A 57671-nucleotide genomic window follows, 5' to 3' on the forward strand; every position below is an offset into this window, starting at 1 on the left:
GCGGTGAAAAAGCTGCTGGCCAACGCCATTGCCGCGTGCAACAAGGCCGGCAAGTACATCGGCATTTGCGGCCAGGGCCCATCGGACCACCCGGATTTGGCCAAGTGGCTGATGGAGCAAGGCATCGACAGTGTTTCGTTGAACCCGGATTCGGTAATCGAGACGTGGCTGTTCCTGGCTGAAGCCCAGTAAGCCTTCGAGCCCCTCCCCCTAATCCAACGCCTCGATTGAGCAGTGGCTGTGGGAGCGGGCTTGCCCGCGAAGCATGCAACGCGGTGGTTGGCACCGGCTTCGCCGGTGCTCGCAGGCACGCCCACAGGGAACTGCGGCGCCCCTTACTTAGCTCTCTGCGCGACAGCACAGCCCAAAGGGCTGGCGGATCTGCTACGTACCTTACTGACTAGCACGCCCACACAACACGCAGACGGTAGCCAGCTTCGTGGTCAGCAGAACTGACAAGCCTCCGCCCTCGACATCGTCCATATCTCCAAAAGAGCACACGGTGCAAACATTTTGTAACTTAGTCCTACATATCAGAAAGACTTTTCCTACGTATCACCATGAACTTTCCTACAACTATATCGACATATTCAAACACATCCATAACCTCCCTTACGAAATTAATACTGGTCTTTGCCAAACTCCGAGCCCACACCGCTACCCGCACGCCCTAGATTAGATAACTCAATAATTTTCACCCTCCGTGTTACTATTCATAGATCACCGCATTTTTCTCAAAGAAACGCTTGACATGGAAGTTTGGTCTTGGCCATATTCGGCCTCACCGACCAACTGACCGCTGAACTCTCTCGACGGTGACCAGCATCTAAAATCAGGCCAGTTTCTTCACGATCAACCTATATAGATGCCTGACAAGGTCGGCACACTCGCAAAGACAACTTCTCTCGACGCTTTACCCAAGCAAAAGGAAGGCTTATGTCTGACTTGAAGAATCAATTTATAAATACTGCAAGGACGGTTGAAATTGGTAATCCCTCCTGGCAGCTCGCACAAAACTCCGGGTTGACCGACTTGAGCGTCAGGCATGTCGAGCGCAGCCGCATGGTTGACCAGAACGGGCACGAGTTCATGAACATGTGCTCGTGTTCCTATCTCGGGCTGGAGATCGACCCACGCTTGGCCAGACGCGCGGCAGACTATGTAGTACAAAGCGGCACAGTCAATCTGCCGACTTCCCGCATCCGGATCCGCCTGAAGGAACTGGACGAATTGGAACTGGCCATGTCTGCACACTTCAAGTGCAGCGCTTTCACCGCAACCTCATGCAGCGCGGGGATCGTCGCATCGCTGCCTTTGCTGGCAGGCGGCATTTTCACGGATGGACAGCGTCCGTTCATGATCTTCGACAAGCATGCGCACTTTGCCTTGAACCAGGTCAAAGCGGTCTGCGCGGACGAGACCCAAGTGGTCACTTGTAACCACAATGATGTCGACTTCATCGAGGACATGTGTAAAAACCACCCGCTGGTCGCCTATGTCGCCGACGGAGCCTACAGCATGGGCGGTAGTGCACCGATCAAGCGTCTCCTGCAATTGCAAGATAAGTACGGGCTATTCCTCTACTTCGACGACTCGCACTCGTTAAGCGCCTATGGCGAACAGGGCGAGGGCTACATTCGCACCTTCATGCCGGAACTCAACCCTCGGACAATGCTGGTGTATTCCCTGGCCAAGGCCTTCGGAGCCAACGGCGGCGGGATCTTCATGTCCGAACGGGCAAAGTACCAGCAGATCTTCCGCCGCTTCGGGGGGCCGATGTCCTATTCACAGTATGTAAATCCAGCCACCATCGGTGCCTCGATGGCTTCGCTGGACATTCACCAGTCCCTCGAGCTGGGCGAACTCCAGAAAAAGCTCACTTCCAACATCCAGCTGTTCGACAGCCTGTTCCCCACTGAGCATGCGGGCTCTGGCTTGCCGATTCGCGTCGTTCCCCTGGACAGCCCCGACATGGCAGTCAGCGTTTCCGAGGCTGTGTTCAAGCGCGGATACTACACCTCCGCCGTTTTCTTCCCGATTGTCGCCAGGAACAAGTCAGGGCTGCGCGTGATGATGCGTGCCGACATGTCCCATGACGACATCCGTGGTTTCTGCGCGGCCGTACGCGCCGAGGTCGAGCTGGCCCGCCAGGGTCTGCCGGGCGCCCATGGTTGAGCGCATGATAATGAGCCAGCCCGTTCCGAGAAGCCTGTTGTACTGCTCCGCGCTGCACCCTGAACAGTACGTCAAGAGCGCCTTGGCGGATGTCATGGTGATTGATCTGGAGGACGGTGTGCCACACGGGCAGAAAGTCCAGGCGCGTGCCTGTGTCGAACAGTTCTATCGCTCGCAGGTAGCACAGAGAACGGCGCTTCGCATCAACCCGCTTCGCGATAACGAAGGGTTGCTTGATCTCTTGCTGGTACAAGCGCTGGAGCATCGGCCCGAGTACATCGTGATGGCCATGACTGAAGCGACTGCCGAGATCGATGTGGTCCGGGCCAATCTGTGCCGAGATGGTGAAACCCCGAAGATCCTGGTCACGGTCGAGACGCCAGCCTGTATGCGGGCCATCTACGAAGTCGCAGCAACGGCCGACGGGCTGATCTTCGGATCGGCCGATTACGCCGCCAGCCTCGGTGTACCAATCGGCGGCTGGACCAATATCCTGCATGCGCGCGGGACCATCGTCGCGGCGGCCAGCGCAGCCGGCATTCCTGCATTCGATACGGCGCACTTCAATCTGGATGACGAAGACGGATTGATGAAGGAATGTCAGGACACTTTAGAACTGGGGTTCAGTGGCAAGACCGCCATTCATCCTCGACAGATTGCCACCATCAATATGGTTTTCACCCCCTCTGCCGCTGCATATGAACAAGCCTTGGCAGTGGTGGAGGCAGCAAAGCACAGTGGTGACAAGATCACACGCCTGAAGAATCTCATGGTCGGACCTCCGTTCGTGAAACAAGCCAGGAAGGTAATCCAGCGCGCCCAGGAACTGGGGCTTAAAGGAGAGAAGCATGGACCCCATGATCGCGGCGCATGAACAGGTCGGAGCCAATCGCTATCGCGAAGCCTACGGTCTGCACTACGAGGAGTTCGTGATAGGCGATGTCTTCGAACACCGTCCGGGGCGCACGGTGACGGAGCTTGACAACATTTGGCAGTCACTGTTCAACATGAATAACCATCCGGCACACATCGACGCGGCCTATGCGCAGCACACCGAGTTCGAAAAGTTGCTGGTCAATAGCTCCCTCACCCTATCGATTGTCAGTGGCATGACCGTGGCGACCATGAGTGCGCGGGCCATCGCCAACCTAGGATGGGATGAAATACGCCTGCCAAACCCGGTCTATGTCGGCGATACGCTGTACGCCGAAAGTGAGGTGGTTTCTAAGCGGGAGTCACGCTCACGACCCGGTCAGGGAATCGTCACCATCAAGGTCATCGGACGCAAGCAGGATGCAACGCCGGTAATCACTTACCTGCGGACTTTCCTGGTTCCCAAAAGGGGGTACTCCCAAAAATACCCAATCGGCCAAGGCACATCCGCCTCTTATTGAATATCAACCTTGGAAGCATGCCATGAGCAGACTGGCAGTGATTACCGGCGGTAACTCCGGTATCGGAGAAGCCTGCGCCTTACGTTTCGCCACGCAGGGATACGAAGTGGTTATTTGCGGGCGCCGAGGCACACTCAATCGTGAGGTGTGCGAACGCATTCATGAGGCCGGAGGGGTTGCCCACAGCTATACCGTCGACTTGCGTGATGCCCGCCAACTGAGCGAGTGCTTTCGCATGATCAAAAGCGATCATTCGCCGGTGGCCTGCTTGGTCAACAGTATTGGTATCGAAGGTACGCCCTTCACGCGCACCGAGGATTACGACGACACAGTGTTCGACGATGTCCTGGCAACCAACGTCAGGGCGCCTTGGCTGTGCATGAAGGCGGTCTTGCCAGCGATGAGGCTGGCGCGCGCCGGTAGCATCGTCAACGTCGCTTCACTAGCCGGTATACGTGCAAGTGCCACAGGCGGCTCAGCGTACTCCGCGAGTAAACACGCACTGGTGGGCATGACCCGTGCAGCAGCCCGCGAGTATGCCCCCTTCGGGATCCGCATCAACGCGGTATGTCCGGCATTCGTCCGTACCCCTCTGTCGGAAAGCGTTCTTGGCGCCGCCTTGGAGGAAGCAGGCAGCTCTCACCCACTCAATCGCATCTGCGAAGCACAGGAGGTGGCCAGCGCTGTTTGCTGGCTTTCCTCCCAAGACGCTTCGTTCGTGACTGGCATCGCGATGCCGGTGGATGGCGGGACTCAAGCCTGAGAACCGACGCAAGTCCCCTGGCCACTACGAATCTGGACCAATGAAGGGAGGAAAACGCATGTTGCTCCTCAATCAGCAAGACATCGAACAGTCTGTAGAACTACCGCGGGTTGTTCGTGCGCTGGAAGATGCGCACCGAAAGTTTGCCTCGTCGCCCCCTGTGGTTCCTGATCGATTGATGATCACTCACCAGTGCGCAAATGCATTTTCCCTGTTCATGCCTGCTTACCTCCCCGAGCAACCCACCCTTGGGATCAAGGTTTCGTCGTTTCACGCTAGCAATCGCGCACGGGGGTTACCGGCGGTCAATGGCGCCGTCTTGCTGATCGAGCCGGGAACTGGCCGACTGCTGGCCATGTTGGACAGCGCAGCCCTGACAGCGATACGCACCAGTGCGATGAGCGCACTGGCCACCGACAAGCTGTGCCCGCTGAGACGCCTCAACTTGGCAGTGATCGGTGCCGGGACCCAAGCCGCCGCCCATGCTAGAGCCATGGCTGCCGTTCGCGAACTGGGGCAGGTGCGGATTTTTTCGCGGCGCCTGGAGCAGAGCGTGGCGCTGGCCCAGCGATTGTCCATCGAGCTCTGTTTGCCGATTGAGGCGGTCGACAGCCTGCGAGCCGCGCTGGCCGACGCGGACATTATCTGCACCACCACCTCTCACTCCAGCCCGACGCCACTGATCACTTCAGACTTGCTCAAGCCGTTCGCACATATCAACGCAGTGGGAGGCAGCACACTCGCCGCATGCGAGATCGATCCGCGATTACTGGCTGATGCCCTGGTTCATGTCGATCATCTCCACTCGGCCCGTCATGAATCGGGAGAAATCGCCCGGGCCCTGGCGACGGCGGTGATCAGCGAAGGCGAAATCCGCCAGATCAGCAACTTGGTGATTGAGCCAACCGTGCCCATCACTCAAAAGCCAAAGTGGAGTTACTTTCGCAACGTAGGGCACGCCAGTCAGGACATGGTGGTCGCTGCCTGCATCTACGAAACGGCCAGCGCAGGAAAATTCGGTCAGTACTGCAACTATTTCAACGGCCCAGGCGAGCCCCGCATAGGGTGCTGACCTGGCATGGATACGGTTTGGGAGTAGGGAAACACATGAACATATTGCTGATCGATTCGCAGAGAATTAACTACGTCAATAGCGGAGAGTACAGCGCAGGGGCAGCATACGACGGTCATACCCTGGAGGTCACCACCAATCCTTCGGATGAGCAACTGGCACGCGCTGACGGGATAATCGCCTTTCACGCTGTGCCCATCGACGCCCCCCTGGTGGCCAGGATGCATCGTTGCCGAGCACTGGTGAAAGCGACCATCGGCCTCGACGACGTCGATATTGAGGCCCTTAGTGCAAAAGGCATCCTCTGCTCCAACATTGGCTCGGTAGGCGCGCAAGAAGTCGCGGAGCATGCACTTGCACTCATCCTGATGGCCCAACGCAAACTGTCGGACTTTGCTAGGCATACCCGCGAAGGCGGCTGGAGCTGGCGCCATCATCACGGCACGGTGAAATCCTGCAGTGATACCGTGCTGGGGCTAGTGGGATACGGTGAGATCGGGCAGGCCTTGGCATACAGGGCATCGGCGCTGGGGTATCGACTGTGTTTCTACGACCCGCGAATTGAGCGATGCCCCTTAGGGCTGGCACAGCGAATGACTCTGGACACACTGCTCGGGCAGGCTGATGTCATTTCCCTGCATCTGCCGCTCACCGGGCACAGCCGACACCTGCTAAACGATACTCGCTTTGCGCAAGTGAAGCGTGGGGCGACGCTGATCAATACCGCACGCGGCGCTATCGTCGACTCCGAGGCATTGCTTCGCGCCCTGCAGTCCGGTGCCATATCGATGGCGCTGCTGGATGTGGTCCAGGAGGAGCCTTTCGTGCCCGAAGCTCTGCTGGAACATGAGCGTGTGCTGATGACCCCTCATGCAGCTTTCTACAGCGAACGCTCGCTGGCTGATCTTAAGCGCAACGCACTCCAAACGATGATCGCGCTCCTGCGCGGAGACAGGGTCAAGACCCTGGTCAATCCCGATTGCATCGCACAGGAGGCGAACACACATGTCTGAAATGAACCTCGTGAGCCTTGAGGCTTCACAGTCCAACCTACCCACATGGTTCGACATGGCAATCGGCGCCAGCATCCTGCAGTACGGCCAGCGCCTTGCTACACGCGAACTGCTCGTCAATACCCTGGGCAACATCGCGGTGCGCACGCAATGTCCTTTCTGGAAGCGCGAGGTGATATACACCAAGCACCTAGGCCTGTCGCTGGAAGAGTCCGGCCTTGAGAACCTGGCCGTGCTGGACATGCAGTCCGACGAGCTACTGCACGGACGCTGCCGCCCCAGCCTGGGGCATCAGATGCACCGCGAAATCATGCGCTGGCGCCCCGATATCCATGCCACCGTGCACCTGCACCCCGATGATGTCATTGCGTTTTATGCCGTCATGCAATGGCGAGAGATGAGGTACGTGTCGAACGATACCGCGCTCGTTATGGGCAAGCCACCTTGCATTCTTGGCGAAGGCGTCAATGTTGAGCTGGATGTGAGCGTTATCGGTCGCTGCGCGGGTGACACCAACTGCATCGTCATGCCAGGTCACGGCATCACCAGCTTCGGCCGCGATCTTTCGCAGGCGTACCATCGTGCAGTGGCCTTGGTCGCGGAAATCCGCCGATTGATTATCTGTCAGCAGCTGTCGGCGGCCACCGGCACACCGATTGTCTTCGCCAGCGAAGACGACGTGCGACACATGTATGAGCTCGGCGAACAGATCATTTATGGGAGCACATGCTCATGAAGTTTGATGCACATATTCTCGATTCGGGACTGTGGAAAGCACCGGCACGTGACCTGAGTTCAGTATTGCTGGATTTAAACGAAAACCAGTTCCTGCAACAGTTTCTCGCACGCTTCATTGCTACGCAGCTCCAGCCCCAGGACCTGTTCACCTACCCAAACTACCAGCCTTTGCTCGTGGAGTTGGCCAGCTACTGCAAAGTGCCCACGCAGCACGTGCTGTTGACCAACGGCGCAGATCAAGCCATCGACCTGCTGCTGCGCTTGATGTTTTCCCCTGGTGATCGCGTTGTCATTCCTTCACCGGTGTTTTCCTTCTACTACCAGATGCTCGACATCAATGGCGTCACGCCGGTCGTCGTGGGGTACGAGCGACAAGCACAGGGTTTTGTGCTGCCCATCGGGGCGGTGCTCGACGCCTTGTCGACAAGCCAAGGGCTGATCCTGTGCAACCCTAACAATCCATTGGGTGGGCGCCTGGAAACGGAGCACATGCAGGTACTAGTGGAGGCGTGCGTCAGGCAGGATAAACCCGTCATCGTTGACGAGTGCTACTTCGAATACCTGCAGCAGTCTTGCCTGGATAGCTTCAGTGGGGTCAAGCAATTGTTCGTCATCCGCTCGTTCTCCAAGTACTTCGGGCTAGCGGGACTGCGCTTAGGGTACGTGGTCACCCACCCCGACTCGGTGCGCGAGTTGCTGAAAGTACGAGGTCCCTGGGACGTCAATCATATTGCGATCAAAGCGGCGTTGTATTGCCTGCGTAATCAGTATGAGTTGCGCTTGGCCCATGGAATTCTCAATCAGATCAAGGGCGAGATCCTCGAAGTCTGCCGTGCGCACGGGATCGTAGCGTATGGCAGCGACACCAATTTCCTTCTACTGCAGGACCAGGCCGATGGCCGCATCGCGCGCGCGCCTTCGCCCAGCACAACATCCGCGTGAACCACTGCACCGGGTACCCCCACAGCTTCGGTCTGCTCAATAACATGTTGCGCGTCGCGATACCGGCGAAGTCGGACCTGAAGGTATTCCTGAAGGCGTTGATAGGGGCTGGCACCGGTGCTGGCTGGGCGGATGTGAAACTATCCATTCGATAGTGCTCATAGCCCAGGCCGGTGCTGGGGTTTTCACGATCGTACAGACTCAGGGTGCAAGGGATGAAAGGGCGTCATCATTATTCGTTGATCAAGGAGCTCTACAAGACCATGCCACGCGGCATGCTACTGAATCTCTCGGCACTGCAGAAAATCGGTATTTCCAATCAGCGTGCGGCTTGCTACGCGAAAAGTGGCTGGTTGACCCGTATAGCGCATGGCATTTACGTGTTTCCCGGCGATTCGTTGAGCCTACCGTCGGCGCTTACCTACTTGGCCATGCAAATCGAAGGACTGCATGTCGGGGGGGCTAGCGCGCTTCTGGAGCGCGACAGCGCGCCGCTAGTTCTATGGGGAGATGCGCGCACGAGCTTGCCACGCTGGTTTTCCGAGCGATTTTCAGTGCGCTACCGTCATGCCCGTCTTTTCGATTGGCAGGCACCGAGCATACCTGAGCAGACCTTGACCCATGCAAGACCCGTACTGGGCAACATCAAATGCTCCACGGCAGAACGTGCACTGCTGGAAATGCTCTACGACGTGGGCGACAAGCAATCTTTAGAGGACGCCTATATTGCGTTCTCCCAAGTCAAAGTAATGTGTCCACATATCGTAGGTGATCTACTCCAGCGCTGTACCAGCATAAAAGCCAAGCGCCTGTTCCTGAAATGGGGGCGCGAATGCGGCCAACTCAACCTAGATACGGTGCTTGACCATTACCGTATTCCGATGGGCAGCAACAATCGTTGGATCACACGACTCAAAGACGGTTCGATGTTGTCTTTGAAACCCTACGGCTAGGGATGCCAAGTGCCATGAAGTCAATCTTGCTGCTCAATGTAAGCAACCCGGTGTTCCGCGAGCTCACACTAGCCTCGCTGGCGAGTACGAGCCTGCCCGGTGTGTCGACATCCGCCACAAATCTTGTCCTGACCGATATGAAAATTGTCGCAGCGGCAAAGTGGATCGGCTTTCCGGGGATAATCAAGCCGAGATTGCTCGTTGAGGTTGCCATAGATCGTACCTTCTTTATCGAGCCGCTCTCGTCATCATCCAGACGGATACTGGGCATGCATACCACATGGCAAGCACAGCGCACGATCGTGACACCCCAAGGGGTCTCAAATGAGTAGACTCTTCAAAGGCGAGGGGTTGCCGGCGACTATGCGCAACATCTTTGCGCTTCGTCTGCTTTTCGTCCTGGCCAACGCGCTGGGGCCGTTCGCTGCTTTGTTTTTCAACCGCCACTACCGACTCGATGGTCCGGCGGTGGCATTGGTGATCACTCTCGCATCGGCGTTCTACCTGACGGGCAATCTGTTGGGAGGGGCGTTGGCCAGTCGCTACGCCTTTCGCCCGTTGTTACTCGGCACCAGTTCGTGCTCATTTATCGTTCTGGTGCTCGCGATAATGCTTACCCCACCGACTGCGTCAATCGCCATGGTGCTGCTGTTCATACTGTGCGCAGGAGCGAGCACGCCAGCGTTCAGCATGCTGACCTCGCTGGCGGCCAATGACGCCAACCGCATTGCGTACTTCGGCTATTTGCACCTTGCCAGCAACATAGGCGCGGCACTGCTGTTCGTCATCGGTGGCTATTTGCTCGGCCTTCACAGTCATTACCTGATGGTGTTCGCCGCCGGTGTCAGCATTTCATGTCTACTGGCCAGTGCTTTACTGCCCCTGCCCGAGCGACAGGCTCATGCACCACAGGCTCTACCTGCGATCTTGCGCGAGATAGTAGAAATACCGAAGATCGTGATAATTGCCAGCGCACTATTTTTCGCCGTATCGGTACTGGACGCGCAGCGTGAGTACCAGTTGCCGCTTTGGCTCGACCTGAAGACCGTCGGCAGCGCAGCCAGCATGTTTGCAGCCGTGGGGCTCGTCAATGCGTTGCTGGTCGTCCTGATCACACAGCCGTTGATCGCCTTGACTTCTCGACTCAGCACGCTCACCAATCTGGCGATGGCGAGCATATTCTACGGCATCGGATTTGGCGCTTACGCGTTCTTCGAGCATACCGCGCTGATCCTGTCGTTCGTCTTGTTCTGGACGATGGGAGAGATTCTTGGGATCACCCATATGACCGCGCTGATTTCCCAAAAGACCTCATTGCAGGCCCAGGCAACCCTTTTTTCGCTGATTCCCATCCTGCTCGCAGTCGCCAGAATGGTTTCTGTGGGATTGAGTGCCTCCTTGATCTCCGACCTAGGGTTCGCGCTGAGTTGGACCCTATACGGATTGTTCGGGCTGGCGCTGGGAGGCGCCTGCCTGTTGACGGTGGGTTTGGGAATCGCGCCTTCTCAGGTTTCATCATCACGAGGCAGTTGAGCCAGGAGACCCATTTCAGCCTCAAAAGGGAGAGGTATGTTTAGCATGGGTGGCGCGCTACAAAAAACGCATGAGTCGAGCGATTGAGTCCCACTTGGCACAAGTAACATCGAGGAGCGCCTATGCGACAGCAGTATGATCCTGCCTGGATTGAAAGCACAGCCCAGGCCAAATGGCTTCGCGCGGAAGTCTTCAAGGCTACCGAAGACGAAAGTCGGCCGAAATTCTATGCCTGCTCCATGCTGCCCTACCCCTCGGGAAAATTGCATATGGGCCATGTGCGCAACTATACGATCAACGACATGTTGGCGCGCCACTTGCGGATGAAGGGCTATAACGTCCTGATGCCGATGGGGTGGGATGCTTTCGGCCTGCCGGCGGAAAATGCCGCCATGCAATCGGGCGTGCCCCCAGCCGAATGGACACGGTTGAACATTGCCGACATGAAGTCGCAGATGCAACCGCTCGGGCTGGCGTTTGACTGGTCACGGGAAATCGCCACCTGCGATCCGCAATACTACAAGTGGAACCAGTGGTTCTTCCTGAAACTGCTGGAAAAGGGCGTGGCCTACAAGAAAACCCAGATCGTCAACTGGGACCCCATCGACCAGACCGTGCTCGCCAATGAGCAGGTGGTAGATGGACGGGGTTGGCGATCCGGAGCGCTGGTGGAGAAGCGCGAGATTCCTGGCTACTACCTGCGCATCACGCAGTATCGCGAAGAGCTGCTGTCGGGCATCGATACCCTGGAAGGCTGGCCGGACATGGTTCGCAGCATGCAGCGCAACTGGGTTGGCAAGGTCAGCGGCGTGCGCCTGGCCTTCCGCCACGCGATCGAAGATGCCAGCGGGCAGTTGATAGACGCGGGCAAGCTGTGGGTATTCACCACGCGCGTCGATACACTGATGGGTGTGACATTCTGCGCTGTTTCCCCAGATCATCCTCTGGCAAAACGAGCCATTGAGCTCGAGCCTGGACTCGAACAACAGGTGCAGGCGTGCCGGCAGTCAGCACAGGCCAGCCCTGACGCCGGCGCACAGGCGAAGCTGGGCATCCCCAGCGGCTTGCACGTCGAGCACCCACTGACAGCCGCACCGGTCGCCGTCTGGATCACCAATTATGTGCTCGGTGAATACGGTGAAGGCGCTTTGATGGGGGTGCCGGCCCACGATGAGCGTGATTTCGACTTTGCCCGTCAGTACGGCGTGCCGGTGCGCCCCGTCATTGCTTTCGAAGGGGCGGCCTATGACCCTGCCATATGGTCGGACCGCTACGCCACACGGGAAGGTCGCCTGATCAATTCAGGCGCCTACGATGGCCTTACGGTGGATCAGGCGTCTCTGGCGATCGTCGATGCCCTGGCTGAGCGCGAATGCGGCGAGCAAGCCACCACTTGGCGCTTGCGTGACTGGGGCATATCGCGGCAGCGCTACTGGGGAACACCGATTCCTATCATCCATTGCGAACACTGTGGCGATGTACCGGTGCCTTATGCGGACCTGCCGGTGGTATTGCCGACCGACTGCATTCCCGATGGCAGTGGCAACCCGCTGCAGCAGCATGATGCGTTCCGCCACGTCGCATGTCCGCGTTGTGACGCGCCCGCGCTTCGGGAAACGGACACCATGGATACCTTCGTCGATTCGAGCTGGTACTTCATGCGCTACTGCGACCCGGATTGCCATAGCTCGATGGTCGGGCCTGGCAATCGCTACTGGATGCCCATCGACCAGTACATCGGCGGCATCGAGCATGCAGTGCTGCACCTGCTCTACGCCAGGTTCTGGACCAAGGCGATGCGCGACGAGGGACTGGTGGACTTCAGTGAGCCGTTCAAGAACCTGTTCACCCAAGGCATGCTGCTGCGAGAGAGTTACTACCGCAAGGCCGAAGACGGCAGCCGGCGTTGGTTCTACCCCTCAGAGGTAATGGTTCACTACGATGAGAAAGGCCGCCCGGTCAGCGCCACTGCGGTGGAGGATGGCTTGCCCGTGAGCCTGGGCGGGGTGGAGAAGATGTCCAAGTCGAAGAACAACGTGGTCGAGCCCAAGGACATCATCAACCGGTTCGGCGCCGACACTGCACGCCTGTTTACCATCTTCGCAGGGCCTCCGGACCAGAGCACGATCTGGAGCGATAGCGGTGTCGAAGGGGCTTATCGCTTTCTGCGCCGTCTCTGGAAGTTTGCCGTTGACGAGCAAGCCCGCTGGGAAGAAGGTGCCGACCTGGTGACGGATGCCGCGCAAGCCAGCCGTGTGCGCTTCGAGACCCATGGCCTGCTGCAGCAGATCAATAACGACTATGAGCGCCTCCAGTACAACACCGTCGTCTCGGGCGCCATGAAGATGCTCAAGGTGCTCGAGGGAGCCCGCAGCGCTGGCCACCAGGTATGCCGGGACACCATGTCCATTCTCCTGCAAGTGCTGCATCCGGTGACGCCGCATATTACCCAGGTACTCTGGGAAGCACTGGCGTTGCCTGGCGCAATCTACGACAGTGCCTGGCCGACCCCGGACAGCGAAGCCCTGAAACAGGATGAAGTGAGGATGATGGTGCAGGTGAATGGCAAGCTGCGCGGGGAGATTCTCGTAAAGGCCAACGCCGACCATGACACGATCCGCGGCCAAGCGCTCTGCGATGGGGCATTGAGCAAGTATATGGAAGGTGCGGGGAGAATGATCGTGGTACCTAACCGCTTGGTGAACTTCATCGTCTGAACTTACGGGCTGCCCCTGAAAACCAAAAGCCGGCATTACTGGAGAATGCCGGCTTTTTCGCTGTGCGTATTAACCCAGCACCGAGCCGATCACTTCATCCAGAATGGCAACGCCCTCTTCGATCTCTTGCGCACTGACAACGCAAGGTGGCACCACATGAATGCGGTTTTCGACCACGAATGGCAGCAGGCCACGTTCCAGCAACTTGGCTTTGATCGCCAGCATCTTGTCGGCAGCCAGCGGGGCACGGCTTTGTTTGTCGCTGACCAGCTCCAGCGCCCAGAACACGCCGGCACCACGGACTTCACCGATTGCAGCGTGACGCTGCTGCAGCTCGCGCAGGCGCGGGCCCAGCACCTCGGTGCCGATGTACAGTGCGTTCTCGACCACCTGCTCCTTGCGCATGGCATCGATGGCGGCAACGATCGAAGCCATGGCCAGTGGATGCCCGGAATAGGTCAGGCCGCCCGGGAAGAAGTGGGTATCGAAGTAGGTGGAAATCTGCTCCGAAATTACAACACCGCCCACAGGGACGTAGCCCGAGTTGACGCCCTTGGCGAAAGTGATGAGGTCTGGCACGACACCATAGTGCTCCAGGGCGAACCACTTGCCGGTCCTGCCAAAACCCGACATCACTTCATCGAGAATCAGCATGATGCCGAACTCGGTTGCCAGTTCGCGCACGCCCTGCATGTAGGCGGCAGACGGCATCAGGATACCGGCAGTGCCAGGCAGGCTTTCGAGCAGAATGGCAGCGATCGAACTGGAACCTTCGGCTTCGATGACGCGGCGCAAATGCCGCAGTGCACGTTCGGTCTCCTCAGCCTCGTTCTGCGCGCTGAACTCGCTGCGGTACAGATACGGAGTGAAAAAATGCACGTGGCCACGAGCGTACTCGTTCGGCACGCGACGAGGATCGCCAGTAGCGACGATCGCGGAGCCGGTATTGCCATGATACGACCGGTAGGCGGACAGCACTTTGTCACGCCCGGTGAACAGCCGCGCCATGCGCATGGCGTTTTCATTGGCATCAGCGCCGCCGTTGGTGAAGAAGACCTTTTTGAAGCCCTTCGGTGCTTGCTCAATGATGCGCTTGGCCGCTTCGCCTCGCGCCAGGTTGGCGGTGGCCGGAGCCACGGTCATCAACGTAGAGGCCTGTTCCTGGACCGCTTTGATGACTGCCGGATGCTGATGACCCAGGTTGGTATTGACCAGCTGGCTGGAGAAGTCCAGATAGCGCTTGCCGTCGTGGTCCCATACCGTGCACCCCTCCCCGCCTGCGATCACCAGGGGGTTGAGTGAACCTTGCGTCGACCACGAGTGGAACACATATTCGCGGTCCAGACCTTTAACGTATTCATTGGTGATTGCCATGATGCACAGCGACCTCTAATTGATCAGCCTGACAAAGAAAAGCCGCCAGCGTGGTGGCGGCGAGGTCTCCAGCCAAGGCTTTTGACAAAGGGTGAGAATGAATCCCGGCCTTTACCGGGGGCCCGTAGCAGCGCTACGGGGGGTTGAGCAACAGCGCCATCGGCTTTCTCCGTCAGAACAACCAATGGCGCTGCCACTCGAACACGTCATGCCTTAGCTGTTGCTAGGGAAAGCGAATTGCGCAGCCTCATGGCTGGTGCGTTTCGGCCAGCGCTGGGTAATCGCCTTCTTGCGGGTGTAGAAGCGCACACCGTCCGGGCCGTAGGCGTGCAGGTCGCCGAACAGCGAACGCTTCCAGCCGCCGAAGCTGTGGTAGCTCACCGGTACCGGCAGCGGGACGTTGACCCCCACCATGCCAACCTCGATCTCGTCGCAGAACAGGCGCGCCGACTCACCGTCGCGGGTGAAGATGCAGGTGCCGTTGCCGTACTCGTGGTCGTTGATCAGCTGGATCGCCTCTTCCAGGCTGTTCACACGCACCACGCACAGTACGGGGCCGAAGATTTCTTCCTTATAGATGCGCATTTCCGGCGTAACACGGTCAAACAGCGTACCGCCCACGAAGTAGCCGTCTTCGTTGCCAGCCACTTTGAAACCACGGCCATCGACCACCACCTTGGCACCGGCAGCAACGCCGTCATCGATGTAACCCAGCACCTTGTCACGCGCAGCCGCGGTAACCAGCGGGCCCATGTCCAGGCCGCAGGTGGTGCCAGCACCGATTTTCAGCGCCTTGATCTGGGGTTCGAGCTTGGCGATCAGGGCGTCTGCCACCTGGTCACCTACACACACGGCCACGGAGATCGCCATGCAGCGCTCGCCGCACGAACCGTAGGCGGCGCCCATCAGCGCGCTGACGGCGTTGTCCAGTTCGGCGTCCGGCATCAGCACCGCGTGGTTCTTGGCGCCCCCCAAGGCTTGCACGCGCTTGCCGCGCTTGGTGCCTTCGGCGTAGATGTATTCGGCGATCGGGGTCGAACCGACGAAGCTCAGGGCCTTCACTTCTGGCGCCTCGATCAGTGCGTCCACCGCTTCCTTGTCACCGTGCACCACGTTCAGCACGCCTTTTGGCAGGCCGGCTTCGTGCAGCAGTTCGGCGATCAGCAGCGTCGAGCTTGGGTCGCGCTCGGACGGTTTGAGGATAAAGCAGTTACCGCAGGCAATCGCCAGGGGGTACATCCACAGTGGCACCATGGCCGGGAAGTTGAACGGGGTGATACCGGCGACCACGCCGATGGGCTGCAGGTCGCTCCAGGCATCGATGTTCGGGCCCACGTTGCGGCTGTACTCGCCCTTGAGGATTTCGGGGGCGGCACTGGCGAACTCGACGTTCTCGATACCGCGCTTGAGTTCACCGATGGCATCTTCGATGGTTTTGCCGTGCTCTTCGCTGATCAGCTGGGCAATACGCTGCTCGTTCGCCTCCAGCAGTTGCTTGAAGCGGAACATCACCTGGGCGCGCTTGGCCGGCGGGGTGTTGCGCCAGGCCGGGAAGGCGGCCTGGGCCGACTCGATGACCTTTTGCACGGTGGCGCGGCTCGCCAGGCCCAGTTTGTGGATAGCCTGGCCAGTGGACGGGTTGAACACATCCGTGGTGCGGGCGTCGTCCGCGATGTGCTCACCATGGATCAAGTGCTTGATAGTTGCCATCTTCTTTCCTCGAGCTTGGTGCCAAGCTGTCTGTTTGTTGTATTAAGGAAGCGCCCGTCGCACGGGCGCATGCTGATCAGTCGATACCGTGCAAGGCTTCGCCCACGGCATCGAACAGGCGATCCAGTTCCTGGGGTTGGGTGTTGAACGTTGGGCCGAACTGCAAGGTGTCGCCGCCAAAGCGCACGTAGAAACCTGCTTTCCACAACGCCATGCCCGCCTCGAACGGGCGAACAAGCGCATCGCCATCGCGCGGCGCAATCTGCAACGCACCGGCCAGGCCGCAGTTGCGGATGTCGACGATGTGCCGGCTGCCCTTCAGGCCATGAATGGCCTGCTCGAAATGCGGGGCCAGTTCTGCCGACTGCTGGACCAGGTTGTCCTTTTCCAGCAGGTCCAGGGTGGCCAGGGCCGCTGCGCAGGCAACCGGGTGGGCCGAATAGGTGTAACCGTGGGCGAACTCCACCGCGTATTCGGGTGACGCCTGGTACATGAAGGTGTTGTAGATCTCGCTGGAGGCAACCACGGCGCCCATCGGGATGGCACCGTTGGTGACCTGCTTGGCAATGTTCATCAGGTCTGGGGTAACGCCGAAGTACTCGGCACCGGTCATGCTGCCCAGGCGCCCGAACGCCGTGATGACCTCATCGAAGATCAGCAGGATGTTGTGCTGGTCGCAGATTTCGCGCAGGCGTTGAAGGTAGCCTTGCGGCGGCACGATGACACCCGCCGAACCGGACATCGGCTCGACGATGACTGCCGCGATGTTGGAGGCATCATGCAGCTCGATCAGCTTCAGCAATTCATTGGCCAAGGCCACGCCACCCGTCTCGGCGGCCCCCTTGGTGAACGCCAGGCCTGGCTGCAAGGTGTGCGGCAGGTGGTCCACCTCCATCAAGGGGCCGAACATCTTGCGGTTGCCGCCAATACCACCCAGCGAGGTGCCAGCAACGTTTACGCCGTGATAGCCGCGGGCACGGCCAATCAGCCTGGTTTTTTGTGGCTGACCTTTAAGGCGCCAGTACGCGCGGGCCATCTTGATAGCGGTATCGGCACTCTCCGACCCCGACCCCGTAAAGAACACGTGATTGAGATTACCTGGTACCAAACCGGCGATCTTTTCAGCCAGCTGGAACGACAGGGGGTGGCCATACTGAAACGCTGGCGAGTAATCCAGGGACACCAGTTGCTTCGCGACTGCGTCAGCAATTTCCTGCCGGGAATGGCCCGCGCCGCAGGTCCACAACCCCGAGAGGCTATCGAACACCTCGCGGCCATGTTCATCGATCAGGCGATTACCTTTGGCACCCACGATGAAGCGTGGGTCTTTCCTGAAATTCCGGTTCGAGGAAAACGGCATCCAGTGCGATTCAAGCTGCAGGCCACTGGCCAAGGAGAGAGGTGTCTGCAGGGCCTGGTTCATGACGGTAATCCTGAGCGTGGAGTGATGCGCCTAGCTTGTGCTGGAAAGTCATGTGCGATAAATCTATATTTTCTTGCACTCAGTTACTGGATAACTCACGCATGACCAAGAAGACGCCCCTGCATCAGGTAAGTGATTTTGATCTCAGGCTGCTGCGGGTTTTCAAGACCGTCGCCGAGTGCGGCAGTTTTTCGGGCGCCGAAAGTGCGCTGGGCATCACCCGCTCCGCCATCAGCTTGCACATGGGCGACCTGGAAAAGCGCCTGGGGATGCGCTTGTGCCAGCGGGGCCGCGCAGGTTTTGCCCTTACCGACGAAGGCCGTGAGGTGCTGCGCGCCAGTGAAACCGTGCTGGTGGCCATCGAGGGCTTTCGCAGCGAAGTGAACCAGATGCACCAACAGCTACGTGGCGACCTCAACGTCGCAATCGTCAACAACCTGGTCACCCAGCCGAAGATGCGCATCACCCATGCGCTGAAGGCCGTGCGCGCCGAGGGCAGCGGCGTACGCATCAACCTCAGCATGAGTACCCCCGGTGAAATCGAACGCGGCCTGCTGGATGGCCACCTGCACGTTGGCGCAGTGCCGCTGATTTCGCCCCTGTCCGGCCTGGATTACAGCCTGCTGTACGAGGAACGTTCAAACCTGTATTGCAGCCACGAGCATCCGCTGTTCACCCATGCCGCCAGTGTCACCGACGAACAACTGGCCCTGGCCGATGCCGTCGTGCCGACCTACCGGATGACCGCCGAGGCAATCGGGCTGCACCAACTGCTCAACTTCGCGGCTTCAGCGACTGACCGCGAGGGGATCGCGTTTCTTATCCTCACCGGCAGCTACATCGGTTTCCTGCCCGATCATTACGCCGCCACCTGGGTAGAGAAAGGCATCATGGCAGCGCTTGATCCCAACCGCCTGCACTTCGATGCCAAGCTCGCCATCGCCACCCGCAAAGGGCGCCGCCCGAACATGATCCTTGAGCGTTTTCTCAACGAATTGCAGTTGACCAGCAGCCCCGCCTAGCTTCGCCCCCCCTCCCCCATAGCGTTTTCCCCAATCACTTTTGCAGGTGATCGGGGGCGCTTTGCGTCAAAAAATTCTTTCAAGCGTGTTGACAGCTTGCGCAGAGTCGCAATAGCCTGAATGCATCGCTGCACACATTGCAGCACTCAAATAAAACACAGCGATTCGTTTGCTTGCTCTTCTGCCTACAAAAACAAATTACCGGAGAGATTCAACATGGCACGGTCCCTTTCACGCAAAGTCAGCGCCGGCGTTGCATGCCTTACCGCAGCCCTGGCGTTGCTGTCGCAACCTGCGGCGCACGCCGACACCCACACCTGGCAAAGCGTCCAGAAAGCCGGCGTACTGCGTTGCGGCGCAGCTGTCGCAGCCCCCTATGTGATGCGCGACCCGGCCTCCGGGCAGTACAGCGGCTATTTCGTCGACCTGTGCCGGGACTTCGCCGAGAACGTGCTCAAGGTCAAAGCGCAATTCGTCGACACCAGCTGGGACAACCAGGTGGCCGGCCTGCAAAGCGGCAAGTGGGACATGGCCATGGCGCTGAACATGACGCCCGAGCGTGCCCAAGCCGTGGCCTTCTCGACCCCGGCCACCGACTACCAGGTGTCGTTGCTTATCAACGAGAAGAACCCCAAGTTCAGCGGTGCCGGTAACGCCATCACTGATTTCGACAAACCAGGCGTCACCATTGCGGTCATCTCCGGTACCGCCGCCGACAAGGCCGTCAGCGCCGCCATCAAGAACGCCACGCTGATGCGCCTGCCCGGCTCCGACGAAACCCGCATGGCGCTGATGTCCCGCCGCGCCGACGTGCTCGCCGACGCCAACGACACCAACCACCTGTTCGCCATGGCCAACAGCTGGGTCAAGGAAGTGCTCCCTGTCCCTGCCATGGCCAAGCAAGGGGTGTCCTTCGCCCTCGCCCATGACACGCCTGCTGCCGACCTTGCCCAGCTCGATGCCTACCTGACCCAGCGTCGTGAGTCGGGTGAGATCGACAAACTGGTGGACAAGGCCTCGGCCGAAATCATCGCGGGCGGCAAAGCCCAGTAACTCCAGCGGACACACAGCGGGCCCGGCACAGGGCCCCTCCGGAGACGACTGTAATGACCACTCCTCATTTGGTGGCTTCCCAGCCACAGGCTTCGCTCAGCCCGAATTCCGACATGAACGGCGATTTCATCCAATTGCGCAGCGTGCGCAAGGCCTACAGCGAGCAGCTGGTGGTGATGGACCAGATGAACCTGGACATGCGCGCCGATGATCGCCTGGTGATCATCGGCCCGTCCGGTAGCGGCAAAAGTTCGTTGCTGCGCGTTTTGATGGGGCTGGAAGGCATCCAGGGCGGCAGCATCCAGTTCCAGGGCAAACCTTACATCGACGGTGCGCGCAAACAGGGCAAACCGCTGGATGAGGTGCTGCACAAGCAGATCGGCATGGTGTTCCAGCATTACACCCTGTTCCCGCACCTCTCAGTGCTGGGCAACCTGATCCTGGCGCCGGTCAAGGTCCATGGCCTGAGCAAGGCCGAGGCCACCGAAAAAGCCCGCGCCTATCTCGCCCGCCTGGGGCTGGAAAGCAAACTGCACGCCTACCCCAGCCAGCTTTCCGGCGGCCAGAAGCAGCGCGTGGCCATCGCCCGTGCACTGATGCTGGAACCGCGCCTGATGCTGTTCGATGAAGTGACCTCGGCGCTGGACCCGGAAATGGTCATCGAAGTGCAGAACGTGATGATGCAGCTGGCCGAGCAGAAGATGGCGATGATCATCGTCACCCACGACATGCACTTCGCCCGCCATATCGCCACCCGCGTGGTGTTCTGCGCCAACGGCAAGGTCGTCGAGCAAGGCCACCCCGAACAGATCTTCACCCAGCCCAGGGAAGCCCGCACCCGCGAGTTCCTGGAAAAGGTCGTGCATTTCGAGTGAGGGCACTGCCATGAACTACCAATTCGACTTCAATTTCCTCAGCGGCACCTTCCCGGCGCTGCTTGACGGGCTCAAGGTAACGCTGGAACTGGCGCTGGTCTCGAACCTGATCGGTGTCGTCTGCGGCTTCCTGCTGTGCTTGCTGACACTGAGCCGCTGGTTCTTCATTCGCTGGCCCGCACAGCTGTTCATCGAGTTCTTCCGCTGCACCCCGGCGCTGTTGCAGATCGTCTGGTTCTTCTATTGCGTGCCGATGCTGTTCGACGTGTTCATCGACCCCATTGCCATGGGCTTCCTGGCGCTGGGCCTGAACCTGACCGCGTTCAATGCCGAGGCGTACCGCGCCGGTGTTCAGGCAGTGCCGCGCGAGCACCTGGACGCCTCGATCGCCCTGGGCTTGAAGAGCTGGCAACGCACCCTGTACGTGATCCTGCCGCAATCGCTGCGCAGCGCGCTGCCGGTGCTGATCACCAACGGTATCGGCACCCTGCAGCAAAGCGCACTGGTGGCCATCGTCGCGGTCGCCGACCTGATGTACGTGGGCAAGAGCCTGGCCACCGAGGCTTATCGCCCCCTGGAAACCTACACCCTGATCGCCCTCATCTACTTCGCCATGTCGCTGCCGATCGCGCAGCTGGTGCAGTGGTTCGAGCGCCGCCAGGAACTGGCCGGACAGCGCTGAGGAAACCACCATGCCACTCGATTTTTCGGTTGTGCTGGGCTACTGGCCCGTACTGCTCAAGGGCCTGGCCCTGACCTTGGCGTTCACCGGCGTGTGCGCCCTGCTCGGCAGCCTGCTTGGTTTTGCGGTCAGCCTGCTGCGCCAGGTAAAGCTCAAACTGGTGCGCCTGCCGCTGACCCTCTATGTGGAGTTCTTCCGCGGCACGCCGTTGCTGATCCAGCTGTTCTGGGTGTTCTTCTGCTTCCCGGTGGTATTCGGCCTGGACATCCCGCCGTACGTGTCGGTGCTGATCGCCTTGACGCTGTACATGGGTGCAATCACCAGCGAGACCTTCCGTGGCGCACTCAAGTCGATCGCCAGTGAACAGCATGACGCCTGCACCGCGCTGGGCCTGACGTCGAAGGTGAAGGTGCTCTACGTGATCTTCCCGCAGGCCCTGCTGCGCTCGGTGCCGCCGCTGTTGTCGAACATCGTCAGCCTGTTCAAGGAGAGCGCATTGATCTCTTCGGTGGGCGTTGCTGACCTGATGTTCGTCGGCCAGAACATTTCCAACAGCACTGCCCGCCCGGTCGAGTTCCTTTCGGCGGTAGCGGTCATCTATTTCCTCGTGGCCTTCCCGCTGACCCGCATGGTCGGCGTGGTCGAAGGGCGCTTGCTGCGCCGCTACGCCTACTAAACCTCCCTTGATAACCTGGAGAACCACCATGAAACTGAATGGCATCCTGCCCGCCCTGGTCACCCCGTTCGACGCCGCTGGCAAAGTCGACCACGACACCCTGGCGTCGATCCTCGAGCACCAACTCAAGGCCGGTGTCAGCGGCTTCGTGCCACTGGGCTCGACCGGTGAATACTACGCACTGGCCAATGAAGAACGCCGCCAGATCCTGGCTACCGTCAAGGAAGTGGTCGGCGACCGCGGCACCCTGATCGCCGGCGCCAACGGTTCCTGCACCCGCGAAGTGCTGGAGCAGATCAAGCAGACCGTCGATGCCGGTTACACCAACCTGCTGATCGCCCCTCCGTACTACGCGCTGCCGTCCCAGGAAGAGCTGCTGGCGCACTACAACACCATTCTCGAGACCTTCCCCGAGATCAATGTGGTGCTCTACAACTACCCGATCCGTACCAACGTCGAGGTCGGCCTGGACGTGATTGCCGCCCTGCACGAGCACCCGCGTGTGATCGGCATCAAAGAGAGCAGCGGCAACCTGTTGCGCGCCATCGAAATCGGTGAAAAATACAAAGGCATCCAGCTGTCCTGCGGTTCCGACGACCAGGCGCTGGACTTCTACCTGTGGGGCGCCGACAGCTGGATCTGCGGCCCGGCCAACATCTTCCCGGAGAAGGTCGTGGCCTTCCACAAAGCCTTCACCAGCGGCGACATCCGTGGCGCCCAGCAAGTCATGCGCAGCCTGTTCCCGGCCATGGCCAACCTGGAAAGCGGCAAGTTCGTGCAGAAGGTCAAGTACGGCGCCGAGCTGGCTGGCTTCAAGGTCGGCAACGCCCGCGCACCACTGCTGCCACTGACCGATGAAGAAAAAGCCGAGTTCCGTAAAGTGTTCGAAGCTTCGCAGCAGTAAGGCAACACGGGGCCGCCCGGCGGCCCCTTCGCAATCTCTCTGGATACGAGACAAACCCATGAACACCCCACAATCGTCATCGCAGAACGCCGTAGTCATCGGCGGCGGTATCGTCGGTGTATGCTGCGCGCTGTACCTGCAGCGCGAAGGCCACAAGGTCACGCTCATCGACCCCGCCGCACCGGGCGACAGTACCGCCAAGTGGAGTTGCGGTCAGATGGCGGTCAGTGAAGTCATTCCACTGTCCAAGCCGGGCATTCTGATGAAGATCCCGGGCTGGCTGCTGGACCAGAAAGGCCCACTGGCACTGCGCCCCAGCGCCCTGCCTGGCATTCTGCCCTGGTTCCTGCGTTTTCTGGCTTGCGCACGTTCGTCGAAGATCCATGAGATCGCCGAGGACATGGCACGCCTGACCCAACACGTCTACACCGACTACGCCCCGCTGCTGGATGCCTGCCCGGACAAAACCCTGTTGGGCGACCGCCCTATCCTTGAAGTGTTCGACTCGCCAGCCGGCCTGGCCCACGAGCGCCCGCACCTGGAGCTACGCAAGCAGTTGGGCTTCAAGTCCGAAGAACTCGACGGCGCCGCCATTGGCGACCTGGAGCCGGCACTGGCCGGTAAATTCCAGCATGGGCTGATGTTCCCTGACTGGCGCGCCGTCAGCGATACCGAAGGCTTCATTGCCGCACTGACCGAAAGCTTCATCGCCCAAGGTGGCGTGCGCCTGCGTCAGAAAGCCGTGAAGATCGACGAAAACCACGACCGTGCAAGCGGCGTGACCCTGGCCGACGGCACCCGCCTGCCAGCCGACCACGTGGTCGTGGCGGCCGGAACCGGGGCTCGCCCGTTCTTCGACAGCCTTGGGGTGAACATTCCGCTGGCCGGCATTGCGGGCTATCAGGCCGTGCTGCCCACGCCTGATGTAGAAATCCGCCACTCGGTGATCTACGCCGATGGCGGCTTCTGCTTCGCCCCGATGACCCGTGGCCTGCAGATCGGCGGCACCATCGAGTTCGCCGCCCCTGGCGCCGAACCTAACTTCAGGCGCGCCGAAATCATCATGGAAAAGGCCCGCCGCGTGCTGCCACAACTCAATACCCAAGGGATGGAGTTCGGCGTCGGCTATCGGCCGTTCCTGCCAGACACCAAACCGGTCATCGACCGCTCGCCCCGCCTGAGCAACGTGATCATGGCCTTCGGCCACGGCCAGCTCGGCCTGACCCTGGGCGCCACCACCGGCCGCCTGGTCGCCGACCTGGCGGCAAACCGTACACCGGCACAAAACCTGTCTGCTTTCAGCGCTCGTCGCTTCGCCCTTATTGGAGGTACTGCATGAACCGCTACGACCAGTTCTACATCAATGGCCAATGGGTCAGCCCTGTTTTGGGCGGCAGCTTCGATTCGTATGACCCAAGCGACGAAAGCCTGATCACTCGCGTGGCCTCGGGTAGCGAAGAAGACATCGATATCGCGGTGAAGGCTGCCCGCGCTGCCTTCGACGAGGGCCCGTGGCCACGCCTGAGCGGTGCCGAGCGTGGCGAGTACCTGCGCAAGATCGCCGACGGCATCCGTGCCCGCCAGGAGGAATTGGCCGAACTGGAAGTGCGCGACAACGGCAAGCCGTTCCCGGAAGCCATGTGGGATATCGGCGACACGGCCGGCTGCTTCGACTTCTACGCCAACCTGGCCGAAGAGCTGGACCGCAACCGCGAAAAGCCTGTGGCCCTGTCCGACGACCGTTTCAGCTCGCTCGCCCGTAAAGAGCCCATCGGCGTCGCCGGCGCCATCGTGCCGTGGAACTTCCCGATGCTGATGGCTTCGTGGAAGATCGCCCCGGCCCTGGCCGCAGGTTGCAGCATCATCCTCAAGCCCGCCGAGCAAACCTCGCTGACCGCCCTGGAGTTGGCCCGCATCGCCGATGAAGCCGGCCTACCTGCTGGTGTGCTGAACATCGTCACCGGCCCAGGCTCCAAGGTAGGTGCCGCCCTCACCGCCCACCCAGGTGTGGACAAGCTGGCCTTCACCGGCAGCGTGCCGGTCGGCAGCCGCATCATGCAAGCCGCGGCCCAGGACATCAAGAATGTCACCCTGGAACTGGGCGGCAAGTCGCCGTTTGTGATCTTCGCCGACAGCGACATTGAAAAAGCCGTCGAGTGGATCATGTTCGGCATCTTCTGGAACAAGGGCGAAGTCTGCTCGGCAACCTCCCGCGTGCTGGTCGAGCGTTCGGCCTATGAGCCGCTGCTCAAGCGCCTGGCCGAGGAAACCCGCAAGATCAAGATCGGCAACGGCATGGAAGAAGGCGTGCTGCTTGGCCCGCTGGTCAACCGCAGCCAATACGAAGGTACACTCAAAGCCATCTCCCGCGGCCTGGAAGAAGGTGCGCGCCTGGTCTGCGGTGGCGAACGCCCGGCGCATCTGGACAAGGGCTTCTATCTGCAACCGACCGTGTTCGCCGATGTGCCGGAAGACAGCTGGATCTGGAACGAAGAGATCTTCGCCCCAGTGGTGTGCATCCGCCCGTTCGACACCGAAGAAGAAGCGGTCAAGTCGGCCAACAACTCGCGATTCGGCCTGGGTGCCGCGGTCATGTCCAGGGACATCGAACGCTGCGAACGTGTCGCACGCAAGTTCCGCGCCGGCATCGTCTGGATCAACTGCTCGCAACCGACCTTCACCGAAGCACCGTGGGGCGGCTACAAGACCAGCGGCATCGGCCGCGAGCTGGGCGAATGGGGCCTGAACAACTACCTGGAAACCAAGCAGATCACCCGCTACGACAGCGAACAGCCTTGGGGCTGGTACATCAAGTGAGGTAACACCCATGCGTTGGAAACAGACGCTTCAGCTGGCTGAGGTGCACTGCGAAGGCGAAATCGGCAAGGTCATCACCGGGGGCGTCATCGGCGTCCCGGGTGCCACCATGCTCGACAAGATGAACTACATCAACGAAGTCGACGACAGCCTGCGCCGCCTGGTGACGCTGGAGCCGCGCGGCTGCCTGCAGATGTCGGTCAACCTGTTGCTGCCGCCGACCCGGCCCGAGGCTCAAGCCGGCTTCATCGTGCTACAGGCCGACAAGGCCCACCCGATGTCAGGCAGCAACTGCATCTGCGTGGTCACCGCCCTGCTCGAACTGGGCATGGTGCCCATGCAGGAGCCGGAAACCACGGTAGTGCTCGACACGCCAGCAGGCCTGGTCACCGCTCGCGCCCAGTGCGCAGACGGCCGCTGCCTGAACGTGTCGCTGGACATGGTGCCGGCCTTTGTCGAGCACCTGGACCTGGCGATCGAAACCGAAGCCTTCAGCACGATCAGGATCGATGTGGCGTTCGGCGGTGTGTACTACGCGCTGATCGACGTTGAGCAGGTCGGGCTGTCGATTGCACCGGAAAATGCCCGGCAGCTGGCCGATGCTGGCGTAGCGCTGCGGGGGGTGATCAACCGGCAACTGAACATCCAGCACCCGCTGCTTCCGTCCGTGAACGAGGTGGCGTACGTGATGTTCCGCAACCGCCTGGATGATCGCACCTACCAGACGTGCACCACCCTGCCCCCTGGCCGGGTGGACCGCTCCCCCTGCGGTACCGGCAGCTCGGCCAACCTGGCCACACTGGCCGCGCGCGGAAAGGTTCAGGTCGGGGACCACCTGGTCTCGCAGTCGACCATTGGCGGCCAGTTCCAGATCGCCCTGCTCGGCCATACAGAAGTCGGCGGCAAGCCGGCTGTACTGCCACGGGTAACCGGGCGAGCCTGGTTATACGGCCTTCAGCAGTTGGGGGTCGACCCGGATGATCCGCTCGCTGCTGGCTTCATGCTCAGCGACACCTGGGGAGAAGGCTGACCGCATTGCCCCTGCGCCGTGCCCGGGTACCTGGGCACGGCTTTCTGATGCCCTCAACGGAGTAAAACCATGCGTTTCAAGCAAGTGCTGTCTGTAGTGGATTGTCATGCCGAAGGTGAAAGCGGGAAGGTCATAGTCGGGGGTGTGGGCCAGGTGGCAGGCCATACCATGTTCGACAAACGGGTCCATCTGGAAACACACATGGACCATATACGCAAACTGGTACTGTTCGAGCCGCGAGGCGCGGTTTGGCACAATGCCAACATCATTCTGCCCTCCAATCACCCCGAAGCAGACATGGGCTATGTGATCCTCGAGACTACCGAGTATCCCGCCATGTCGGGCTCAAACACCATGTGCGTGGCGACGGTACTGCTCGAAACCGGTATTTTGCCGATGCACGAGCCGGTGACACAGCTTACGCTCGAATCCCCGGCGGGGCTCATTCGCGTCCGCTGCGAATGCAAGGACGGCAAGGTTACCAGTGTGCGCCTGGTCAACCAGCCTGCGTTCTGCTACTACCGCGACCGCGCCATTGAGGTAACAGGGCTGGGTACCGTTCGGGTCGACATCGTCTATGGTGGCATGACCTACGCAATGGTCGAGGCCGCAGACCTGGGTTTCAGCATAACCCCGTCCGAAGCCCGGGAACTGTGCGAAGTGGGGCAACGCATCAAGCAGGCAGCCGTTGAGCAACTGTCTGTAGAGCACCCGCTGAACCCGGCGATTCCGGGCATCACCAATACCGAGTTCATGGGCCCGCTGCGCCGTGAAAGCGGTGTACTCAGTGCCAGAAACTGCGTGGTCGTCTCACCGGGGCGCTGTGACCGCTCCCCTTGCGGCACCGGCTCCTCGGCGCGGCTGGCTTTGCTGCACGCACGCGGGCTGATTGCGCCTGGTGAGTCATTCATCCATGAGTCGATCACCGGTAGCCGGTTCACCTGTAGTATCGAAAGCCTGGGCGAGGTCGGCCCCTACCCTGCGGTGATTCCCGCCATTGCGGGTCAAGCGTGGATTACCGGCTTCTATCAGATGGGCATAGACCCTACCGACCCTTATCCAGCGGGCTTCACACTGTCCGATACCTGGATGGAAAGCACCTGAAACCGCGACTGCCATGACTCATTGGGCGGCCGCCAGGAGTTGCACCATGACAAGGCCCGGCCTGTATGATACAGGCCAAAGCTGATGAGACCTGATGATGAGCAAAGATAATGATAAAGAAGGTGGCGTGCGTCGCCACAGTGGGCGCTACATCTATGAAGAGTTGCGCAAGCAGATCCTGACCCTGAAGCTCAAGCCCGGGGTGCAACTTGACGAAGTATCGCTTGCCGCCCAGTTCGGCCTGTCTCGCTCCCCCGTGCGGGATGCATTGGCACGGCTGATTACTGAAGGCCTGGTGGTCATCCTTCCGAACCGTACCACCTTGGTTACACCGTTCGAGATTGAAGAGTTCCCCAACTACATCTCTGCACTGGACCTGATGCAACGTGCAGTCACGCGCCTGGCAGCCACTCAACATCGCCCGGAAGATCTCGAAAAAATCCGCAAGGCCGACGCCGACTACCTCAAGGCAGTAACCACGGGTGACTTCCAGTCCATGTCGGAGTTGAACAAGGCCTTCCACATGGCCATTGCCCACGCCGGTCGCAACCCTTATTTCATCAACTACTACGAGCGCCTGTTGGGTGAAGGTCAGCGCCTGCTTCACCTGCACTTCGACCATATCGTAAGTACGGCAAGCACCCACAAACTGGGTCGCGACCACGATGAAATCATCAATGCCATCGCAGCACGCGATGCAGATGCCGCAGAAGCCGCTGCCCATGAGCACACCATGCTGTTCCAGCGGCGCTTTTTGGACTACATGCAGCAGAACCTTACCGCGCGCATGTCGGTGGCGTGAGGTACGAGCAGTATCCACCCTGGCAGGCCCTTGGCCGTCCCGGCTGAACATCTGAATACCCCCTCCCGCATTGCTACCATAGAAAAAAAACGGCCCAGCCCGTAGTGCCAGTCAGTCAAGCCATCCGGGGCCGCTTTGCGGCCCATCGCCGGCAAGCCAGCTCCCACAGGGACTGCGCAAAGCTTGAGATCTGCGCAACACCTGTGGGAGCGGACAAGCCCGCGAACACCGGCGCAGCCGGTGCCATGCACCGTGTTGGATTCTTCGCGGGCACGCCCGCTCCCACAGGGTACGCGGTGCGCCGGGCATCAGTTTTCTGCGCCACAGCGCAGCCCAACGGGCTGGGCAATCTCCCACAGCGACTACGCAAAGCTTGAGATCTGCGCGGTACCTGTGGGAGCGGGCGAGCCCGCGAACACCGGCGCAGCCGGTGCCATGCACCGCGTTGGATTCTTCGCGGGCACGCCCGCTCCCACAGGGTACGCGGTGCGCCGGGCATCAGTTTTCTGCGCCACAGCGCAGCCCAATGGGCTGGGCAATCCCCTACAAAGACCGCGCAAAGCTTGAAATCTGCGCGGTACCTGTGGGAGCTGGCTTGCCGGCGATGGGCTGCACAGCAGCCCCAATGTGCCTTATAGGCTTAACTGACTGGCATTCCCCCAGGCCGGTGCAATACCGTGCCTGGGCCGCTTGTACACGTGCTGCCTGGCTTGTTTATGGCAAGGCGTATGCGATCACGCTGTCACCGCGCTTGTCGGAGTGCGGCGAACCACCGGCGAAGATGACAACGTACTGCTTGCCGGTCTTCTGCGAACGGTAGGTGATCGGCCCGCTCTGGCTGCCAACCGGCAACCGCGACTTCCACACTTCTTCACCGGTGCGGCTGTTGTAGGCGCGCAGGTAGAAGTCCTGGGTGCCGGCAAAGAACAGCAGGCCCGACTGGGTGGCCAGCGATGGGCCCAGGGTCGGCATGCCCAGCGGCAATTGCAGGCCAGTAGCGATACCCAGAGGGCCAGTGTCCTGCACCGTACCTACCGGTACCTGCCAGACCAGCTTGTGGGTCTTCAGGTTGACGGCCGACAACGTACCGAAGGGCGGCGCCTGGCACGGAACGCCCAACGGCGACATGAAGCGCTCGCGCCAGGTACCGAACGGCGTACCCTTCTGCACGATGATACCCATGCCTTCACTGCTGCCGGTGCCAGGCGGGATATCCTTGGCCGGAACCATGTTGTAGTGCAGGCCCAGGCGCAGGTCATTGACGAACATCAGGTTGGTGGTTGGGTCAACCGAAACACCGCCCCAGTTCATGCCACCCAGCGAACCCGGGTACTGGATCGCCCAGTCTTCGCCCGGCGGGGTGAACACACCGTCGTAACGGCTCGACTTGAAGATGATGCGGCACATCAGCTGGTCGAACGGGGTTGCGCCCCACATGTCGGACTCTTTGAGGGTTTGGTTACCGATGTTCGGCATACCCACGGAGTGCGGCTGGGTCGGCGAGTAGCGCTCACCCGGCAGGTTGCCCTGCGGCACCGGCAGTTCCTTGATATCGGCCAGTGGCTTGCCGTTGGTGCGGTCCAGCAGGTAGATCATGCCGGTCTTGGAAGTGACCGACAGTGCCTTGGACACCGAACCATCATCGTTGGCGATGTCATACACCAGCGGCTGGCCGGTGACATCGAAGTCCCAGATGTCATGGTGGACAGTCTGGAACGACCACACCGGGCGGCCAGTGGCAACGTTGACCGCTACGATGGACGAGCCGTATCTGTCGTCGGCATCGGTACGGAAACCTGCCCAGAAATCAGGCGTGGCGTTGCCGGTAGGCAGGTAAACCATGCCCAGCTCGGCATCGTAGGACATACCTACCCAGACGTTTGGCGTACCGCGGGTATAGCCCTCAGGCGACAGAGGCTCACGAGTAACTTGCGGGTTACCCGGGTCCCACGCCCAGACCAGCGTACCGGTTACCGCATCGAAAGCCCGCACCACACCCGGTGGCTCGTTGGTTTCAAAGTTGTCGATTACCCGACCACCAACGATCACCAGGTTGCCGGCAACCAGCGGCGAGGACGACTGCTGGTAGTAACCAGGCTTGACTTCGCCCATGCCGACTTTCAGGTCGACGGCACCGTTGTCACCAAAGTTGGCGACAGGCTTGCCCGTGTGCGCGTCAATGGCCACCAGGCGACCATCGCCGGTAGGGAAGATCAGGCGTTGCGGGCTGACGGATACATCCAGTGGGGCATCAGCTTCGGCACCCGGTACACCCGCAGACTTTTTGGCGGTGGTGGCATCGAAGTAAGCCATGCCACGGCAGCGCTGGTAGGTCGAGTTGCCTTTGCCTGCTGCGTAACGCCAGTTTTCCTTGCCGGTATCGATGTCGTAGGAAATGACGGTGCTGTAGGTGGTGCAAACGTACAAACTGTCACCCACCTGCAGAGGCGTGTTCTGATCTTCGGCATCGCCCAGGCCCGGCACCACGGCCTCGCCGGTGTGTGCGGTCCAGGCAACTTTCAGGTCCTTGACGTTCGCCGGGGTGATATCACCCACGCGCGAGAAGCGCGAACCATGGTTGTCACCCGCCCAGGCTTTCCAGTCGCCAGCTTCGCCTTCGGTTTTCTCGACCACAACATCTTGTGCCGCTGCTACAGACTCGGCATCACGAATGATGTTCTTGGGTTGGAAAGCGCTGATGGCTGTCAGCACGATCCCCACCGAAGCCACCGCCCCCAGTGCCGCGCCTGTTACACGGGCTTTGCGAGCACGCGTGAAAAGCGGCACCGATAACGCCACCGCAGCACCCATGATTGCGAAAGCGAATACACGCGACAGAAGCGGCCAGAACTTCAGGCCGACATCCAGCAGCGCCCAGATAACGGTATAGGCAACGGCTACCGCCACCAGCAACACGCCGACGAAACGGCGCCGGATGATCATGGCACCTGCTGCAATCAACAGAACGCCAGCGATCAGGAAGTACCAGCTCCCGCCCAACGATGCCAACCAGGCACCGCCCCCGATGAAGTAGAGGCCCGCCAACAGAATAATCGCCCCGAGGGTGGCTAGCCACGCGCGCCCCAGACGGCTCGGAATCACATCGTCTACCACGTTTACAGTCCTTCCAAGGTTACCAAAGGACAGATTGTCGCATGCATACAGATCAGCATACAAATTTGAATCCTGGTATGCGTGCAGTTATGTCATTTTATTACAGAGCTGGGAGCCTCGTAATAGAGGCCCTGCGGCCACTGCGTGACTCGAAAGCTATCTCTCATCATCCGGCACATTTGACACTGCAGTCGTAGACGGCGCTCTCAGCGCACAGAGGCGCTTGCACTGAATCGCGATGACGGCAATCAAAGAGGGCAGGCACAGAAACAGGAAGATATGCGTGATCGACCAGTTCCAGCCCATCATCAAGGCCCCCGCGCCCGCCCCCAGAATCGCCCCGGTGCGGCCGATGCCGAAAACCCAGCTGACCCCGGTGGCGCGGATCGCAGTGGGGTAGAAGTTGGTCGCCAGGGCAAAGCAGCCGGCATTCGCAGACATCATGAAGTAGCCCAGGCTGAACACCAGCACATACAGCGCCCACGCATGCCCGGCCCAGATCGCGATCAGCAGCGACATCGCCGCACTGCCGGCGAACATCAGGCTGACCACGTTGTTCTGCTCCCAGCGGTCCATCTTCAGGCCGACGCTGAAATCGCCGACCGCCCCGCCCAGTTGCAGCACCGCGCCGATCAACGCGGCCTGGGACAGGGTCATGCCCGCAGACTGCGCGGTGATCGGCAGCCAGTTGCTGAGCAGGTAGAGGTTGAGAAAGCCGGCAAACATCGCCAGCCAGATCATCAGCGACCCCAGGCGATACGGCCCCTTCAACACGCTGCCAAGGCCCTGGCGGGCTTTACCCAGGTCACTGTGCTCGGTGCTGATGGCCTGGGTTCGTGCATCGGCAGTGCCGGGGGCTAGGGCATTGATCGCGGCTACGATCTGCGCCTGGGGCTTGCCCGCCTGGATCATGAAGCGCAGCGACTCCGGCAACAGCGCCAACAAGGCCACGGCCAGCAGCAAAGGCAATACCCCACCGGCCACGAACACCGCCTGCCAGCCATAGTCCTCGATCAGGTACTCGCTGAGCAGCCCCCCCAAAGCCCCGCCCAGGCCGAACCCGCACCAGGTCGAGGTGACCAGGGTCGAGCGGCGCCGCAGCGGCGCGCACTCGGCCAGCAAGGTGGTGATGTTGGGCATGGTCGCGCCCAGCCCCACACCGGTCAGCAGGCGCGCGAGGGTCAGCATGGTCAGGTCCTGGGCGAACGCGCAGGCCAGTGACCAGAACCCGAAGAACGCCACCGAGAGGATGATCACCCAGCGCCGACCGAGGCGGTCGGCCAATGGGCCGGCACACAAAGACCCCAGCGACAACCCGACCAGGCCGCTCATCATCAGCGGCCCGAGCACCTGGCGCTGCAAGCCCCAATCCTGGATCAGCGCCGGCGCGATGAAGCCCATCATCATCGTGTCGAAGCCGTCCAGTACCAGGATCAACAGCCCCAGCACGATGACCCGCCATTGCTGACGACCTATCGGTCGGGCATCCAGAAACGTATGCACATCCACTACATTCGACGCGCTCATCGCAAAGCCCTCGGCAGCGAACGGGAACGGGTTAGCGCAGGCGAGCGCCAACGAAAGGTGCGCAGCGCTCGATGCCGATGCGTACGGTTTCTTCCGGGTCGCGCTTCCACCAGTCCAGCTCCGAGAACAGTTCGAGTTCGAACGGGCCGTCGTAGCCGATGTCGTCGAGCACGCTGCGCAGGCGGGCGAAGTCGATCACCCCATCGCCGACCATGCCGCGGTCCCGCAGGTTGCGGGTTTCGGCGAGCCAGTCACACAGGTGGAAGGTGCTCAGGCGCTGCTTGCCGGTGCGGCGCAGCTCGGCTTCGAAATCCGGGTCCCACCAGCAATGGTAGGTATCGGCCACCATGCTGGTGTCGTCACCCAGCAGGTCGCACAGGTCGTTGGCATCCTTGATGCGGTTGAGCACGCTGCGGCTCCCGGCATACATCGGGTGCAGCGGCTCCAGGCCCAGCTTCACCCCGACCTGACGCGCATGCGGGGTGAGTTCGGCAAGGGCGTCGCGAATGCGGGCGCGGTGCGCGGCGATGTCCTTCTCGCCGTCCGGCATCGCGCCGACCACCATGACCACGCAGGGCGCGCCGATCTGCGCGGCCTGGTCGAGGATCTTGCGGTTGGCCTCGATACCTTTGGCGATTCCGCCTGCCGAGGCCGCGTCGTTGAACCAGGCGCTGGTGCACAGGGACGCCACCCACATGTCGGCATCCTTAAGGTGGCGTGCAGTCTGGGCCACACCGTAGTCGTCCATGAAGTTGCGCCACACGGCGATGCCGCTGACACCCTGGCGGGCATAGCCGTCGATGGCCTGGGGCATCGACCAGGACGGCGTGGTGATCTGGTTGATGGCAAAGCGTGAAAGATCGAGCTGCTGCGTCATGGCAGGCTTCCTTTTGTCGTTCAGATACGGAGCATGGGTGCGTCTATCGCGGTACTAGCCCTGATGCGGCGCGTCCCAGAGGTTGAGCCTGGTGCCGATGCCATTGACGCTGGCGGTTTGCAGCACTTCATAGCCCCAGCTGATATCGAACACCGCCATGCCGCAGGCGATGAAAATCACGCGATCGGAGGCGCTGCTGCGGCCGGGCCTGACGCCATTGACCACGTCGCCCAGGCCGGTGGACTCGGTCAGCGCCGGCAGCTTGCCGGCGTCGATCAGGCGGTACAGCGGGCCGCCGATCACGCCACTGTAGTAAGCGTCCTTGTTGCCGGACGCCACGGCGTCTTCCACGTACGCTTCGTGCAACTGGGTGTGGTCGTAGACGATGCGCGCGCTGGTGAGGAAGCTGTCGTCGGTGAGCACCGGCCCGGACACCAGCACGGTGGCACCGGCCTTGATCCATTCATCCTTGAAGTACAACGGTTTGAGCCGGGAGGCGGCCACGGTGATCACATCGGCGTCACGGAACCCCGTCTCCGTGTCGTCGGTACCCCGGGCGCGGATGCCATGGGTTTCGCTTACCCAGGCAGCGAACTCGTTGGCCTTTTCGAGGAACAGGTCGAAGCACACCACTTCGTCGATGGCAGGCGTCTGGGTGATGATCGCCGAGAAGCATGCCTTGTTGATCGGGCCGCAGCCGACCACCGACAGCTTGCGGCTGCCCGGGTTGGCCAGGTGGCGGGCGCCGACACCGGGCACCGCGCCGGTGCGCGCCGCGCTCAGCAGGTTGGCGGACATCAGCGCCAGCGGCGCGCCGGTATCCTTGTCATTGAGCATCATGGTCAGCACCGAGCGCGGCAGGCCTTTTTCCATGTTGGCGTGGTTCGAGCCGTACCACTTGTTGCCACACACATCGAAGCGCCCGCCCAGGTAGCCCGGCATCGCGGCGAAGCGGCGGTCGGGGCCGGCAACCGGCATGTTGGGGAACGGGCTTTGCTTGGGGAACACAATGTTCAGGCCGTGGCTGTTGTGGTTGGCGCCGCCCATCAGGTAGTCGCCCTTGCCCAGCAGGCTGAAGGTTTCTTCGCACACATCCACGCAACGCGCGGCATCCAGGACACCAGCGGCGATCATGTCGGCTTCGGACAGGTAGGTGAAATCGATCTTCGGATACATGGTGTTTTTCTCGCTACGAATGGGGAAGGAACAGTCAGAAGCGCAACAGCGGCTGGATATCGAACAAGCGGCAGCCTTGGTTGCGCGCACTGGCACGCATCAGGAAATTGAGTTTTTCGATCCGCTCGCCGGAACGCGGGGCGCCGTTCTTCTGAAACGGCACCTGCAGCCCGACCGAAATGTCCATCACCACGTCATCCACCACCCCGCCCGAACGCCCCGAGGGCACTGCGATCATTCCGTGACGGGCAGCGAAGTGGTACGCATCCAGGGCTTCGGTGATGGTGCCGACCTGGTTGGGCTTGAGAATGAACCCGTCGACCGCGTTCAACTCCAGGGCCTTCTGCAGGTACTCCAGGTTGGTGACGGTCAGGTCGTCGCCCAGGATCAGCGTGCGCGGCAGCGCGCGCTTGGCCTGCTGGTAGCCGTCCCAGTCGTTCTCGTCGAGCAGGTCCTCGATGAACACGAAATCGAATTGCTCGGTCAGTTGCCGGGTGTATTCGATCAGCGCCTGCGCGCTGACCCGCTGGCCCTTAAGCAGGTAGGTGGCACTGGCCTTGTCGTAGAACTCGCTGGACGCGCAGTCCAGGGCAAAGGCGATGGCGCCGCGGTGAGGCGTGCGCTCGATGGCCTGCTGCATCAGCCGCAGTACCACTTCAGGGTCGTCCGATGGCGCGGCGTAACCATACGAACTGGCCACCGCCGGCTTGTGCCCCAGGTACTCGGTGAGTACCTCGTTGAGTGCCTGGAACACTTCGACGGCCATTTCGACCGCATGGTCGACGCTGTCGGTCTTGTACGGGACGATCAGGAACTCGTTGAACGCCTGGGTAAAGTCGCTGTACTTGCCGCCGTTGATCACGTTGAAGCACGGTACCGGCACGGTCTGGATCGCGCCGCCGGCGATATGGTTATAAAGCGGGATGCGCTTGGCGTCGGCAGCGGCGCGGAACACCGCAATCGATGTCGAATAGATAGCGTTGCCGCCCAGCACGTGTTTGTCGGCGGTGCCGTCCAGGTTGATCATCACCTGGTCGATGGAGCGCTGGTCATGGATGTCCAGGCCAACGATGGCCGGGGCGATCACCTTGACTACGGCCTCGACCGCCTTGTGCACGCCGAGGCCGCCGTACGACGACAAGTCGCCATCGCGCAGCACGAACGCCTCATGCATGCCGACCGAGCTGCCGGTGGGCGCCGCACCGCGGCCCACGGCCCCGCTTTCGGTGCGGACCTCGACTTCCACGGCCGGGCGGCACTTGCAGTCGATGATCTGCTGGGCGATTACCGAAACGATCTTGTCGGCCATGTCATTGACCCTCCAAGGCAGGCACGTACACGATATTGAGGTCACACAGGTTGGTGCCGGTGTTGCCGGTGAAAATGGCGCAGTTGATGGCCTTGAGCGCCTCGAAGGTGCTGTGCTCACGCAGTGCCTGATAAAGGTTGATGCCTTGGGCCGAGGCTGCCGCGAGGCTCTGCGAGTCGGTGATGCCGCCTGCGACCTGGGTGGTGCCGTCGGTGCCTTCGCTGTCGATCGACAGCAGGCAGGCACCTGGCGCCTTGGCGGCGGCGATGGCGAAGCCCACCGCCATTTCCTGGCCGGGCCCGCCGTGGCCTTTGATCACCGCGTTGTCGAGAATCTGCGTGGTGACCTCGCCGGAGCTGAGCAGCACGCACGGTGGCTTGATCGGGTTACCGTAGGCCTGGATCTCACGGGCCATCGATGCCATGAACGTGCCGGCATCGCGGCTTTCACCTTCAAGGAACGAGGACACGATCAACGCCGGGATGCCCATGGCTTCACAGGCTTGCCTGGCGTAGATGCAGGAGTCCGGCAGGGTGTTGAGCAGGTAGTAGGTGTTGTCCGGGAACGCCTTGGGCGTTTCGCCTTCGGGCCCGACCTTGGCGAGGTAGTCGACGATGCTTTTGGGCATCTTGTCGGCCAGGTTGAAATTGACGATGGTCGCCCGCGCATCGTCCAGTGTGGTGGCGTCCGGGCCGATGGGGGTGCTCTTGTAGGCCTTGTACGGCTCGCCGATATCACCGGTGGCCGGCGTGCCGACCGCGTCGCTGATGCCGATGCCAATCAGCTCGGCGCCGATGTCCTGGATACGCTTGGCCAGCATGCCGCCGTTAAGGGCCGAGATGTGCCGGCGAACGGCATTGATCTCGTAGATGCCCGCACCCGACTTGAGCATCACGTCGGTGGCATCGATCTCATCCTGCAAGCTGATGCCTTCGCGCGGGCACGACATCAGCGCAGAGCTGCCGCCGCTGATGACCGCGATGAACAGGTCATCCTGGTTCGCCTGCTCGACGATGCGGATGATTTCGCGGGAGGCGCGGTAGCCCTCCTCGTTGGGTAGCGGGTGCCCGCCAACATACACCTCGGTGTTGTTGAAGCGGTCGCTGGCTTCGTGAATCTTGACGATGGCGATGCCACGGGTCAGGCGGTCGCCCAGCACATGGTCGACGGCCATGGCCATGTGGTTGCAGGCCTTGCCGGCGCCGAACAGGTACACATTGCGCTTCTTGCTCAGGTCCCAGCTACGGCTGCCGACGTGCAGCACGTCGCCGTCCAGGCGCATGATGCTGCGAATGCGCTCGTAGCCGTCCAGCCGTACCAAGGTCTGGTCGGCAATCTCGAGCACGACCTGACGCGACGTGATGTCGCCCCCTTCCAGCAAATCCCTGAAATTTCGAATCTTCTTCATTTCAATTCCTGCAGTCAGCGTTACGTACATCGGAACGTTCATCGCTCAGAAGCCCCGCCGCCTGGGCGCGGGGCGGCGGTTCACGCAGGCTCGACCAACCCGAGCAACTCGCTGGGGAAGAGCATTTCGCGAATCGCCGAATCATCCGTGCGCAGGTGCTTGGCGACCTGCTCCAGGCCGAAGAAGTCGAAGAACAGCGGCGTCTGCAGAATCAGCATGTCGTAGCCCGGCTGAACCTTCAGGCCCTTGTGCATTGCGGCCTGCAACAGTGGCGTGGGCTGGTTTTTCATGAGGATGTCGCAGACCTGTGTGCCAGGCTGCAGCGAGGCCACCGGCAGCGGCAGTGGGTCATCGCGTTTCAGGCCCAACGGTGAGGCATTGATGACCAGGTCGAAGCCTGCCGGGTCGTTGCTCCGGGCGGCCACCGCCGGCACGTCGAAATGCTCCCGGATGGCGGCGGTCACTTGCAGCGCCTTGGCCTCATCCGGGTCGAACACGGCAATCTCGGCCGAGCCGCCAGCGGCCAGCGAGGTGGCGATGGCCGAACCGGCTCCGCCAGCGCCGATGATCAGCACGCGCTTGCCCGCATAGGGCATCTGGTAGCGTTCGAGCGAACTGACGAAGCCCAGGCCGTCGAACAAGGCGCCTTCCAGGCTGCCATCGGCATTACGCCGAATGGCGTTCACCGCATTGGCGGTGTTGGCGATCTTGCTGCGTTTGTCGACCAGCCCGACGGCGTCGGTCTTGTGCGGGATCGACAGCACCATGCCGGCAGTGGTCCTGGAGCGGAACAGCGCCCGCACCGTATCGACCAGGTCTTGCGGGGCAACCTGCAACGGCACCATGACCGCATCGACGCCGCACAAAGGCAGGACCTTGTTGAAAATTTCCGGCGTGCGGACCTGCTCGATGGGGTCGGCCACCATAAAAAAGACGCGAGTGTTCCCAGTAGTCATTGAAGACTCCTCAAAAAAGCGGAATAAGGGTGTGCCGGCCCCCAGGCAACCCATGCCTGGGGGCGCTGCGGCAGGTCAGGACGCCGGGAAGCCTTCGCCCCAGGTGTCGCTGAGCATGAAGCCACCGGCCAGCGGGTCGTGCGGGTCGACGCCGTGCTGCTCGATGCTGTAGATCCACGCCCGGCCCTGTACCCGCGGCAACACGGCAGGCTTGCCGGCCACTTCGCTGGTGCCCAGCATCTGCACCTTGAACTCGCTGCCGATGATCGAGTGGGAGGTGAGCTGGCTGCCGGTTTCAACCAGCCCGCGCGCGGCCAGGGTGGCCAGGTTGGCCGAGCTGCCGGTACCGCACGGGGAGCGGTCGACGCGCCCTGGCGGCAGCGTGGTGCAAGTCTGGTAGGCGCTGTCGCCGACCCGGTTGCGGAACATCACATAGGCCACCTTGTCGATCTGCGGATACAGCGGGTGCTGCACGCTGAACTGGCGGTTGATCTGCTCGCGCAGGGCCACGCCCAGGTCGGCCAACTGCCGGGCATGCTGCGGCTCGATGCTCAGGCCGGTCTGTGCCACGTCCACCAGCGCGTAGTACACGCCCCCGAAGGCCAGGTCGGCCTTGATCACGCCGTGCTCGGCGGTTTCGACCTGGATGTCCAGTTGCTCGACGAAGGCCGGCACCATGTCCAGCGACACGCTGAGGCAGCGGCCGTCCTTGCAGGTGGCACGCGCCGTCACCAGGCCCGCCGGGGTGTCCAGCACCACGGTGGTTTGCGGTTCCTGCATCGGCACCATGCCCAGCTCCAGCAGGGTGGTGACCACGCAGATCGAGTTGCTGCCCGACATGGGGTGGGCCTTGTCCGACTGCAGCACGATGAAGCCGGCATGGGCGTCCGGGTGGGTCGGGGGCAACAGCAGGTTGACCGACATCTGCAGGCAGCCGCGTGGCTCAAGGGTCACCAGCTTGCGCAGGCTGTCGTCGACTTCGTTGATGTAGTTCATCTTGTCGAGCATGGTCTTGCCCGGAACATCCACCACACCGCCGGTAATCACCTTGCCGATTTCGCCTTCGCAGTGCACACCCACGATCTGAAGCGATTTATTCCAACGCATGATGTTCTACCTCTGAAGGTTTTCGCTGAAGCGTTTGTAGTCCGGGTTGCCCTGGGACGGGTCGCCGCCAAAGCGGTAGGCACTGAACGGCTGGAGGTCGAGCTGCGGTTCGCGGCCCGCGACCAGGTCACCGATCAGGCGGCCGGTGGTCGCCCCCAGGGTCAGGCCCAATTGGCCATGCCCCACAGCCATGAACACGTTCGGCAGGCGCCGGCAGCGGTCGATGATCGGCTTGGTGTCGGGCAGCAACGGGCGATAGCCGACGCCGAACTCGACGTTGTCGGTGTGCATCTGCGGCAGCAGGCGCTTGGCCTTGGCGAGGATGATCTGCGCACGCTTGAAGTTGGGCTGGGTGCTGTTGCCGCCGAACTCGATGGTGCCGCCGATCTGCAGGCCGCGGGTCATCGGGGTGAAGCAGAAGCCGCCGTCGCCATAGATGACCGAGTGGTTGAACGACACCCCGGCATCGCGCACCAGCGCCTGGTAACCGGCCACGGGCTGCAGCGGCACGTTGACCCCCAGTTGCCCGAAGAACGCCCGCGCCCCGGCGCCGGCCGCGAGCACCAGCTGCCCGGCGGGAATGCGCTCGCCGCTTTCCAGGGTTACCCCGGTGGCGCGCCCGCCCGCTTCGTCCAGCCGCGCGACCTTGGCCCGCACGCGGCGGCCGCCCTGGGCCAGGAAACGCTCGGTGAGCGCCACCATGAAGCCCTCGGTATCGCTGACGAACCGCCACTGCGGCAGCAGGATGCCGTGGGCGAACTTGCCCGCCAGCAGCGGCTCCAGGTCGCCAATCTCGGCGCCGTTGAGCACCTGGCTGTCAAAGCCCAGCGAGCGGCGGATTTCATTGTGGCCACGCTCGTGCTCCACCCCGGCCTGGCTGTCGAACACCTGCAGGATCGGGCGCTGTACAACCAGGCCGCGGGCTTCCAGGCCTTCGAGCAAACGGCCGTAGTCGGCCAGCACATGGTGGGTCAGCGAGGCCATGGCCGTGGCGATCTCCTGGATGCGCGCATGCCGCGCGTTGCCCAGAAACCGCAGGAACCACGGCAGCAGTGCTGGCAGCGCCGCCGGGCGCAGGGCCAGCGGGCCGGTCTGGTCGAGCAGCCACCCCGGGATCTTCTTCAGGATGCCCGGTTTGGACAGCGGGATGATCTCGCCCAGCGAAAGCTGCCCGCAGCTCCATTTGGCAGTGCTGTCGCCCGGTGCCGCCGGGTCGATCAGGGTCACCTGGTGGCCATCGCGCTGCAGGTACAGCGCGCAGCAGATCCCCACGATGCCACCGCCCACCACCAGCGTGGCGCCTTTGTGCGGGGCGGCTCGAGCCGCATCTTGCGAAGGTTTGTCAGTGTTCAACTCAAGCACTCCCATGCAACGAAACAGGTCAGTCAACGACACGATCAGTAGGCGTAGCGGCGCAACATGCGCTGCTCGACCAGCCCGACCAGGCGCGTCAACGGGAAAGCGATGGAGAAATAGATCAGCCCGGTAATGGTGAGGAACTCGATGGGCCGCGCCGTGCTGTTGGAGATGTTCTGGCCAACGAACATCAGGTCGGCAACCCCCACCGAGGAGATCAGCGCGCTCTCCTTGAACAGGCTGACCACGTTCGACAGCAGCGGTGGCACAGCGCGCAGCAAGGTCTGCGGGAAGATCACGTACAGCGTCTTGACCGAGCGGTTCAGGCCCAGCGCCACGCAGGCGTCATGCTGCTCGCTGGCGATCGACTTGAGTGCGCCGCGGAACGTCTCGCAGGTGATCGCCGCCATGTACAGGGTCAGCGCAATGGCCACCGAGGCGTAGGCCGGGATTGCCAGGCGGAACACCACCGGCAGGCAGAAGAAGATCCAGAACAGCTGGATGAGCAACGGCGTGCCGCGGAAGAACTCGACGTAGAGCGTCACCGGCCAGGTGACCCAGCGCGACGGCGAGCGTTTCAGCAGGCTCAGGATAAAACCGATCAGGCTCCCCAGCAGCGCGCAGCCGAAGGTGAAGGCCACCGTCAGCGCCAGGCCTTCGAGCAGCACGTTCCAGAACGGCAGTACCGCGGAAAAATTCAGCTCCATGGTCGCCCCCTTCAACGCTGCATCGCAGCGTCCTGACGACGCTCGATCATGTTGGCCAGTTTCGAAATCGGCAGCGACAGGGCGAAGTACACCAGCGCCACCACCGAGTAGGTTTCCAGTGGCCGGTAGGCGTCGGTCGCCAGGCCCTTGGCCACGTACATCAGGTCGGAAATCGCCACGATCGCCACCAGCGCGCTCTGTTGCAGCGAACCGATCCCGTTGGTCAGCAGCACCGGCAACGCCGAGCGCAACGCCTGCGGCAGCACCACGTAGAAGGTCCGGTGGAACGGTTTGAGGCCCAGTGCCGTGCACGCATCCAGGTGCTCGCGGGGCACCGCCTGCACACCGGCGCGGTACGCCTCGGCGTTGAACGCGGTGAGGTTCAGGCCCAGGGCCAGGATGCCCATGAGCATCGGGTCGATGAACACGTCCACCATCATCGGGATGCAGTAGAAGAACCAGATGATCTGCAGCAGCGCCGGGGTGCAGCGGAAGAACTCGATGAACAGTTGCGCCGGCCAGCGCAGGATCGCCCAGCGGCTCATCACCAACAGGCACAGCACAAAGCCCAGCACCAGGCCCATCAGGTTGGCGGCCAACGCCAGCTGGATGGTCACCTTCAAACCTTCGAGCAGCACGCCGACACTGTTCTGCAAGAACGCAAAATCAAATTCGTAATGCATGGCCTGTCTCACTCCAGATGAAGGACTTTCTCCAGGAATTCCCGGGTCCGTGGCTGCTTGGGCGACTTGAACATCTGTGCTGGCGGGCCCTGCTCGACCACCTTGCCGTTGGCGCAGAACACCACGCGCGTGGCGATGTCGCGGGCAAAGTGCATGTCATGGGTGACGATGATCATCGCCATCTTCTGCTCGGCCAGCTGCAGCATCACGTTCTGCACCTCGATGACCATTTCCGGGTCCAGCGCCGAAGTCACCTCATCGAACAGCATCAGCTTGGGCTCGAGCATCAATGCGCGGGCAATGGCCACGCGCTGCTTCTGGCCACCGGACAACTGGCTGGGGTAGGCGTGCAGCTTGCTTTCCAGCCCCAGGCGCGCCAGGTACTTGCGGGCGCGCTCGGTGGCTTCGGCCTTGGTCAGCCCGGCAATCTTCACCGGCGCCAGGATCAGGTTGCTGAGCACCGACAGGTGCGGGAACAGCGTGTAGTGCTGGAACACCATGCCGATCTGCTTCTGCAGGCGGGCGTCGATGCGCGGGCGGTCCTTGCCGGCACCGTTGATGTACGGCTGGCCCTGGAAGCTGATCTGGCCGCGCTGGATGTCATCCAGGCCCATCATCACCCGCAGCAGCGTGCTTTTGCCGCTGCCGCTCGGGCCGATGATCACCAGGCGGTCGTCGGCGCGCATGTCCAGGTTCAGGCCATCCATGACCACCAGGCTTTCGCCGTACGATTTGTACACTTCACGGAACTGGACGAAGTCGCCAGTGGCCGTCAACGGGGTAACACCCTGGGCGGTAAGAGGTGAGGTAGCCACAGCTTTGATTTCCGTAGAGAACATGGGATTTTCCTCGCAGCGCAACGCGCCTGATGGACCCGACCGCTTCAGCGCGCCTGCGTCAGCGATGACTCGATGCTGGCCAGTTCGAAAATGGCCTCGACTTCCACGGCGACATTGCGCGGCAGCGAGCTGCAGCCGACCGCTGCACGCGCATGCCGGCCGGTCTCGCCGAGCACGCTGATGATCAGGTCGGAAGCGCCGTTGAGCACCTTGGGGTGATCGGCGAAACCGGGTACTGCGTTGACGAAGCCGCCGAGGCGCACACAACCGGCCACCTTGGAAAAATCGCCAGCGACGAAGCGGTCCACCTGCACCAGGATGTTCAATGCACACAGTTGCGCAGCCGCCTGGCCCTGCTCCAGCGAGAGATCGCTCCCCAGTTGCCCGACATAGCGGTCGACGCCACCGGCAACGGGCACCTGCCCGGACACATACAGCAGGTTGCCGACCTGACGAGTCGCAGCAAAATTGGCGCCTGGCTTGGGTGCATCGGGGTATTCATGCCCCAGCGCTGCCAGTCGTTGCTTCAATGTTTGAGCCATTTGCCCACCCTTGCTTGTTGTTCTTGTTTGCGTTCAATGGGCGCGGCAGCTGCCTGCCGCGCCTTGCCCCGGCTGGCCGTCAGCGCGCCCGGGAGTGCGCCCGGTCGAGCTTGCCGTTGGCAAACACCACGCCGTGATGAAGCTCGGCATAGGCCTGGGTGATCTTGCCGTTGGCCAGGTCCTGCTCGATCAGCTCGAAGCTGCGCTTGAGCGGGTCGCCATAGCCGCCGCCACCGGCCTGTTCGTGGCGGATGACAGCGTCACGGCCCAGGTTCATGGTGAACTTGCTCGGCAGCGGCTGCAGTTCGTTGTTGACCCGCAGGTAGTTCGCCGAACAGGCGCCTGGCTTGCCCCCGAACAGCCCGTAAGGGGCATGCACGGCGCGGTCGGAGCGAATCTGCGCAACCACGTCCCTGGACAGGATGCGGTACTCGCGCACCAGGCCCAGGCCACCGCGGTACTCGCCAGCACCACCGGAGTCGGTGGCGAAACCGTAGGCTTCCATGACGATGGGATAGCGCGCTTCCAGCGTCTCGATCGGCATGTTCGACATGTTCTGCGACGGGTTGGTGACCCCTTCGATGCCGTCCTTGTTGTGCCGGCCGCCCCAGGCGCCGTTGATCATGTCGACCAGGATGTACGGCTCTATGGAGTTCTCCACGTAACCGCTCAGGGCGATCACGGTGTTGCCGCCCTCGCCTGCCGCCATCACCTTCTTCGGCGCGATCTGCGCCACCGCGCCCAGTACGCAGTCGACCACGCGGTAGCCGGTCAGGGCCCGTGCAGCCACCGGCGCCGGCATGTTCGGGTTGAGGATCGAACCTTGCGGGGCGGTGATGTCGATGCAGCGGTACACCCCGGCGTTGTTCGGCACGTCAGCGTCCAGCGCGCAGCGGATGCTGAGGTAGGTGGCCGATTTGACGAAAGACAGCGTCGAGTTGATCGCGCCACGCACTTGTGGCGAAGAGCCGGCGAAGTCGACCGAAAGGCGGTCGCCCTTGACGGTCACGGCGCACTTGATCGGGATCGGGGTTTCGCAGAAGCCGTCGTTGTCGATGTGGTCGAGGAACTCGTAGGTGCCGTCTGGCCAGGCTTGAATGGCCTTGCGGGTCAGGCGCTCGCCGTAGTCGAGCAGCTCGTCGAAGTAGTCGCGCAGGCCCTGCTCGCCGTAGCGGTCGAACAGGCGAACCAGCTCACGTTCACCGATATTGCAGGTGGCCAGTTGCGCGCCAAGGTCGCCCAGCACCAGGTCCGGCAGGCGCACGTTCTTCTTGATGATCTCGAACAGCGTCTCGTTTTCTTCACCGGCCTTGTACAGCTTGGTCGGCGGGATGCGCAGGCCTTCCTGGTAGATCTCGGTGGAGTCGGCAGCGTTGGAGCCCGGCACGCGCCCGCCCACATCGCAGTGGTGGGCGATCACCACCGAGAAGCCCTGCAGGCGACCTTTGAAGAAGATCGGCTTGAACATGAAGATGTCCGGCAGGTGCATGCCACCTTCATAGGGGTCGTTGAGGATGATCACATCGCCCGGCGCCACATTGTCGGCGTACTTGGCGATGATCACATCGATCGCATCAGGCACCGCGCCCAGGTGCAGGGCCACGGTCTTGGCCTGGGCCAGGATGCGGCCGGAGGCGTCGCACATGGTGACCGAATAGTCGAGCACGTCACGGATGATTGGCGAGCGTGCGGTGCGCATCACCGCGAAGGCCATATCGTCGACGATGGTGTCGAGGGCGTTCTTGACGACGGCGAACGTGATTGGGTCAACGTTACGTTGTGTCATGGCTATCTATTCCTCAAATATCAGGCCAGGGTGGCGATTACGCTGCCGATCGAGTCGACGGTGGCGCGCCAGCGAGGTGGAATGACGATGGTGGTGTCGGTGCTTTCGAGGATCACCGGGCCGACGACCTCGCCGGTCAACGCTGCCCGCGGCAGGATGGGCGTATCGACCCAGCCGCTCTGGCGATCGAAGTACACCTTGCGGGTGCTGGCTTCGGCGGCCTGGACCGTGCCCTTGCGAGTGCGCAGGTCATTGAAGTCGAGGGTCTTGGTCGCGACGCCACGGGCCAGCAGGCGCAGGCTGGCGCACTCGATGGAATCCTTGGAGGCGTAGCCGTACATCGCGGTATAGGCGGCCAGGAAGTCGCTACGCAGTTGTGCGCGGGCCGACTCGTCGAGTTTGGCCGGCACGCGCACCGGCAGTTCGTAGTCCTGGCCACGGAAACGCATGTCAAGGTCGAAGACGTACTCGATGCGGTCGGCGCTGTAGCCTTCGGCGGCCAGGGCATCCTGGGCCTGGGCACGCATCCTGGCGACTTGCTGCTCGAGCGCGGCCAGGTCGAGGTTGTCGAGCTGCTGCAGCGACGGGTGCACGAAGTAGCGCTCCACCGCACCGGCCAGCATGCCCATGGCGGTGAACACACCCGGCGCGGCCGGGAACACCACGCGCTTCATGTCCAGGGCGCGGGCCAGGTCGCAGGCATGCACCGGGCCCGAGCCACCGAAGGCAGTCAAGGTGAAGTCACGCGGGTCGACGCCGCGCTCGACGGTGACCGCCTTGATGGTGCGCGCCATGTTGACGTTGACCACCTCGCGGATGCCCACCGCGGCCTCCTCGACGCTGATGCCCAGCGGGCCAGCCAACAGGCTTTCGACCGCATCGCGGGCCGCACCGATGTTCAGTTGCATGGTGCCGCTGGCCAGGCTCTGCGGCAGGAAGCCGAGGATTGCGTTGGCGTCGGTCACGGTGGGTTTCTCGCCGCCGATGCCGTAGCACACAGGGCCCGGAAATGCACCTGCAGACACCGGGCCGACGTTGAGCAGGCCACCGGCATCGAGCCAGGCGATGGAGCCTGCACCACTGCCCACCTCGGCCACGTCGATGGTCGGTACGCGCATCATGTAGCCACCAGCCTTGATGAAGCGGCTTGGGGTGGAGATGCCGGCGCGGAACTCGTACTCGTTGGTACGCGCCAGTTCGCCGTTGTGGATCAGCGACGCCGAGGCGGTGGTGCCGCCCATGTCGAAGACCACCAGGTCCTTGTCGTTACGCGCCTGGCCCAGGCGGCCGGCACCGACCACTCCGGCCGAGCGGCCCGAGGAGATGAAGAACACCGGGGTGTCCTGGGCGATGGCGGCGCTGGACAAGCCGCCATTGGAGTTGCTGACCAGCAGCGGTGCCTTCACGCCGATGCGCTTGAGGCCCGACTCCAGGCGTTGCAGGTAGGTGCGCAGGGCCGGCAGCACGTAGGCGTTGACCACGGTGGTGGAGGTGCGCTCGTACTCGCGCATCTCAGGCAGCACCGAAATCGAGGCGGTCACGCTGATGCCCGGGAAGTGCTGCTGGAAGGCTTCCAGGGCAGCCGCTTCGTTGGCCTTGTTCTTGTACGAGTTGATGAAGCAGATGGCGACCGACTCGACGCCTTCGCTCTGGAAGAAGCGACCGGCCTGCAGCACTTCGTCGACCGGGGTGGCACGCAGCACTTCGCCGGTAGCCAGCACACGCTCGTCGATCTCGTAGCGGTAGCGGCGCTCGACCAGCGGGACGGGCTTGTCCCAGGACAGGTCGAACATGGTGGGCGTACGCACCCGACCGATTTCCAGGACGTCACGGAAGCCCTTGGTGGTGATCAGGCCACATTTGGCGCCGACCTTTTGCAACATGGTGTTGGAGCCGACCGTGGTGCCGTGCAGCACCTCGGTGACGTCGCTGGTGGCAAGCCCGGCTTGCTCCAGGATGCGTGCCACACCCGTCAGCACGGCCTCTTCGGGGGCGGCCGGGGTGGACGAGACCTTCGTGAAAGTGACCTGCCCTTCGTCATCGAGCAAAACCAGGTCGGTGAACGTGCCGCCAATATCAACGCCAATGCGTGCGCTTGCCATATGAAGTCCATCCGTTCAGTGAGTGCGCGGTATGTCGTATCGCGAAAACTCGACAGGCAGTGGGTTCGGCTGAGCCCGCACCAGCGGGCCGTTCGTGCCTGCCATGTACCGTTTCGTCTGGATCTATTTTGTCGACCTAATGCCGACATGTGTCAACCATGGCTGTCGCAAAATCACATGCGCTTTTGCGTATCTGATTGATTACATTGAATTTAAAAAATAGAAAATTTCAAAAACGACACGCGAATCACGTCGGTCATTGACACGGAATCGGATCAGGAACAGCATTGTGTCGACATTTGGTCGACCAAAATAATGACCATCATGTTCCCAACAGAGATCACGACGAGGGTTTTCAGATGCCGATAGTGAGAGTCGAATTGCTGACCGGACGGTCGCAGGAACAGAAGAACGAGCTGGCCGCAGTGCTCACCCGTGAGACAGCGCGCATCGCGCGCTGCCCCGAGGAGCACATCCAGGTAATCATCAGCGATTACCAGCGCTCGGATTGGGCGGTGGGCGGGGTGATGAACTCCGTGCCCAAGGAGACGGTGCAGCCGTAAGGGGGCGCAGCACCCCCAGGATTGGACAGGGCTGCACAATCACCGGGGCTGCCGTGCAGCCCCTTCCGGGCGGTGCGGCGGCCCGGCAAAAAGCCCCGGCCCGGCCCGTGAAGCTACGGATAGGTCAGGGTCATGTTCGCGGTGATGTTGCGATCCAGGAACTGCATGAACCGCCCTTTGAACTGGGCGGCGTGGCGGTGCGCAAGCTCCTCGGCCAGGTCTGCATCCTTGGCCTCGATGGCATCGACTATCTGCGTGTGGTCGCGGCCGATTTCTTCGGCGGTCATGTGCTCATCGAGGGTCTGGAATTCGAAGTGCAAATGCAGCATGCGCCTGCCCTCCTCCAGCAAACGCCGATACAGGTCCGCGAAGTAGACGTTGTGGCCAGCCTTGGCGATGGCCATGTGGAAGTCGTAGTTCTTCTCGATCATCGCCTGGCTGGTGCCGGTCTTGACGCAGTTGGCGATGGCCTTTTCGTAGGCCTTCTGGGCGGTGCGTATGTCGGCCAGTTCCAGCGGCGAACGGTGCAGGGCCGCCAGGCGGGTGGTCACCCGCTGCAACAGGTCCAGGGCGTCGAGAAACTCCGGGATGCGGCGAAAATCCATTTGCGAGACGATGGTGCTGCGGTTGGGCAGGATCGACACCAGGCCATCGGCTGACAGCCGTACCAGGGCCTCACGGATGGGCGAGCGTGACAGGTCGAAGCGCTCGGACAGGCCGATTTCATCCAGCGCCGTGCCCGGCGCAAGCTTCATCGTGAGGATTTCATCACGCAGGATGGTGTAGACGCGCGAGGCGCCGGTGGCTTTCTGGGTTTGCGGTTCTGTGACTTTGGCCATGTTCCGGGTTCCTAGGGGGCAGGCAACACGTGTAGGCCTGACTGCAAAGCGGCACTATACCTCAGGGCCAAGGCATCGACAAAGACGGTGTCGACACCATGCCGACACCAGCCCCTTCAAGCTTTCATGCAGGTTACAACCCCACGAGCCGCCATTCCACCCCGCCGGTCACGGCTGGAAGTCGTCCAGGCTGAAGCCGGTGGCATACGGGTCTGAATCGTCGACGTAGTGTTCGCTGCGCCCGGTGATCCAGGCGCGCCCTTCCACGCTCGGGTAGACCGCCTGCAAGCCCGACACCAAGGCAGTCCTGGCTTCGGCGCGGCCAATGAAATAGCTGCCGATGATGCTTTCGTGCCGGTAGGGCTGGCCAATCTCGAGCAAGCCGCGGGCATGGCGCTGCGCGACCCTGGCCGAGGTCCCGGTGCCACAGGGCGAGCGGTCGATGATCTGATCCCCGGAAATCACCACCCCGCGCCCGTGGGCCCCTTCGGCTTGCGCCGGGCCGGTCCACATGCAATGCCTTACGCCGCGAATCAGCGGGAAATCCGGGTGCACCACATCGACGGCTAGGTTGACCTGGTCACGCACCTGGCGCCCCATGTCCAGCAATTGCGTGGCACTGAAGCACTCGGCACCGGGGAAGTTCGGTTGAACCTCGACAATGGGGTAGAAGTTGCCGCCATAGGCCACATCGACGGTCAGTTCACCCAGGGCCGGAATGCTCACCTTCAAATCCTTGTGCAACAGGAACGAGGCCACGTTGGTGAAGCGCACGCCGGTGACGCGCTTGCCATCATATTCATAGCGGGCGGTCACCTGCCCTGCCGGCACGTCGATCACCACCACGCCAGGGGTCTTGGGTTCGACCAGCCCGGCCTCGATGGCGAACGTCACCGAACCGATCGTTGCGTGGCCACACATGGGCAAGCAGCCGGTGGTTTCGATGAACAGCAAACTGAAGTCAGCGTTGGCCGACATGGGTGGATAGAACAGCGTGCCCGACATTTGCCCGTGGCCTTTGGGTTCGAGCATCAATGCCCGGCGCAGCCAGTCGTAATGTTCGACGAAAAACAGGCGGCGCGCATTCATGTCGGCGCCTTCAAGCACGGGGGCGCCGCTGATGACCATGCGCACCGGCATGCCCCCGGTGTGGCCTTCGATACATTTATAGGTGGAGCTAATCATGGTGTCCCTCGGTGGGTGCGGGGTTCTGGGGCAACGGTGCTTGCGCGCACTGCGCAAGCACCGCCGGAATCAATTGCTGGTGGCCAGCGACACATCCACCGCGTGCTTGGTCAGCTTGTCCATGTCGCCCGAGCTGATCTTCTGCTCGATGAAGGCGTCCAGCACCGCAATGTCCGATGCCGGGGTGTTCTTGTTCAGTCCCAGGTTGATGCCCTGCTCAGCCAGCTTGGGTGAAGGCGTGAAGGTCTTGGCCCAGTCCGGGTGCGCCGAGGTCAGCAAGGTGTTGGTCATGCTGTCGTCAGCCAGGAAGTCGGCGCGCTTGGACATCAACGACAAACGGGTTTCGTCGAAGCCTGGCAAGCGTACGATCCTGGCTTGCTTGAGCAGCGCGGTAATGGCCTTGTCCTGAGCCGTACCAGACATCACCGCAACGCTCATGCCCGGTTTGTCGACATCCGCCACCGTGCTGACGCCACCGGCAAGCTTGGGGTTCTTGCTGTTGTAGGCGAAGTTGACGCTATAACCGATAGCGGGCCTGGAAAAGGTAATGGCCTTGCGTCGCTCCGGGGTGTCGTTGAGCGCCAAAGAGATGTCCCACTTCGAGGACTGAAGCCCGGCAACGATGTTGTCCCAACTGGTGTCGACGAACTGCACCTTCACTTTCAAAACTTCTTCGCCGAACTGCTTGCACAGGTCTGGGAACAGGCCGGAGTAAGTGCCGGTCTTCGGGTCGCGCATCACATAGGGCGGCGAAGTGGCGGCGCCACAGCGCAGCACGCCTGCATCCCTCACCGCTTTCCAGCTGTCGGACGCATCGGCTGCATTGGCCGAGCCTGCACAAAGGGCAGCCGCTGCCAACGAGACGGCTGTTAGCGTTTTGACCACATGGGTTAACTGGAACATCTCAGAGCCTCTCTATTATTCGAATTGGGAAACCACACAGTTTCAAGGCAGTGTCGTTGACGCTCTGGCTTCGGTTTATTGCTTTCTCTCCCCACCCAATGCGATTGCACCAAGTGCTGGCCGCGACGCCTTAGCCCTGTCGCCGCGCCCGGGAAATCCATCAAATTGCACGCCTATGTTGTCGACCCTTTGCCGACACATGTCAACGCATTTTCGTTGTGAAAATTCCAGATACTTTTTATCTAGCTGATTTAAATGAGTTTATTTTTTCTTTTCGCCAGCGCCCCTCAGATTTGTTGACAACAAAAACGCACTGTACAACCATTATGTCGACATCTGATCGACAACAAACGGCGACGCAAGCGAGGCGCAAATGTCCAAAAACCAGTCAGTAATTGTGGTAACAGGCGGTGCGAGCGGCATCGGTGAAGCAACAGTGCGCCGTTTTGCCAGGCAACCTGGCTGCACCGTGGTGATCGGCGATATCAACGTGGAACGGGCCGAACACCTGGCCGGCGAGTTGCGCGAGGCCGGAGCATCGGTGCATGCCTGCAAGCTCGACGTGTCATCGGAGCAAGCGGTAAAAACCTTCTGCCGGCATATGCTCGACACCTATGGCGTGCCGGACACCTTGGTCAATTCGGGCGGGTTGCTGCAGAACGCCGTGCACCTGTTCGACCTGGACATCGAGGAATACGACCGGCTGCAGAACGTCAACGTACGCGGCACGTTACTGATCTCAAGGGAGTTGGCCCGGCCGATGTGCGAGGTGGGTAGCGGCAGCATCATCAACCTGTGCTCGCTAACCAGCTTCCGCCCGTCGGCGCAGATCGGCTATGCCGTGGGCAAGGCTGGGCTGCACATGCTGACCCAGGTGATGGCGGCGCAGTGGGGGCCGCACGGCGTGCGGGTGAATGCCGTGGCACCGGGCTACACCCTCACCCCCGCCATGCAGGCCCGCATCGACAGCGGCGAACGCGACCCGAAGGCGGTGGTGGACAAGTCAGCGCTGCGCCGCTTCGTCGACCCGGCGGAAGTGGCAGAGACCATTCATTTCCTGTGCTCACCGGGCGCTTCCGCCATTACTGGCGCGATCCTGCCGGTGGACTGCGGCTGGCTGGTGACATCGGCTTATGCAGCCTACGCTTCGCAGCCGGGTTGAGCAGCACGGGGCCCCATGGAGCGACTTGTCATCGCGAAAGGGGCGCGGCGGACTCACGCGTGGCGACGCCATCCAACAGGCGATTGATGCCAAGTGGGTTGGCATCTTTCAGCGCATCGGGTAGCAGCCGATCCGGATAGTCCTGATAGCAGACCGGCCGCAGGAACCGGTCAATGGCCAAGGTCCCCACCGACGTCCCTCGGGAATCCGAGGTCGCCGGATACGGCCCACCATGCACCATCGCATCGCTCACCTCGACCCCGGTCGGATAGCCATTGACCAGCAGGCGGCCAGCCTTGCGTTCAAGCACCGGCACCAGCGCAGCGAAGCGCTCGAGATCCGCGGGCTCGGCGATCAGCGTGGCGGTCAGCTGGCCATGCAGGCTCTGCAAGGCGTCTCGCAGTTGAGCTTCATCAGCGGCTTCGACCACCACCGTGGTCGGGCCGAAGACTTCCTCCTGCAACAGCTCATCGCCCTCCAACAACAGGCTGACATCAGCCTGAAACAGCTGCGCAAAGGCCTGGTTCCCTTGCTGCTCGGGCCCTGCCAGGTGACGCACGCCGGGGTGCCGGTGCAACCGCCCGACGCCGCTGGCATAGCTGCGCAAGGTGCCCGCGTTGAGCATGGTCTGCCCCGGCTGATCCGCCATGCGTGCGCTCAACGCCGACACGAAGGCCGAGAAGGCCGGCCCGGCAATCCCGATGACCAGGCCAGGGTTGGTGCAGAACTGCCCACACCCCAGTACCACCGAAGCCGCAAGCTCGGCGGCCACCTGCTCGCCCCTGGACTGCAGGGCCGCCGGCAGCACCAGCACCGGGTTGATGCTGCTCATCTCGGCGAACACTGGAATCGGCTGCGGGCGCGCTGCTGCCAAGTCGCACAGGGCGCGGCCGCCCTTCAACGAACCGGTGAAGCCCACCGCCTGGATTGCCGGGTGGCGCACCAACGCCTCGCCGACGCCTGCGCCATAAATCATGTTGAATACGCCGGCGGGCATGCCGGTGGCCTCGGCAGCGCGCTGGATGGCTTCGCCGACGTATTCGGCCGTGGCCATGTGGCCGCTGTGCGCCTTGACCACCACCGGGCAACCGGCGGCCAGGGCGGCGGCGGTGTCGCCACCGGCGGTGGAGAATGCCAACGGGAAGTTGCTGGCGCCGAACACCGCCACCGGGCCGACGCCGGTGCGGTACTGGCGCAGGTCCGGGCGCGGCAGCGGCTGGCGCTCGGGCTGTGCGCGGTCGATGCGCGCGCCCAGGTAGTCACCCCGGCGCAGCAGCTGGGCGAACAACCTTAGCTGGTTGCTGGTACGGCTGCGTTCACCCTGGATGCGTGCCGCTGGCAGTGCGGTTTCGCGGCAGACCGTGGCGATGAAGGCTTCGCCCAGCGCATCCAGCTGCTCGGCGATGGCATCGAGGAACTGCGCACGACGCACGGGCGCCAGGCTGTTGTAACCGGCAAAGGCTTGCTCGGCGGCCCGTGCCGCAGCATCCACCTCCTCGGCGGTGGCCTGGGTGAAGGCCACAGGCAAAGCTTCACCCGTGCGAGCGTCGATACTGTGCAGTTGCACGGTGCCGGCGGCGCTGCGCGCGCCGCCGATGAAGTTGCTTCCAGACATGTGTGACTCCTGTTGCTGCAAGGGAAAACTCAGAGGCTTTTCACCACGCCAGGGCGAACCACCTGTGACGCCGCGACGATGCCGTTGCGCAGGGGCTGGCCGAAGGCATCGAGGCTGATCTCGAAGGTGTCGCCCGGCCTGGCCTGGATACCGTCGGCGAACGACAAGGTGGCGGTGCCGAAGTAATGCACGTGAACATCGCCGGGGCGCAGGAACTGGGCGTACTTGAAGTGGTGGAACTCAAGGTTCTCGAAGCTGTGGCACATGTTCTGCTCGCCGGACAGGAACGGCTTGCGCCACAGCTCCTGGCCATCACGCAGGATCCGACTGCTGCCCTCCAGGTGCGAAGGCAATGCACCCAGGCGCAGCTCCGGGCCGTAGCTGCAGGCGCGCAGCTTGGAATGCGCCAGGTACAGGTAGTTGCGCCGCTCCATCACATGGTCGGAGAACTCGTTGCCCAGCGCATAGCCAAGGCGGAACGGCGTGCCGCATTGGCCAATCACATACAGCCCGACCAGTTCCGGCTCCTCGCCGGCATCTTCGGCGAACGCTGGCAGCGGCAAGTCGGCACCGGGGCGCACGACAATGGCGCCATCGCCCTTGTAGAACCACTCCGGTTGCGCGCCCTGCTCACCGGCCGGTGGACGCCCGCCATCAAGCCCCCACTGGAACATGCGCATGCTGTCGGTAACGGCGCCGTCGGCTTGCTGCTGGTGCATCTTGTCGCGGGTGGCGGCACTGCCCAGGTGGGTCAGGCCGGTGCCGGTGACCAGGCAATGCGCCGGGTCTTCGTGGTCCAGCGGTGGCAGCACTCGGCCTTCAGCCAAAAGCGCCAGGTAGTCATGGTCTTGGCCCAGGCCAATGGCCTGCACCTGGCTGACCAGGTCGCGGCCACCGGCGATGGCCTGCAGGGCCAGTTCGCGGGTGCAGCTGACGCCGCGGACTTCCAGGGCGCGCTCGCCCTCCACCACCCCGACCCGACGCTGGCCGGCCTGATCTTCAAATTGAATCAGACGCATCGTTAACTCTCCTTCCAAGGCCGGGCGCACGCGCAGGGCGGCGCCCTGCACAGTCATTCGATGATGTTGAAGTCCTTGAGGTATTCCTCGGAAATTTCCAGGCCCAGCCCCGGCTTGTCGTCATCCAGCTGGATGTAGCCATTGACCGGTTGCGGCTCGCCCTTGAACACGTAGTAGAACAGCTCGTTGCCGACCTCGACGTCGAACACCGGGAAGAACTCGGCCATCGGCGAGGCGGTACTGGCCATGGTCAGGTGATAGTTGTGCATCTGCCCGGCGTGGGGAATGACGGGCACCGACCAGGCCTCGGCCATGGCGTTGATCTTGCGCGCCGCGGTGATGCCACCGACACGGTTGGTGTCGTACTGGATCACGTCCACCGCGCGGCGCTCGAGCAGGTCCTTGAAACCATGCCCGGTGAATTCGTGCTCACCGCCGGAGATCGGCATGATGCCCATCTTCTTCAGCTCGATATAGCCTTCGATGTCATCGGCGATCACCGGTTCTTCCAGCCAGCGTGGCTCGAACTCGGCCAGCTTCGGCAACATTCGCCGGGCGTATTCAAGCGTCCAGCCCATGTAGCATTCGAGCATGATGTCGACATCGGGGCCGGCCAGTTCGCGCAGCGCGCGCACCTGTTCGATGTTGCGGCGCATGCCGGCCGGGCCATCCTTGGGGCCGTAGCCAAAGCGCATCTTCAGGGCAGTGAAGCCCTGGTTGAGGTAACCCTGGGCCTCCTCAAGGAACAGGTCAAGGTTATCGTTGGCGTACAGCTTGGAGGCGTAGGCCCAGATCTTCTCCTTGGTGCGCCCACCCAGCAGCTTGAACACCGGCTTGTTCACCGCCTTGCCCATGATGTCCCAGATCGCCAGGTCGATCGCCGAGATCGCCGCCATGCCGATGCCCTTGCGCCCCCAGGCGTGGGTGCGGCGGTACATCTTCTGCCAGATGTACTCGCTGTCGAACGGGTCTTCGCCGATGCAGATCGGTGCCAGGTACAGGTCGATGATCTCTTTGGCCACACGTGGCGCCAGGGCGCAGTTGCCGATACCGACAATGCCGGTGTCGGTTTCGATCTCTACCACCAGCCAGCCGTGAAAGCGGAACGAGCCCATGGCATCGCCACGCTCGAACAGGATGTCGCTGGCGTTGGTGCAGAAGTGCGCCTGGGGGGGTACCACCTTGCCTTTCCACTCGAACACGCGGGTACGGACAGCTTTGATTTTCATATTTGAAGTTCCTCTCACTAGAGTGTGTTGATCAGCCGACCCGCGCAGGTTCCAGCGGGGCTGGAGTGGGTCGGGAAGCGTTCAGTCGGGACAGCAGCCAGGCACCCAGCACACCGACCACCGCCAAGGCGAACATGCCGGCACGTGGGTCGGCGAACAGGGTTTCAGTCAGGGTTTTGAGGTTGGGTGCAACGAAGCCGCCGAGGTTGCCCAGCGAGTTGATCAGGGCAATGCCGCTGGCCGCCGCCGCACCACTGAGGTAGCCCGTGGGCAAGGTCCAGAACAGCGGTTGCACGGCGACGAACCCGGCAGCGGCGAAACAGAAGGCCAGTACCACCAGCGGCAGGCTGCCGGCCAGCGCCGAAGCGGCGATGCCCGCTGCCGCCATGGCCAGCATGGCCACCGCCAGTTGCCGATGCAGGCCGCTGCGGTCGGCATAGCGGGTCACCAGCCGCGTGACCACCAGGGCGCAGGCCCAAGGGATGGCGGTGTACAGGCCGACGCTAAGGCCCACCTGGCCATCGAGAAAACTGGCAATGCGAGTGGGCAGGTAGAACACCACGCCGTACACACTCATCTGCACGGTGAAGTACACCAGGCAGAACTTCATGACCTGGCCATTGCGCAGCGCACCGAGGAAGCCATGGGGCCCTTGGGCCTGCTTGTGCGCATCCTCCTCGGCCAGCTGGCCTTCCAGTGCCTGCTTTTGCCCATCGCTGAGCCAGCGGGCATCGCCTGGGCGGTCGACCAGATAGAAGTAGGCGGCTATGCCCACCAGCGAAGCCAGCAGCCCTTCGATGACGAACAGCCACTGCCAGTTGCGCAGGCCGAACACGCCATGGAACTCCAGCAGCCAGCCTGAAAGCGGCCCCCCCAGCACCAGCGCCAGCGGCAG

51 protein-coding genes (1 of these 51 running past the window's edge) are annotated in these 57671 nt (G+C 61.9%); 26 read left to right on the forward strand and 25 right to left on the reverse strand.

Annotated features, from left to right (window positions below; genetic code table 11):
- The 13 genes from ACQKPZ_RS05860 to leuS form a co-directional block, all read left to right on the forward strand.
- The coding region (locus ACQKPZ_RS05860) for a putative PEP-binding protein (protein WP_427536091.1) at nucleotides 1-192 on the forward strand (192 nt) is incomplete at its 5' end.
- A 744-nt stretch (nucleotides 193-936) separates the two neighbouring features.
- Nucleotides 937-2175, forward strand: coding sequence for an aminotransferase class I/II-fold pyridoxal phosphate-dependent enzyme (locus tag ACQKPZ_RS05865; RefSeq protein WP_427536093.1), 1239 nt, complete (start codon nucleotides 937-939; stop codon nucleotides 2173-2175).
- A gap of 10 nt (nucleotides 2176-2185) precedes the next feature.
- Nucleotides 2186-3049: an HpcH/HpaI aldolase/citrate lyase family protein gene (locus ACQKPZ_RS05870; protein ID WP_427536095.1), complete on the forward strand. Its 864-nt coding sequence runs from the start codon at nucleotides 2186-2188 to the stop codon at nucleotides 3047-3049.
- Nucleotides 3024-3569, forward strand: a complete 546-nt coding sequence (locus ACQKPZ_RS05875) for a MaoC family dehydratase (protein WP_427536097.1) — start codon at nucleotides 3024-3026, stop codon at nucleotides 3567-3569. The genes ACQKPZ_RS05870 and ACQKPZ_RS05875 overlap by 26 nt, the downstream gene beginning before the upstream one ends.
- 22 nt (nucleotides 3570-3591) lie before the next feature.
- Nucleotides 3592-4332: an SDR family NAD(P)-dependent oxidoreductase gene (locus tag ACQKPZ_RS05880; protein ID WP_427536099.1), complete on the forward strand. Its 741-nt coding sequence runs from the start codon at nucleotides 3592-3594 to the stop codon at nucleotides 4330-4332.
- A 58-nt stretch (nucleotides 4333-4390) separates the two neighbouring features.
- On the forward strand, nucleotides 4391-5404 hold the full coding sequence (locus tag ACQKPZ_RS05885; RefSeq protein ID WP_427536101.1) for an ornithine cyclodeaminase family protein: 1014 nt from the start codon (nucleotides 4391-4393) through the stop codon (nucleotides 5402-5404).
- A 35-nt stretch (nucleotides 5405-5439) separates the two neighbouring features.
- A complete protein-coding gene (locus ACQKPZ_RS05890; protein WP_427536103.1) occupies nucleotides 5440-6417 on the forward strand; it encodes a C-terminal binding protein in 978 nt (325 codons plus the stop codon).
- Nucleotides 6410-7153: a class II aldolase/adducin family protein gene (locus tag ACQKPZ_RS05895; protein ID WP_427536105.1), complete on the forward strand. Its 744-nt coding sequence runs from the start codon at nucleotides 6410-6412 to the stop codon at nucleotides 7151-7153. Before ACQKPZ_RS05890 ends, ACQKPZ_RS05895 begins: the two co-directional genes overlap by 8 nt.
- Nucleotides 7150-8097 carry a pyridoxal phosphate-dependent aminotransferase gene (locus ACQKPZ_RS05900; RefSeq protein ID WP_427536107.1) on the forward strand — a complete coding sequence of 316 codons (948 nt, stop codon included), beginning with the start codon at nucleotides 7150-7152 and terminating at the stop codon, nucleotides 8095-8097. The genes ACQKPZ_RS05895 and ACQKPZ_RS05900 overlap by 4 nt, the downstream gene beginning before the upstream one ends.
- 215 nt (nucleotides 8098-8312) lie before the next feature.
- Complete coding sequence (locus tag ACQKPZ_RS05905) at nucleotides 8313-9050, forward strand: type IV toxin-antitoxin system AbiEi family antitoxin domain-containing protein (RefSeq protein WP_427536109.1); 738 nt, start codon at nucleotides 8313-8315, stop codon at nucleotides 9048-9050.
- 14 nt (nucleotides 9051-9064) lie between these two features.
- Nucleotides 9065-9382 (forward strand): hypothetical protein, encoded by a 318-nt coding sequence (locus tag ACQKPZ_RS05910; RefSeq protein WP_427536111.1) that lies wholly within the window; start codon nucleotides 9065-9067, stop codon nucleotides 9380-9382.
- The gene (locus ACQKPZ_RS05915; protein WP_427536113.1) at nucleotides 9375-10583 is read left to right on the forward strand and encodes an MFS transporter; all 1209 of its coding nucleotides are present in this window, start codon (nucleotides 9375-9377) and stop codon (nucleotides 10581-10583) included. Before ACQKPZ_RS05910 ends, ACQKPZ_RS05915 begins: the two co-directional genes overlap by 8 nt.
- Nucleotides 10584-10705: 122 nt before the next feature.
- Nucleotides 10706-13300: a leucine--tRNA ligase gene (gene leuS, locus ACQKPZ_RS05920; protein ID WP_427536114.1), complete on the forward strand. Its 2595-nt coding sequence runs from the start codon at nucleotides 10706-10708 to the stop codon at nucleotides 13298-13300.
- Between the two features lie 69 nt (nucleotides 13301-13369).
- Here the strand turns inward: leuS and ACQKPZ_RS05925 are convergent, their stop codons facing one another.
- From ACQKPZ_RS05925 to ACQKPZ_RS05935, 3 genes are all read right to left on the reverse strand, one after another.
- A complete protein-coding gene (locus ACQKPZ_RS05925) occupies nucleotides 13370-14674 on the reverse strand; it encodes an aspartate aminotransferase family protein (protein ID WP_427536116.1) in 1305 nt (434 codons plus the stop codon).
- A gap of 213 nt (nucleotides 14675-14887) precedes the next feature.
- Nucleotides 14888-16384 carry a CoA-acylating methylmalonate-semialdehyde dehydrogenase gene (locus ACQKPZ_RS05930; protein WP_427536118.1) on the reverse strand — a complete coding sequence of 499 codons (1497 nt, stop codon included), beginning with the start codon at nucleotides 16382-16384 and terminating at the stop codon, nucleotides 14888-14890.
- A gap of 76 nt (nucleotides 16385-16460) precedes the next feature.
- A complete protein-coding gene (locus ACQKPZ_RS05935) occupies nucleotides 16461-17807 on the reverse strand; it encodes an aspartate aminotransferase family protein (RefSeq protein WP_427536120.1) in 1347 nt (448 codons plus the stop codon).
- Between the two features lie 101 nt (nucleotides 17808-17908).
- On the opposite strand from ACQKPZ_RS05935, the gene ACQKPZ_RS05940 reads away from it, so the two are divergent.
- From ACQKPZ_RS05940 to ACQKPZ_RS05990, 11 genes are all read left to right on the forward strand, one after another.
- A complete protein-coding gene (locus ACQKPZ_RS05940) occupies nucleotides 17909-18829 on the forward strand; it encodes a LysR family transcriptional regulator (protein WP_427536122.1) in 921 nt (306 codons plus the stop codon).
- 216 nt (nucleotides 18830-19045) lie between these two features.
- Nucleotides 19046-19882 carry a transporter substrate-binding domain-containing protein gene (locus ACQKPZ_RS05945; RefSeq protein ID WP_427536124.1) on the forward strand — a complete coding sequence of 279 codons (837 nt, stop codon included), beginning with the start codon at nucleotides 19046-19048 and terminating at the stop codon, nucleotides 19880-19882.
- 53 nt (nucleotides 19883-19935) lie between these two features.
- A complete protein-coding gene (locus ACQKPZ_RS05950) occupies nucleotides 19936-20757 on the forward strand; it encodes an amino acid ABC transporter ATP-binding protein (RefSeq protein ID WP_427536126.1) in 822 nt (273 codons plus the stop codon).
- A 10-nt stretch (nucleotides 20758-20767) separates the two neighbouring features.
- Nucleotides 20768-21439 (forward strand): amino acid ABC transporter permease, encoded by a 672-nt coding sequence (locus tag ACQKPZ_RS05955; protein ID WP_427536128.1) that lies wholly within the window; start codon nucleotides 20768-20770, stop codon nucleotides 21437-21439.
- Between the two features lie 10 nt (nucleotides 21440-21449).
- Nucleotides 21450-22115, forward strand: coding sequence for an amino acid ABC transporter permease (locus tag ACQKPZ_RS05960; RefSeq protein WP_391131536.1), 666 nt, complete (start codon nucleotides 21450-21452; stop codon nucleotides 22113-22115).
- Nucleotides 22116-22143: 28 nt separating this feature from the next.
- Entirely contained in the window at nucleotides 22144-23019 is an 876-nt protein-coding gene (gene dapA / locus ACQKPZ_RS05965) for a 4-hydroxy-tetrahydrodipicolinate synthase (protein ID WP_279839681.1), read from the forward strand.
- 58 nt (nucleotides 23020-23077) lie between these two features.
- A complete protein-coding gene (locus tag ACQKPZ_RS05970) occupies nucleotides 23078-24358 on the forward strand; it encodes an NAD(P)/FAD-dependent oxidoreductase (protein WP_427536130.1) in 1281 nt (426 codons plus the stop codon).
- A complete protein-coding gene (locus ACQKPZ_RS05975; protein ID WP_391131541.1) occupies nucleotides 24355-25836 on the forward strand; it encodes an aldehyde dehydrogenase family protein in 1482 nt (493 codons plus the stop codon). Before ACQKPZ_RS05970 ends, ACQKPZ_RS05975 begins: the two co-directional genes overlap by 4 nt.
- Before the next feature lie 10 nt (nucleotides 25837-25846).
- Nucleotides 25847-26866: a proline racemase family protein gene (locus ACQKPZ_RS05980; RefSeq protein WP_427536132.1), complete on the forward strand. Its 1020-nt coding sequence runs from the start codon at nucleotides 25847-25849 to the stop codon at nucleotides 26864-26866.
- A 69-nt stretch (nucleotides 26867-26935) separates the two neighbouring features.
- Entirely contained in the window at nucleotides 26936-27970 is a 1035-nt protein-coding gene (locus tag ACQKPZ_RS05985) for a proline racemase family protein (RefSeq protein ID WP_427536134.1), read from the forward strand.
- A 97-nt stretch (nucleotides 27971-28067) separates the two neighbouring features.
- Entirely contained in the window at nucleotides 28068-28772 is a 705-nt protein-coding gene (locus ACQKPZ_RS05990) for a GntR family transcriptional regulator (protein ID WP_427536136.1), read from the forward strand.
- A gap of 714 nt (nucleotides 28773-29486) precedes the next feature.
- Here the strand turns inward: ACQKPZ_RS05990 and ACQKPZ_RS05995 are convergent.
- The 15 genes from ACQKPZ_RS05995 to ACQKPZ_RS06065 all read right to left on the reverse strand — a co-directional run bounded on the left by ACQKPZ_RS05995 (nucleotide 29487) and on the right by ACQKPZ_RS06065 (nucleotide 48261).
- Nucleotides 29487-31886, reverse strand: coding sequence for a membrane-bound PQQ-dependent dehydrogenase, glucose/quinate/shikimate family (locus tag ACQKPZ_RS05995; RefSeq protein WP_427536138.1), 2400 nt, complete (start codon nucleotides 31884-31886; stop codon nucleotides 29487-29489).
- A gap of 156 nt (nucleotides 31887-32042) precedes the next feature.
- Nucleotides 32043-33413 carry an MFS transporter gene (locus ACQKPZ_RS06000; protein WP_427536140.1) on the reverse strand — a complete coding sequence of 457 codons (1371 nt, stop codon included), beginning with the start codon at nucleotides 33411-33413 and terminating at the stop codon, nucleotides 32043-32045.
- Between the two features lie 31 nt (nucleotides 33414-33444).
- Complete coding sequence (locus tag ACQKPZ_RS06005; RefSeq protein ID WP_391131552.1) at nucleotides 33445-34290, reverse strand: sugar phosphate isomerase/epimerase family protein; 846 nt, start codon at nucleotides 34288-34290, stop codon at nucleotides 33445-33447.
- Nucleotides 34291-34344: 54 nt separating this feature from the next.
- Nucleotides 34345-35466, reverse strand: a complete 1122-nt coding sequence (locus tag ACQKPZ_RS06010; protein WP_427536142.1) for a tyramine oxidase subunit B — start codon at nucleotides 35464-35466, stop codon at nucleotides 34345-34347.
- 34 nt (nucleotides 35467-35500) lie between these two features.
- Nucleotides 35501-36775: a phosphopyruvate hydratase gene (gene eno / locus ACQKPZ_RS06015; RefSeq protein WP_427536144.1), complete on the reverse strand. Its 1275-nt coding sequence runs from the start codon at nucleotides 36773-36775 to the stop codon at nucleotides 35501-35503.
- Nucleotide 36776: 1 nt separating this feature from the next.
- Nucleotides 36777-38183, reverse strand: coding sequence for a glycerate kinase type-2 family protein (locus tag ACQKPZ_RS06020; protein WP_427536146.1), 1407 nt, complete (start codon nucleotides 38181-38183; stop codon nucleotides 36777-36779).
- A gap of 80 nt (nucleotides 38184-38263) precedes the next feature.
- Complete coding sequence (locus ACQKPZ_RS06025) at nucleotides 38264-39139, reverse strand: shikimate dehydrogenase family protein (RefSeq protein ID WP_427536148.1); 876 nt, start codon at nucleotides 39137-39139, stop codon at nucleotides 38264-38266.
- Between the two features lie 75 nt (nucleotides 39140-39214).
- Nucleotides 39215-40246: a proline racemase family protein gene (locus ACQKPZ_RS06030; protein WP_427536150.1), complete on the reverse strand. Its 1032-nt coding sequence runs from the start codon at nucleotides 40244-40246 to the stop codon at nucleotides 39215-39217.
- Between the two features lie 6 nt (nucleotides 40247-40252).
- Nucleotides 40253-41599, reverse strand: coding sequence for an NAD(P)/FAD-dependent oxidoreductase (locus ACQKPZ_RS06035; protein ID WP_427536152.1), 1347 nt, complete (start codon nucleotides 41597-41599; stop codon nucleotides 40253-40255).
- 44 nt (nucleotides 41600-41643) lie between these two features.
- A complete protein-coding gene (locus ACQKPZ_RS06040; protein WP_427536154.1) occupies nucleotides 41644-42309 on the reverse strand; it encodes an amino acid ABC transporter permease in 666 nt (221 codons plus the stop codon).
- Nucleotides 42310-42320: 11 nt separating this feature from the next.
- Nucleotides 42321-42992, reverse strand: coding sequence for an amino acid ABC transporter permease (locus ACQKPZ_RS06045; RefSeq protein WP_427536156.1), 672 nt, complete (start codon nucleotides 42990-42992; stop codon nucleotides 42321-42323).
- 8 nt (nucleotides 42993-43000) lie between these two features.
- The gene (locus ACQKPZ_RS06050; RefSeq protein ID WP_427536158.1) at nucleotides 43001-43831 is read right to left on the reverse strand and encodes an amino acid ABC transporter ATP-binding protein; all 831 of its coding nucleotides are present in this window, start codon (nucleotides 43829-43831) and stop codon (nucleotides 43001-43003) included.
- Nucleotides 43832-43875: 44 nt separating this feature from the next.
- Nucleotides 43876-44373, reverse strand: coding sequence for a RidA family protein (locus tag ACQKPZ_RS06055; RefSeq protein ID WP_427536160.1), 498 nt, complete (start codon nucleotides 44371-44373; stop codon nucleotides 43876-43878).
- Nucleotides 44374-44452: 79 nt separating this feature from the next.
- Nucleotides 44453-46159, reverse strand: a complete 1707-nt coding sequence (locus ACQKPZ_RS06060; RefSeq protein WP_391131575.1) for a hydantoinase B/oxoprolinase family protein — start codon at nucleotides 46157-46159, stop codon at nucleotides 44453-44455.
- A gap of 20 nt (nucleotides 46160-46179) precedes the next feature.
- Complete coding sequence (locus tag ACQKPZ_RS06065; protein WP_427536162.1) at nucleotides 46180-48261, reverse strand: hydantoinase/oxoprolinase family protein; 2082 nt, start codon at nucleotides 48259-48261, stop codon at nucleotides 46180-46182.
- A 359-nt stretch (nucleotides 48262-48620) separates the two neighbouring features.
- On the opposite strand from ACQKPZ_RS06065, the gene ACQKPZ_RS06070 reads away from it, so the two are divergent.
- The gene (locus ACQKPZ_RS06070; protein WP_427536164.1) at nucleotides 48621-48824 is read left to right on the forward strand and encodes a 2-hydroxymuconate tautomerase; all 204 of its coding nucleotides are present in this window, start codon (nucleotides 48621-48623) and stop codon (nucleotides 48822-48824) included.
- A gap of 113 nt (nucleotides 48825-48937) precedes the next feature.
- On the opposite strand, the gene ACQKPZ_RS06075 is transcribed toward ACQKPZ_RS06070, so the two are convergent.
- The 3 genes from ACQKPZ_RS06075 to ACQKPZ_RS06085 all read right to left on the reverse strand — a co-directional run bounded on the left by ACQKPZ_RS06075 (nucleotide 48938) and on the right by ACQKPZ_RS06085 (nucleotide 51751).
- Entirely contained in the window at nucleotides 48938-49663 is a 726-nt protein-coding gene (locus tag ACQKPZ_RS06075) for a GntR family transcriptional regulator (protein ID WP_391131581.1), read from the reverse strand.
- A 168-nt stretch (nucleotides 49664-49831) separates the two neighbouring features.
- Nucleotides 49832-50848 carry a 4-hydroxyproline epimerase gene (locus tag ACQKPZ_RS06080; protein WP_427536166.1) on the reverse strand — a complete coding sequence of 339 codons (1017 nt, stop codon included), beginning with the start codon at nucleotides 50846-50848 and terminating at the stop codon, nucleotides 49832-49834.
- A gap of 69 nt (nucleotides 50849-50917) precedes the next feature.
- Nucleotides 50918-51751 carry a substrate-binding periplasmic protein gene (locus ACQKPZ_RS06085; protein ID WP_427536168.1) on the reverse strand — a complete coding sequence of 278 codons (834 nt, stop codon included), beginning with the start codon at nucleotides 51749-51751 and terminating at the stop codon, nucleotides 50918-50920.
- 373 nt (nucleotides 51752-52124) lie between these two features.
- Between ACQKPZ_RS06085 and ACQKPZ_RS06090 the strand changes: the two genes are divergently transcribed.
- Nucleotides 52125-52913 carry an SDR family NAD(P)-dependent oxidoreductase gene (locus ACQKPZ_RS06090; protein ID WP_427536170.1) on the forward strand — a complete coding sequence of 263 codons (789 nt, stop codon included), beginning with the start codon at nucleotides 52125-52127 and terminating at the stop codon, nucleotides 52911-52913.
- 28 nt (nucleotides 52914-52941) lie between these two features.
- On the opposite strand, the gene ACQKPZ_RS06095 is transcribed toward ACQKPZ_RS06090, so the two are convergent.
- The 4 genes in view from ACQKPZ_RS06095 to ACQKPZ_RS06110 are tightly spaced (at most 53 nt apart) and all read right to left on the reverse strand, a layout consistent with a single transcriptional unit that may run on beyond the window.
- Nucleotides 52942-54528 (reverse strand): aldehyde dehydrogenase (NADP(+)), encoded by a 1587-nt coding sequence (locus ACQKPZ_RS06095; RefSeq protein ID WP_427536172.1) that lies wholly within the window; start codon nucleotides 54526-54528, stop codon nucleotides 52942-52944.
- A gap of 29 nt (nucleotides 54529-54557) precedes the next feature.
- Entirely contained in the window at nucleotides 54558-55547 is a 990-nt protein-coding gene (gene araD1, locus ACQKPZ_RS06100) for an AraD1 family protein (protein ID WP_427536174.1), read from the reverse strand.
- A gap of 53 nt (nucleotides 55548-55600) precedes the next feature.
- Nucleotides 55601-56776, reverse strand: coding sequence for an L-lyxonate dehydratase (locus tag ACQKPZ_RS06105; protein ID WP_391131593.1), 1176 nt, complete (start codon nucleotides 56774-56776; stop codon nucleotides 55601-55603).
- Between the two features lie 31 nt (nucleotides 56777-56807).
- On the reverse strand, nucleotides 56808-57671 hold the 3' portion of the coding sequence (locus tag ACQKPZ_RS06110) for an MFS transporter (RefSeq protein ID WP_427536176.1). Its footprint extends 450 nt past the window's final position; 864 of the gene's 1314 nt are visible here — the last part of the coding sequence; the start codon falls outside the window, past its right edge; the stop codon is at nucleotides 56808-56810.

The sequence above is a fragment of the Pseudomonas sp. NPDC089547 genome (assembly GCF_050280665.1).
GTDB lineage: Bacteria > Pseudomonadota > Gammaproteobacteria > Pseudomonadales > Pseudomonadaceae > Aquipseudomonas.

Coding starts and splice junctions, on each gene's coding strand:
- ACQKPZ_RS05865 (WP_427536093.1), top strand. CDS start 937: ATGTCTGACTTGAAGAATCAATTTATAAATACTGCAAGGACGGTTGAA.
- ACQKPZ_RS05870 (WP_427536095.1), top strand. CDS start 2,186: ATGAGCCAGCCCGTTCCGAGAAGCCTGTTGTACTGCTCCGCGCTGCAC.
- ACQKPZ_RS05875 (WP_427536097.1), top strand. CDS start 3,024: ATGGACCCCATGATCGCGGCGCATGAACAGGTCGGAGCCAATCGCTAT.
- ACQKPZ_RS05880 (WP_427536099.1), top strand. CDS start 3,592: ATGAGCAGACTGGCAGTGATTACCGGCGGTAACTCCGGTATCGGAGAA.
- ACQKPZ_RS05885 (WP_427536101.1), top strand. CDS start 4,391: ATGTTGCTCCTCAATCAGCAAGACATCGAACAGTCTGTAGAACTACCG.
- ACQKPZ_RS05890 (WP_427536103.1), top strand. CDS start 5,440: ATGAACATATTGCTGATCGATTCGCAGAGAATTAACTACGTCAATAGC.
- ACQKPZ_RS05895 (WP_427536105.1), top strand. CDS start 6,410: ATGTCTGAAATGAACCTCGTGAGCCTTGAGGCTTCACAGTCCAACCTA.
- ACQKPZ_RS05900 (WP_427536107.1), top strand. CDS start 7,150: ATGAAGTTTGATGCACATATTCTCGATTCGGGACTGTGGAAAGCACCG.
- ACQKPZ_RS05905 (WP_427536109.1), top strand. CDS start 8,313: ATGAAAGGGCGTCATCATTATTCGTTGATCAAGGAGCTCTACAAGACC.
- ACQKPZ_RS05910 (WP_427536111.1), top strand. CDS start 9,065: ATGAAGTCAATCTTGCTGCTCAATGTAAGCAACCCGGTGTTCCGCGAG.
- ACQKPZ_RS05915 (WP_427536113.1), top strand. CDS start 9,375: ATGAGTAGACTCTTCAAAGGCGAGGGGTTGCCGGCGACTATGCGCAAC.
- leuS (WP_427536114.1), top strand. CDS start 10,706: ATGCGACAGCAGTATGATCCTGCCTGGATTGAAAGCACAGCCCAGGCC.
- ACQKPZ_RS05925 (WP_427536116.1), bottom strand. CDS start 14,674: ATGGCAATCACCAATGAATACGTTAAAGGTCTGGACCGCGAATATGTG.
- ACQKPZ_RS05930 (WP_427536118.1), bottom strand. CDS start 16,384: ATGGCAACTATCAAGCACTTGATCCATGGTGAGCACATCGCGGACGAC.
- ACQKPZ_RS05935 (WP_427536120.1), bottom strand. CDS start 17,807: ATGAACCAGGCCCTGCAGACACCTCTCTCCTTGGCCAGTGGCCTGCAG.
- ACQKPZ_RS05940 (WP_427536122.1), top strand. CDS start 17,909: ATGACCAAGAAGACGCCCCTGCATCAGGTAAGTGATTTTGATCTCAGG.
- ACQKPZ_RS05945 (WP_427536124.1), top strand. CDS start 19,046: ATGGCACGGTCCCTTTCACGCAAAGTCAGCGCCGGCGTTGCATGCCTT.
- ACQKPZ_RS05950 (WP_427536126.1), top strand. CDS start 19,936: ATGACCACTCCTCATTTGGTGGCTTCCCAGCCACAGGCTTCGCTCAGC.
- ACQKPZ_RS05955 (WP_427536128.1), top strand. CDS start 20,768: ATGAACTACCAATTCGACTTCAATTTCCTCAGCGGCACCTTCCCGGCG.
- ACQKPZ_RS05960 (WP_391131536.1), top strand. CDS start 21,450: ATGCCACTCGATTTTTCGGTTGTGCTGGGCTACTGGCCCGTACTGCTC.
- dapA (WP_279839681.1), top strand. CDS start 22,144: ATGAAACTGAATGGCATCCTGCCCGCCCTGGTCACCCCGTTCGACGCC.
- ACQKPZ_RS05970 (WP_427536130.1), top strand. CDS start 23,078: ATGAACACCCCACAATCGTCATCGCAGAACGCCGTAGTCATCGGCGGC.
- ACQKPZ_RS05975 (WP_391131541.1), top strand. CDS start 24,355: ATGAACCGCTACGACCAGTTCTACATCAATGGCCAATGGGTCAGCCCT.
- ACQKPZ_RS05980 (WP_427536132.1), top strand. CDS start 25,847: ATGCGTTGGAAACAGACGCTTCAGCTGGCTGAGGTGCACTGCGAAGGC.
- ACQKPZ_RS05985 (WP_427536134.1), top strand. CDS start 26,936: ATGCGTTTCAAGCAAGTGCTGTCTGTAGTGGATTGTCATGCCGAAGGT.
- ACQKPZ_RS05990 (WP_427536136.1), top strand. CDS start 28,068: ATGAGCAAAGATAATGATAAAGAAGGTGGCGTGCGTCGCCACAGTGGG.
- ACQKPZ_RS06000 (WP_427536140.1), bottom strand. CDS start 33,413: ATGAGCGCGTCGAATGTAGTGGATGTGCATACGTTTCTGGATGCCCGA.
- ACQKPZ_RS06005 (WP_391131552.1), bottom strand. CDS start 34,290: ATGACGCAGCAGCTCGATCTTTCACGCTTTGCCATCAACCAGATCACC.
- ACQKPZ_RS06010 (WP_427536142.1), bottom strand. CDS start 35,466: ATGTATCCGAAGATCGATTTCACCTACCTGTCCGAAGCCGACATGATC.
- eno (WP_427536144.1), bottom strand. CDS start 36,775: ATGGCCGACAAGATCGTTTCGGTAATCGCCCAGCAGATCATCGACTGC.
- ACQKPZ_RS06020 (WP_427536146.1), bottom strand. CDS start 38,183: ATGAAGAAGATTCGAAATTTCAGGGATTTGCTGGAAGGGGGCGACATC.
- ACQKPZ_RS06025 (WP_427536148.1), bottom strand. CDS start 39,139: ATGACTACTGGGAACACTCGCGTCTTTTTTATGGTGGCCGACCCCATC.
- ACQKPZ_RS06030 (WP_427536150.1), bottom strand. CDS start 40,246: ATGCGTTGGAATAAATCGCTTCAGATCGTGGGTGTGCACTGCGAAGGC.
- ACQKPZ_RS06040 (WP_427536154.1), bottom strand. CDS start 42,309: ATGGAGCTGAATTTTTCCGCGGTACTGCCGTTCTGGAACGTGCTGCTC.
- ACQKPZ_RS06045 (WP_427536156.1), bottom strand. CDS start 42,992: ATGCATTACGAATTTGATTTTGCGTTCTTGCAGAACAGTGTCGGCGTG.
- ACQKPZ_RS06050 (WP_427536158.1), bottom strand. CDS start 43,831: ATGTTCTCTACGGAAATCAAAGCTGTGGCTACCTCACCTCTTACCGCC.
- ACQKPZ_RS06055 (WP_427536160.1), bottom strand. CDS start 44,373: ATGGCTCAAACATTGAAGCAACGACTGGCAGCGCTGGGGCATGAATAC.
- ACQKPZ_RS06060 (WP_391131575.1), bottom strand. CDS start 46,159: ATGACACAACGTAACGTTGACCCAATCACGTTCGCCGTCGTCAAGAAC.
- ACQKPZ_RS06065 (WP_427536162.1), bottom strand. CDS start 48,261: ATGGCAAGCGCACGCATTGGCGTTGATATTGGCGGCACGTTCACCGAC.
- ACQKPZ_RS06070 (WP_427536164.1), top strand. CDS start 48,621: ATGCCGATAGTGAGAGTCGAATTGCTGACCGGACGGTCGCAGGAACAG.
- ACQKPZ_RS06075 (WP_391131581.1), bottom strand. CDS start 49,663: ATGGCCAAAGTCACAGAACCGCAAACCCAGAAAGCCACCGGCGCCTCG.
- ACQKPZ_RS06080 (WP_427536166.1), bottom strand. CDS start 50,848: ATGATTAGCTCCACCTATAAATGTATCGAAGGCCACACCGGGGGCATG.
- ACQKPZ_RS06085 (WP_427536168.1), bottom strand. CDS start 51,751: ATGTTCCAGTTAACCCATGTGGTCAAAACGCTAACAGCCGTCTCGTTG.
- ACQKPZ_RS06090 (WP_427536170.1), top strand. CDS start 52,125: ATGTCCAAAAACCAGTCAGTAATTGTGGTAACAGGCGGTGCGAGCGGC.
- ACQKPZ_RS06095 (WP_427536172.1), bottom strand. CDS start 54,528: ATGTCTGGAAGCAACTTCATCGGCGGCGCGCGCAGCGCCGCCGGCACC.
- araD1 (WP_427536174.1), bottom strand. CDS start 55,547: ATGCGTCTGATTCAATTTGAAGATCAGGCCGGCCAGCGTCGGGTCGGG.
- ACQKPZ_RS06105 (WP_391131593.1), bottom strand. CDS start 56,776: ATGAAAATCAAAGCTGTCCGTACCCGCGTGTTCGAGTGGAAAGGCAAG.